The sequence below is a fragment of the Streptomyces sp. NPDC003697 genome (assembly GCF_053587115.1).
Genome location: NZ_JBSFNN010000019.1, coordinates 56326 through 100033, shown reverse-complemented (window position 1 = coordinate 100033; position 43708 = coordinate 56326). Strand labels below are relative to the sequence as shown.

Genomic DNA, 43708 nt, shown 5'->3' with positions numbered 1-43708 from the left:
CTCGTACTGGATGTACTCGGGCTTCCGGCCGGTGCGGCGAGTGGGGGTACCCCCTGCTCGAGCGGAGCCGAGAGCTTGGGGGAGCGTGCCGGGCGTCGCGACGGGGCGAACGTTGCCTGCCGCGGCACTAGCGGCCGACGGTGCTCCAGTCGGCGGGGGCGGGCGGCACCGTACGGCCTGCGGCGTGTTCGCGGAGACGTCGGGTCAGTTCGGGCAGATCGTAGGCAGGGAAGCTCACCTGGAGGAGGCGAAGGCCGAAGTTCGATGGCTGGTTCTCCTGGAACATCGCCGCGTCCATCGGTTTGATCTTCACGTCCCAGGCGTCCGGGGCGGCCCAGTGAGTCATCCGCACGTAGAAGGCGTCTCGCGGGCCGGCATTCGCCACGGCCGAGAGGAAGGCGAGGCCGCTGTCGACCGGGAAGTCGATGAGCATCCAGCCGCGGTGGGACTCCACCCACTCCGTCATGTGCGGCAGCTTCTCCGGCCAATCCGCGTTGCTCTCTGCCAGGTCCTGGCAGCAAGTGAACGTGTCGAGGCCGCACTCCCAGATCGCCTGGATCGTGTGTGCGAGCCGTTCGTCGATTTGGGCATGGCGGCTGCCCACCCGGACGAGAACGGTCCGATGCGTTCCTTCGTAAGACGTCATCGCAGGAGCATAGAAGCCGGGCACGACATCAAGGCAGGCGGACCGCTCGCTGAGGACTTTGGCCGCGCGGCAACGTTCGCGCTCCTCGGTCCAGGTCTTGGTCAGGTAGAGCTCGCGGTCGATCAGGGCCCGGCCCAGGGTGGTGGCGTGGGCGGCGAAGACGCTGATCCGGCATTTCTCGGTGCGGCCGGCGGTTCCGGAGTAGCACCAAGCCAGCACGGGAGTCAGTACCGCACCGTCAAATCGCCCTGAACTGCGCGTCCAGGACGGCACCCGTTTTGACCACCGTCGATCCCCTGAGACGCCTTTCCAGGAGCTGGCATGGTGGCCACACGCATAGGCAATCCTCGAACTATGTTGCCCCGCCACATGTGCGCCTGACCTGCGGGTTCCTACGGTGTGGCGACACGCAAACGTCCCCGTTCGAAACGCCAGGAAGTGGTGCCGATGTCGTCGCCCGCAAGCGCTCCACCCGCTCCTTCGAAGCTCCCCCGCATCGTCGCCGCGTCCCTCATCGGCACCACCATCGAGTGGTACGACTTCTTCCTGTACGGCTCGGCCGCCGCGCTCGTGTTCAACAAGCTGTTCTTCCCGGACTCCGACCCGCTCGTGGGCACCCTGCTGTCGTTCCTGACGTACGCGGTCGGATTCGCCGCGCGGCCGCTGGGCGCCCTGGTGTTCGGGCACTACGGCGACCGGCTGGGACGCAAGAAGCTGCTGGTGCTGAGCCTGCTGATGATGGGTGGGGCGACGTTCGCGATCGGTCTGCTCCCCACGCACGCGACCGTCGGCACCGCCGCTCCGGTGCTGCTCACCACGCTGCGTCTGGTCCAGGGCTTCGCGCTCGGCGGCGAGTGGGGCGGGGCCGTGCTGCTGGTGTCCGAGCACGGTGACACCCGGCGGCGCGGTTTCTGGGCCTCCTGGCCGCAGACGGGGGCGCCGGCCGGGCAGTTGCTCGCCACCGGCGTGCTGTCGCTGCTGACCGCTCTGCTGTCCGACGACGCCTTCGGAAGCTGGGGCTGGCGCATCCCGTTCCTGCTGTCCGGTGTCCTCGTGCTCGTCGGGCTGTGGATCCGGCTGTCGGTCGACGAGTCGCCCGTCTTCAAGGAGGCGCTGGCCCAGGCCGAGGCCCGCAAGGCGGCGCAGGCGGCCGACGGCGCGGCCGAGAAGATGCCGCTCGTGGCCGTGCTGCGGCACCACTGGCGCGATGTGCTCGTCGCCATGGGCGCGCGCATGGCGGAGAACATCAGCTACTACGTCATCACCGCGTTCATCCTCGTCTACGCGACCACCTCCGCCGGCGTCTCCAAGCAGACCGCGCTCAACGCCGTCCTGATCGCCTCCGCCGTGCACTTCGCCGCCATCCCCGCCTGGGGCGCGCTGTCGGACCGGATCGGACGCCGGCCGGTCTACCTGCTGGGCGCGGCCGGAGTCGGTCTGTGGATGTTCCCGTTCTTCTCGCTCATCGACACGGGCACCTTCGGCGCCCTCCTGCTGGCGGTCACCGTGGGCCTGGTGCTGCACGGCGCCATGTACGCGCCGCAGGCCGCCTTCTTCTCCGAGATGTTCGCGACCCGGATGCGCTACTCCGGCGCCTCCATCGGCGCGCAGTTCTCCTCGGTCGCCGCGGGCGCGCCGGCCCCGCTGATCGCCACCGCCCTGCTGGACCACTACCACAGCTCCACCCAGATCGCCCTGTACGTGATCGCGGCGTCCGTCCTGACACTGGTCGCCGTCGGGGTGGCCAAGGAGACGCGCCACCGCGACCTGGCCGCGGTCGAGGTCGTGGGTGACAGTGACGGCGAGGGCGAGCGCGAGGCGGCCCGGGCGGACGCCCGTCCCGTCTGATCCCGCGTTCCGGAGCCGGCCCCCGTACGCCCGTGCGTGCGGGGGTCAGCGCTGTGCCGGTGCGGACAACCGGTGCAGGCGCAGCGCGAGCTGGATCTCCAGGGCGCGGGCCGGCTGCTGCCAGTCGTCGCCGAGCAGACGGCCGACGCGCTCCAGCCGCTGGGCGACGGTGTTCACGTGGACGTGCAGGGCGTCCTTGGTGCGTGCCGGGCTCATCCCGCAGGCGAAGTACGCCTCCAGGGTGTGGACCAGATCCGTGCCGCGCCGCTCGTCGTAGCCGACGACGCGGCCTATGGTGCGGTCGACGAATCCGGCGACGTCGCGGTCGCCGGCCAGGAGGAGGCCGAGGAAGCCGAAGTCCTCCGCCGCGGCGCCGTCACCGGTGCGACCCAGCAGACCGAGGGCGTCCAGGCAGCGGCGCGCCTCGGCGTACCCCGCGGCGACGGCGTCGGGGTGGGCGGCGAGGTCGCCCACGGGGGCGGAGGCGCCGACCGTGACCGACTCGTGGACGGCCGTGCCGAGGTGACGGGCGGTGCGGCGGGCCAGTCCGGTCGCGGTGTCTCCCGGGTCCAGGGGCAGCAGCAGGACGGTCCCCCCGTCGCGGGCGGCCGCGAGCCCACGCCGGGTCGCGGCCAGGTGCGAGGCCGCGGACCACAGGCGCCGGCGGGCGGCGGCCTCCTGGTCGGCATCGGCGGCCGTGCCGTCGAGGCGCGCGGCCAGGACGACGTGGGTGGCGTCGAGGTCTGCGTGCAGCCGGGCGGCGCGCTCGCGCAGCAGGCGGGGGTCGCGGTCGCGGGCGTCGAGCAGATCGTCCAGCAGTTCGCCGCGCACGCGCTGCTCGGCCTCGGCGGCCGACCGTCTGGCGAGGAGCAGGAGCGACGTGACCATGGCGGCGCGCTCGAAGGTGCGCTGGTCGACGGGGTCGAGGTCGGGGTGTCCCCGCAGCATGAGCGCGCCGAGCAGTTCGCCACCGGCGGCGACCGCGGCGATCCAGTCCTCTCCGTGCGGCATCGCGTGCCCGTCGGCGCGGGACGACTCCAGGGCGTCGGCGGGCGCGGCGGTGGCTTCCGTGAACTCGACGGTGCTGCCGAGGACCTGCGAGACCGCGGCGGCCACGTCGTGCACTCCGCCGCCGCGCAGCACGAGTTCGGCGAGACGGTCGTGCACGTCGGAGGCGCGCTCGATGACGGCACTGCGGTCGCGGATGATCTCGTTCGCCCGTTCGAGGTCGGCGAGGGCGGAGCGGGTCTCGGTGAGGAGATTGGCGCTGTCGATGGCGGCCGCGGCCAGGGCGGCGAAGGAGCCGAGCAGCGCGATCTGCTCCCGTTCGAACACCCGGGCGCGGCGGTCGGCGGCGAACAGCACGCCGATCACGTGGGGGCCCAGCATCAGGGGCACGCCGAGGATGGCGACCAGGCCCTCGTCCCGTACGCCGGTGTCGATGGTGCCGGTGTGCTGGAAGCGTGCGTCCTGGAAGTAGTCGTCGGTGACGTAGGGGCGGGCCGTCTGGGCGACCAGGCCGCCGAGGCCCTCCCCCATACCCAGGCGCAGCTGCTGGAAGCGGGCCGCGACCGAGCCTTCGGTGACGCGCATGTAGGTGTCACCGCGGGCCGGGTCGTGCAGGGTCAGGTAGGCGACGTCCGTGCCGAGCAGGGAACGGGCGCGCTGCACGATGGCCTGCAGCACCGCGTCCAGGTCTCTGAGGCCGGCCAGGTCGTGCGCCGTCTCGAACAGGGCCGACAGCTCCGCCTCGCGCCGTCTGCGCCCCTCCAGCTCGGCGCGCACGCGCAGGGCCATGAGCTTGGCGTGTTCCAGCGCGGCGATCCGCCCGGGTGGCCGGCCCTCGGCGCGCGCCAGCAGCACCGGCTGTTCGTAGGCGTCGGCGGGCGCGCCCCGGGCCAGCAGCGCGAGGAAGGGCGCCTCTGCGCCGCCGCTGCCCGGCGTGGGGGCGGCGGCGCCGGGCGCCACGGCGCTGCCGGCCGGGGCGGCGGCGCCGTCGGCGGGACGCCGGCCGGACTGCACGTGATCGCTGGACATGGTCACAGGATTCCCCATCGCCCGGCCGCTCGGTGAGTCCTGTGGACAACTCGGCGCGGCCGGGGGCGCCGGGTCGTCAGTGGGCGGTCCAGCCGCCGTCGAGGACCAGCGAGGTGCCGGTGACGAAGGACGCCTGCGGGCTGCACAGGTACGCCACCGCCTCGGCGACCTCCTCCGGTTCGATCAGCCGTTTGACGGCGCTGTCCTGCAAGAGCACCTCGGACAGCACGCGTTCCTCGGGCACGCCGTGCGCCCGCGCCTGGTCGGCGAGCTGCTTCTCGACCAGCGGCGTGCGCACGTACGCGGGGTTGACGCAGTTCGACGTGACGCCGTACGGCGCTCCCTCGAGGGCGGTGGTCTTGGACAGCCCTTCCAGACCGTGCTTGGCCGCCACGTACGCCGACTTGTACGCGGAGGCGCGCAGGCCGTGGACGGAGGAGATGTTCACGACGCGCCCCCATCCCTGCCCGTACATGTGCGGCAGGGCGCCGCGGATGAGCCGGAACGGCGCCTCCAGCATTACGGTCAGCACGGTGTGGAAGACCTCAGGCGGGAACTCCTCGATAGGGCGGACCAGTTGCAGCCCGGCGTTGTTGACGAGGACGTCGGCGCCGGCCGCCGCCTCCTCGGCGGCGTCCAGGTCGGTGAGGTCGAGGACGTGCGGCTCGACGGTACCCGCGAGGCCCTGGGCCGGCTTGGCGAGGGCGTCCAGGCCCGCCGCGTCCCGGTCGACGGCTCTGACCTTCGCCCCGGCCGCGGCGAGCCGCAGCGCGCAGGCGCGGCCGATGCCGCCGGCGGCGCCGGTGACGAGGGCGGTGCGGCCGCCGAGGTCGAGCGAGGAGGCGTGGGGGCCAGGGAGGGCGCTGGACGGGGTCATGACTCGACCCTAAGCACGGCGATTGCCCCACCACATGTGGCCGCTACCCATACTTCAGCCTGGCGCCGTAGGGTCGAACCACGTGGGTGCGTCGCACAGGGCCTGCTTGATGCGGAAGCGCCCGAAGTCGTCGAGGCCGGGCAGCGCGTCCATCGCGAACCAGCCCACCTCCAGCGACTCGTCGTCGTTGACCCGGGCCTCGCCACCGACGGCCCGGCAGCGGAAGGTGATGTCCATGTACTGGCAGATGTCGCCGTTGCCGTAGGTGACCGGGGCCAGCGCCTGGACCAGCACCACCCGCTCGGCGACGCAGTGCACCGCCGTCTCCTCGAAGACCTCGCGCACGGCGCAGGCGGCCGGCTGCTCCCCCGGTTCCGGGATGCCGCCGATCACCGACCACCTGCGGGTATCGGTGCGGCGCCCGAGCAGCACTCTGCCCTCGTCGTCCAGGACTACGGCGGTGACTCCGGGCAGCCAGAGCAACTGGTGGCCCGCGCGGGCCCGGATCTCGCGGATGAAGTCGGGGGTGGCCATGGACCGACCCTAACGGGCGGGCCGTGCCGCTCCTGCGCGCCGTGGGGGATGTACGGAGGGCGTCCGGTCAGGCGTCACCGGCGCGCCTTCCGCGCAGGCCGGACCCGATCACCCGGCCGAGGCCGCCCGCGGCGAGCAGCACCAGGGCGGCCTCCGGCAGGACGCCGAGCCGTGTGGCGGGGGTCCGGGACGAGCGCAGGGGCACCTTCTGAACCAGGTGCCCGGCCACGAACATGCCGGTCCGCTGGGTGATCCTGCCGTCGGGCATGATGATCGCGCTGACGCCGCTGGTGACCGGGACCGTCACCGTCCGGCTGTGCTCGACCGCCCGGACGCGGGACATGGCGAGCTGCTGGTAGGTCATCTCGCTGCGGTCGAAGGTCGCGTTGTTGCTCGGCACGGAGATCATCTGGGCGCCGTGGGTGACCGTGTCGCGCACCGCCCAGTCGAACGCGGCCTCGTAGCAGGTGGCGAGGCCGACCCTGGCGCCGCCCACGGTGAACACGCCCGGCTCGCGGCCCCGGGTGAAGTCCTGGCGGACCATCGTGGTCCAGTCCTTGTTGACCGCCCCGAGGAGGGAGCGCAGCGGCAGGTACTCGCCGAAGGGCTGGACCTGCCGCTTGTCGTAGGTGTCGACGGCACCCTTGTCCGGGTCCCACAGGATCTGCTCGTTGTACAGCCTGCCGTCGCGTTCGACGACGCCGCCGACGGAGATGGGCACGCCGACCGACGCGGCCGCCCTGCCGATGACGTAGCGGGCGTCGGCGTTGGCGAACGGGTCGATGTCGGAGGAGTTCTCGGGCCAGAGGACGAAGTCGGGCCTGGCCACCTTGCCCGCGGCCACCTGCGCGGCCAGCCGCTCCGTCTCGCGCGCGTGGTGGTCGAGGACGGCGCGCCGCTGGGCGTTGAAGTCGAGTCCGGCGCGCGGCACGTTGCCCTGGACGACGGCGACGGTCACGGTGCCGTCCTCCGCGGCGTCGCTCACCAGCGACCGGGCGGCCACCGCCCCCGCCACCGGGACGGCGACGCTCAGCACCGCCGCGGCCGCGGCGGTGCGCCGGACGGCCCCGGTGCGCCGTCCCGCCAGGACCTGGCGTACGACGTCGTACAGGCCGAAGCCGCACAGGGCGACACCGAAGCCCAGCACCGGGGTTCCGCCCACCGCGGCCAGCGGCAGGAAGATCCCGTCCGCCTGACCGAAGGCGATCTTGCCCCAGGGAAAGCCGTGGAACGGCAGGCGCGCGCGTACCGCCTCGCCGGCGATCCAGACCGCCGCCGCCCAGACCGGCCAGGCCGGCAGCCTCGACACCGCGGCGACGCCCGCTCCGGTCAGCGCCAGGAAGACCGCCTCGACCGCGACGAGGGCCAGCCATGGGCCCGGGCCGACCTCCACACCCGTCCACACCAGCAGCGGCAGCAGGAAACCGAGCCCGAACAGATAGCCGTGACCGAGAGCCGCCTTCCAGCCGCGGCCGTGCAGCACCCACCCGAGGACCGCGAGGGCGGGCAGGGCCAGCCACCACAGGGGGCGCGGCGGGAAGCTGACGTAGAGCAGCAGGCCGGACAGTGCGGCGGCGACGGCGGGGACGAGCCGAACGAGCCTGGGGCCCCAGCCCGGGGACGTGGTCTGCGGTCGCAGCCGGCCCGACACGTCGACGGAAGTTGCGGTGGCGGTCACTCCGGGAGTCTACGGCGTGGGAGAACGGGGGCGGCAGCGCGGACCCGGGGCCCCTTGCCGCCCCAGTGGTCCCGCGGGGCGACGGGGCATCCGGGATCGGTGTACTCCCCCGGCCTCGACACTCCCAGCCCGGCTTCATCGTTCCTGCGCAGGACGTCCACAAACCGGCCATCAGCCGTTACGGTGTGCCGGAGCCCCAGTCGCGCGGCCGTTCGCGGTGCGACGGCCGGGGGCCGTTCACGGGTCGGGGGCCGGGGTGCGGGGGCGAGGCATGCGGTCGATGGAGACGGCGTCTGCGGACGGGACCGACAGCGTCGGAGGAAACGTTTCCGACGCGGTCGGCGTCGTCGTGCTCGGCGCCTGCGCCGCCTGGTCCCTGATCACCGCCGCGCTGAACGACGGCCGTCCCGAGGGTGTGCTGCTCGCGGTGCTGGCCGTGGCCGCCGGGTACACCACCGGCCGTATCTGCGGCGCTCTGCTGCCGGTCGCCGCGCCCTGCGCGGGGGCGCTCGCCGGACTGGGCCTGACGGTGGCCGTGCCCGGCCTCGCCCCGGGGCCGCCGTTCGCCGTGCCGCTGGGACACGCCGGTGCGACCGCCGCCCTGCTGAGCCTGGCCGCGGGGGCAGCCTGCTGCGCCGCCTGGGCGACGTCCGCCCCGCCCCTGCGGTTCCTGCTGCGCGCGCTGGCCGTCGTGATCACGGGGACGGCGGCCGCGGTCGGTTCGCTGCCGGGGGCCCTGTGCTGCGCCGCGGTACTGCTGGCGTCTCTGGCCGCCGGGCGGACGCGGCACCGCGGACCGGGCCTGGCGGTCCTGTGCCTGGCCGCGGCCGTGGTGACGGGCGGAAGCTGGGCCGTGGCCGCGCGCGTCCTGCCCGGCGGGCCCGCCGCGTTCCTGGAGAGCCTGTTGACCCGCCACCGCGTCGCGCTGTGGGAGGACGCCGTCCGCCTCGCCGGCCGGGGCGTGGGTCTGGGCGTCGGACCGGGCCGTTTCGGCGAGTTCGGTGGGAGCGCCGCCGAGTCGCTGCAGCCCGACGGCAAACCGCACTCGGCGGTGTTCCAGCAGGCGGCCGAGCAGGGCCTGCTGGGTGTCGTCCTGCTGGCGGCGGCGTACGGCTGGATGCTCTACACACTGTGGCGGGCCCCCCGGCCCACGCCCGTCGCGCTCACCGCGGGTGCGGCGCTGACGGCCGTGACGGCGATCGCCGCAGTGGGTGACGCGCTGAGCTTCACCGCGGTGACGGTGGGCACGGGCCTGCTGGCGGGCCTGGCGACCGCGCGGCCCCTGGCCGAGGAGACCAGGCCGACGGCGGCGGCGCGACCGCGGCGGGACCGGCTGACGCCGTGAGGGCCCGCGCGGGGGCCCGGGCCCCCGGACACCGAGCCGACGGCCCTGATCCGCTGCCCTCATGCCGCCGACGCGGGCGCGTCGACGCGGCAGCTCGGGCCGGCGTGGCGCCACCCGGGGGCTCGGCACCGGCCACGGCGTCCAGGAGTCCGGCGGGGTGACGGCCGTCGCCCGGAAAGGCCGGCCCGGCCACCGTGTCCGGACATCAGGCCGACCCGGGCGCCGACGGCCGCAGTCTGGCCCTGATCACGCGGACCGCCGCCTCGGCGTTGTCCACGGTGACGGTGAACGTGTGGCCGTCCCACAGGCGCAGCACGACACCCTCGCCGCGCCGGACGACGACCGCCGTGCCCTTCTCGGGACGCCACCGGTAACCCCAGCCTCCCCAGTGACACGGGGTGACGAGCGGGGCGAACTCGGCGCCCGCGACGTGGGAGAGCGGGATGCGGCGGCGCGGCACCCCTATGTGGCCGCAGCGCACCTCCAGGGTCTCCGCGTCGACCCGCAGGGCGACGTGGACGAAGGCGAGCGTGCCGAACAGGACCAGGAGCCCGGCGGCGATGCATCCCACGACGGACATCACCAGCGGGGCGATGCCGGACGTCCAGGCGGAGTCGACGGCCAGCTTGATCCCGAGCGCCAGGCAGGCGGCACCGGAGAGGGCCAGCAGCCACTGGAACCGGTTGGTGGCGCGTCCGGTCCAGACGTCCGGGTGCGGACTGCTCTCGCTGTCGGAGTCGTCCCTCATGACAACGAGACTACTCATCTTTCGCCGTGCGGGTACCGCGTCGCGGTCCGTGACTGCGCCGGGCGGAGGCCCGGCGGGCGCGCCGTGCGCGTGCGGGGACTGGGGTCAGCCCGCGGAGGTGACCGTCTGCAGCAGGCGGCCTTCCGGGTAGGCCAGCGCGGGCACGGGCAGGGCGCCCTCCCGCCCGTTGAGGAGCACGGTCACGGTGCCCTCGGCCGCGGCCTCCGGCGCCGGTCGGGCGCCCACGCGGCGCAGCGCCTGGGCGGCGACAGCACCCGCCGAACCGTGCAGCACCAGCGGTGGGAGGCCGGGCCTCTGCACGGCGGCCCGGATGCGATCGGCGACCAGCTCGTAGTGCGTGCAGCCGAGGACGACGGTGGTCACGTCGTCGGGGGTCAGCGCGGCGGCCGCGGTGACGGCCTCCTCGATGGCGGCCTGGTCGGCGTGCTCCACCGCCTCGGCGAGTCCCCAGCAGGGCACCTCGGCGACGGGGACGCCGTCGGCAAAGGTGCGGATGAGGTCGCGCTGGTACGGGCTGCCGGTGGTGGCGGGCGTCGCCCAGATCGCGACGGGGCCGCCGCCGGCCGCGGCCGGCTTGATCGCGGGCACCGTGCCGATCACGGGCACGTCCGGTTCGAGGCGGCTGCGCAGCGTGGTGAGGGCGTGCACGGTGGCGGTGTTGCAGCCGACGATCAGAGCGTCGGGGCCGTAGGCGGCCGCCGCCTCGGCGACGGCGACGGCGCGCTCGGTGAGGTCCTCCGGCGTGCGGGGCCCCCAGGGCATGCCCTCGGGGTCCAGGGAAAGCACGAGATCTGCGTCGGGTCGCAGGCGCCGTACCGCGGCGGTGGCCGCCAGCAGCCCGATCCCGGAGTCCATGAGCGCGATCTTCACCCGGTCACGATAGACGATGCCCTCCGGAGGCCCCGCACGGTGGGGCAGACTGCGCGCGTGAGCGCCATCGCATGGATCGCCGTCGCATCACTCGCCGCCTGGCTGTGGCTGCTGCTCGGACAGGGCTTCTTCTGGCGTACGGACGTGAGGCTGCCGCCCCACGAGGGGCCGGACCCGGAGGACTGGCCGCCGGTGTGCGTCGTGGTCCCGGCACGGGACGAGGCCGCCGTCCTGCCCCAGAGCCTGCCGTCGCTGCTCGCCCAGGACTACCCCGGGCGGGCGGAGGTCTTCCTGGTCGACGACGGCAGCCGTGACGGCACCGGGGAAGCGGCCCGCGAGCTGGCACGGCGGCACGGCGGCCTGCCGCTGACGGTGGGGAGCTCGCCGGGGGAGCCGCCCGCGGGCTGGACGGGGAAGCTGTGGGCCGTGCGGCACGGCATCGGCCTGGCACGCGCGCGTGCCCCCGAGTACCTGCTGCTGACGGACGCCGACATCGCCCACGCCCCGGACAGCCTGCGCCGGCTGGTGTCGGCGGCGCGTGCGGGCGGCTTCGACCTCGTCTCGCAGATGGCGCGGCTGCGGGTGGAGAGCCGGTGGGAACGCCTGGTCGTGCCCGCCTTCGTCTACTTCTTCGCCCAGCTCTACCCGTTCCGGTGGATCGGTCGGAAGGGGGCCCGGACGGCGGCCGCCGCGGGCGGCTGCGTCCTGCTGCGTTCCGAGGCCGCCGAGCGCGCGCGCATCCCGGACGCCGTCCGGCACGCCGTCATCGACGACGTGGCGCTCGCGCGGGCCGTCAAGCGCAGCGGCGGTCACCTCTGGCTGGGGCTCGCCGAGCGGGTGGAGAGTGTGCGCCCGTACCCGAGGCTGCGGGACCTGTGGCGGATGGTGTCGCGCAGCGCGTACGCGCAGTTGCGCCACCAACCGCTGCTGCTGATCGGGACGGTCGCCGGGCTCGCCCTCGTGTACCTGGCGCCGCCCGTGGCCCTCGTCGCGGGAGCGGCGACGGGCGACGCGGCCGCCGCGCTGGCCGGGGGCCCGGCCTGGCTGGTGATGACGGCGACGTACGTCCCGATGCTCCGCTACTACCGCCAGCCGCTGTGGCTCGCTCCGCTGCTGCCCTGCACCGCGCTGCTGTACCTGCTGATGACGGTCGACTCGGCGGTGCAGCACCACCGGGGCAGGGGCGCGGCGTGGAAGGGCCGCACCTACGCCCGCCCCGACGGCGTGGGCGACGAGGGTGAAGCCGTGCCCGGCCAGGGCTGAGCCCCCGCCGGAGGCGGCGCCGGCGGGATGTCGCGGCGTGAGGTGGGCGTCCGCCCTTCCCGTCGGAACGCTGCCCGCCGCCGTGCGCACCCTTCCCGCCGGACGCTTCGCTTCCAGCCGGGCGCGCCCCATCCGGCCGGGCGTCCCCTCCCGCCGCGCGTCGCGTCCTTCCGCCGCCGTCACTTCCTGCCCGGCGTCCAGTTCATGCCCCAGCCATAGGCATGGTCGACCGTCCGCTGGGGGCTCACTCCGCGCTCCGGCACGAGGTAGCGGGCCTCGCGCCGGACGACGAGGTCGCCCCCGGTGTGGGTGATCAGGGCGAGCGCGCACACCGTCGAGGGAACGGTGCACTCGTCGAGGGAGAAGTCGATCGCGGCGCCGTGCTGGGGCTCGAGGGTGACGGTGGCGTGCAGGTCGGCGAAGGACCGGGCGCCTTCGTAGATGGTGACGAAGACCAGGATCCGCCGGAAGTCACGCCGGTGGTCGAGGTTGACGGTGAGGTTCTCGCCGGTGACCACCGCGCCGGTGCGGTCGTCGCCGTCCAGGTGGATGTACGGCGGCCGGTTCAGGGCGCCGAAGGCGTTGCCGAGGGCCTGTACGACCCCCTTGCGGCCGTCCGACAGTTCGTACAGGGCGCACAGGTCGAGGTCGAGGTCCGAGTGCCTCGCGAAGGCCCGGCCGCGCCTGCCCGCCCGCCCGGTCGACTCCGGGCGCACCTGCCAGTTCAGGTTCACGCGCAGGGCGCCGGACGTGCCGCCCTGCTTGGTCAGGGAGACGGAGGGCGCGGCCTTGGTCAGGGTGACCTTGGTCAGCCGCACCGGGGGCGGGGGCGGCGCCTGCGGCGGGGGCACGGTGGCGGGGAACGCCACCGGGGGCGGCGCGAGCGGTGCGGCCGGCGGCGCGGGCGGTGCGGCCGGCGGCGCGGGCGGTGCGGCCGGCGGCGCGGGCGGTGCGGGGGCCGCCGTCGGTGTCACGGGCGGTGCCGCGTACTGCGGTTCGTCGACGGTGATGCCGAAGTCCGTGGCGAGCCCCTCGAGTCCGCTGCGGTAGCCCTGGCCCACGGCACGGAACTTCCAGGCGCCCTGGCGGCGGTAGAACTCGCCCAGCACGAAGGCGGTCTCGACCGTGGCGTCGGTGCTGTCGAAACGGGCGACGACGGTGTCCCGCGCGGCGTCCCGGACCTCGATGTACAGGCCGGGAACCCGTCCGAACGGTCCGCCGTCCGACGAGGCGGCGAGCACCACGGTCTCCACCGCGGCCTCCACCCGCGTGAGGTCGGCCAGCAGGGTGTCGGTGACGCGGCCCCCGGCCTCCCGCTTGCCCTCGTGGCGGACGGCTCCGGAGGGGTGCGCCGGCTGGTTGTAGAAGACGAAGTCCGCGTCCGAGCGGACCCGGCCGCCGGCCAGCAGCAGCGCCGAGGCGTCCACGTCGGGCACGCCCGGCCCGGACCGCCGGCCCACCTCCACGCGCAGGGCCGTGGCCGGCACCGGCACGTTCGCCCCCTTCATCATCGACATGCATGACCCCTCACGTGTCACCGGGCCGCGCCCGGCACTCCTGCGACTGTGCGTCCGTCTCCACCCTGCTCCCCATGGGTACAGGGGCGCCCACGAGGAGCGTCCCGGGACTCCGGCCAACCGGCGGTAACCCCTTTGGAACTTGGGCTTTACCGGATCCAAACATCGATCGTCGCCCTTTTTCATGGACTTCGCCCGCATTGGGGACACCGGGTCACCGCGGACACCGAAAACAACCCTCTTATCGGTCTCCCCAACCAGCACATCGTGGGCTTAACTTATGTGCCATGACCTCCCCCCGCTCCACTTATGGCGGCGGTTACTACTCCGCCTCCTTCCCGGACACTCCGATCTACGACTCGCTCGTGGCCGAGCGGGGCACCCCGCAGATCGCCCCGATCCGGGTCCCCGCGCCCTACGACACGGGAAGTCACCTTCCCGCGCTCCCCTCGGCGCTGCCCGCCCTCCCGGCGGCCCCGTCCCAGCCCTCCTACGGTTACCCGCAGGCGCCGCAGCCCGCTCCGCTGCAGCAGGCGCCCGCGGCGTACATCCCGCAGCAGGCCACCGCCCCGCGCGGATATCCCGGCCCGCAGCAGGCCACCGCCCCGCGCGGGTACGCCGGACCGCAGCAGCCGCAGCCCCAGCGCCCGATGGGGACCGGCACCGGCTACGAGGCCATGCGTCCCGCCGCGCCGCGACCCGTCCCCGCGCCGTACCAGGACCCGTACAACCAGCAGTACCGCGGTTACTGAGTGACCCGGCGCCGTCGGGGCCGCATGGCACGATGGCGTGATGGGGAACGCAGCACTGTGGTCGGTCCACGTCCACCCGGTCAAGGCGCTCCGGGGCCTCGCGCCCCGGGAGGCCGTCGTGGAGCCCTGGGGTCTGGCCGGGGACCGGCGCTGGGCGCTGATCGACGACGGGGGAAAGGTCGTCACCCAACGCCAGGAGCCACGCCTGGCGTTGGCCGCCGCCGAGCCCGTGCCCGGCGGCGGCGTCCGGCTGTCCGCACCGGGGCGTGAACCGATCACCGTGTCCGTCCCCGAGCCACGTGTGACGGTGACGGTCGACGTCTTCGGCGACAGGATCGAGGCCGTCCCGGCCGATCCCGCCGCGCAGGCCTGGGCCGGCGCCTGCCTCGCGGCCGACGTCCGGCTCGTCCACATGGACGACCCGGCCACGCGACGGCCCGTCGACCCGGACCACGCCCTGCCGGGCGAGACCGTCAGCTTCGCCGACGGCTACCCGCTGCTGCTCACCACGGTGTCCTCCCTCGACGCCCTCAACTCGCTGATCGCGCGCGGCCGGCACGCCGCGGAGGGGCCGTTGCCCATGGACCGCTTCCGGCCCAGCGTGGTCGTGGCCGGCACCCCCGCCTGGGCCGAGGACGACTGGTCCCGCATCGCGATCGGCGAGGTCCTCTTCCGGGTGGCCAGGACGTGCCGCCGATGCGTGGTCACCACGACCGACCAGGCCACCGCCCGGCGCGGCAAGGAACCCCTGTACACCCTCGGCCGGCACCGCCGCTTCGCCGACGGGCTCGTCTTCGGGCAGAACCTGGTGCCCGAGTCCACCGGGACGATCCGCGTGGGCGACCCCGTCACGGTCCTCGACTGACGTCGGTCCGCGTGGGAACCCCGCGCCGGGATCCGCTCGTTGGGGAGGACGAGAGGCCGGAAGGTCCGGACGCGGGTGCGGTGTGCCCTCTTGGCGGCCGGTCCGGGGCGAACGGCTCCGTGGACGACCCGACGGAGCGGAAGGGGGTGCGGGACCGTGCCGGCGATCAGTGGACTCTGGCGCTGGCGGCGCAATCCGCTGCGCCGCGCGACCGACCTCGCCGAGTGCTGGGTGGCGCTGGTCGCCCTGCTGCTCATACTGGCCGCCGCACCCCTGGCGGGCGTCCTCGTCGGCTCCGCCGCCCAGGACGCCCTGCAGAAGGCGGTGCGGGACCAGCGCCAGGCCCGGCACCCCGTGACGGCCACCGTGACCCGCAGGCTCGGCCGGCCTACGCCACCCCCCGACCCCGAGACGCCCTCCGGACGGGACGTCGTCTCCCGAGTCACCGCCGGCTGGACGGCCCCGGACGGAACGCGAAGACGCGGCCCGGTGACGACGACCCTGAAGTTCCCCGCGCCCGGTGACCACTTCACGCTCTGGACGGACCGGCACGGCACCCCGGTGACGCGTCCCCTGGACTCCGCGACGGCCACGACCCACGCCGTGCTGGCCGGAGTCGGCGCGGCGATGTCGGCCGCGGGCCTGGTCGAGGGCGTACGCCGGCTGATCGTCTGGCGCATGGTCCGCCGCCGGTACGCGAGGTGGGACCGGGCCTGGGAGCGCGCGGGTCCCGACTGGGGCCTCACCGGCACCGGCAGTTGACCGCCTTCGGGCTCCGGTCAACCGACCGTCCCCGCGCACGCTACGGTGGACCGGCCGAACGCATCGGCATCGACCCGCGTACGACGAGGTGGGGGCACAGCAACGCCATGGCACAGGGCACGGTCCAGGTGACGCACACCGGCACCTCGCGGTGGCGGCGCCGCACGGGTGAGTACGCATCGCTCGCCGCGGCCCTGGAGGCGGCGGCCGACGGCGACATCCTCACCGTCGCCCCCGGCACCTACCGCGAGAACCTCGTCGTCCAGCGGGCGGTGACCCTGCGCGGCCCCGAGGGCTCCCCCGGATCGGTGCGCATCGCGCCGGCCGACGGAGTTCCCCTCACGGTCCTCGCCTCCGCGGTGGTCCAGGACCTGCACGTGGAGGGCCAGGACACGGCCGCGCCGGCGGTCCTCGTCGAGGAGGGCACGCCGGAGCTGCGGGACCTGCGGATCGTGACCCGCTCCGCGGCGGGGGTCGAGGTACGCGGCGGCGCCCGGCCGACCGTGCGGCGCTGCACGGTGGACAATCCGGCGGGCATCGGCATCGCCGTCCTCGACGGCGGCGGTGGCGTGTTCGAGGAGTGCGAGGTCGTCGCGGCCGGCCAGTCGGGCGTGGCGGTCCGCGGCGGCGCCCACCCGCGGCTCGAGCGCTGCCGGGTCCACCACGCCTCGGGTGCGGGCCTGTCGGTCACCGGCGACAACTCGGTCCTGGAGGCGGTGGGTTGCGAGGTCTACGAGGTGCGCGGCAGCGGCGTGCAGGTCACCGGGCGGGCGTCCGCGCATCTCACCGACTGCGACGTGCACCGCACCACCGCGGACGGTGTCACGCTCGACACGGACGCCGTGCTCACCCTCGCCGACTGCCGCATCCACGACATCCCGGAGAACGCGGTGGACCTGCGCTCGCGCGCGGTGCTCACGCTGACGCGCACGACGGTGCGTCAGTTCGGCCGCAACGGGCTGTCGGTGTGGGACCCGGGCACACGGGTCGACGCCAACCAGTGCGAGATCTTCGACAGCACGGGCGACTATCCGGCGGTGTGGGTCAGTGACGGCGCGACCGCGGTGCTCGACTCCTGCCGGGTGCACGACGTGCCGGACGCGCTGTTCGTCCTGGACCGCGGCTCCCGCGCGGACGTGGTCGACAGCGACCTGTCGCAGGTGCGCAACACGGCGGTGTCCGTGAGCGACGGTGCCACCGCGCAGCTCGACGACTGCCGGATCAAGGACGCGGCGACGGGCGCCTGGTTCCGCGACCACGGCAGCGGCGGCACGCTCGGCAACTGCACCCTGGACGGCACCCAGACCGGCGTGATCGTCACCAAGGGCGCCGACCCGACCATCGAGCGCTGCACGGTCGTCTCCCCCGCCGAGGCCGGCTTCTACGTGTCGGCGGGAGGCCGCGGCAGTTTCCTCGACTGCCGGGTGACGGGCAGCGGCGGTTACGGCTTCCACGTGATAGACGGCTGCCGTGCGACGCTGCGCAAGTGCCGTACGGAACGCTGCGCGCGCGGCGGGTACGAGTTCGCGGAGGGCGGGCCGGACGCCGGCGCGGGCCCCGTGGTCGAGGACTGCACCAGCGACGAGAGCGGAGCGCCGCGCCCGCCCGCGGCGCGGGAGACGGCCGAGCAGAGCACGAGCGCGACGCCCGGTCTGCTGGGTGCGATCCCCGGGCAGCGCGCCATCGAGCTGGAGCCGTCGGTGACGGCCGGGGAGCCGGAGCAGCCCGCCCGGAGCGCGAAGGACGTCCTCGGCGAACTCGACGCGCTGGTGGGCCTGGAGAGCGTCAAGCGCGAGGTGCGCGCCCTCACCGACATGATCGAGGTGGGCAGGCGCCGGCAGCAGGCCGGCCTGAAGGCGGCCTCCGTCAAGCGGCATCTGGTCTTCACCGGCTCCCCCGGCACGGGCAAGACGACGGTCGCCCGCCTGTACGGCGAGATCCTGGCCTCGCTCGGTGTCCTGGAGAAGGGGCACCTCGTCGAGGTGTCCCGGGTCGACCTGGTCGGTGAGCACATCGGCTCGACCGCGATCCGCACCCAGGAGGCGTTCGAACGGGCGCGTGGCGGTGTCCTGTTCATCGACGAGGCGTACGCGCTGTCGCCGGAGGACGCCGGCCGTGACTTCGGCAAGGAGGCCATCGACACGCTGGTGAAGCTGATGGAGGACCACCGTGACGCGGTGGTGGTGATCGTGGCCGGGTACACCGCCGAGATGGAGCGGTTCCTGTCCGTCAACCCGGGTGTGGCGTCCCGCTTCTCGCGGACGATCACTTTCGGCGACTACGGTCCCGACGAGTTGCTGAGGATCGTCGAGCAGCAGGCCGAGGAGCACGAGTACCGGCTGGCGCCGGGTGCGGCCGAGGCGCTGCTGAAGTACTTCACGGCGATCCCCAAGGGCGCGGCCTTCGGCAACGGGCGTACCGCGCGGCAGACGTTCGAGGCGATGGTGGAACGCCACGCGAGCCGCGTCGCCCAGCTCGCCGACCCGAACACGGACGACCTGACGCTCCTCTACGCCGAGGACCTGCCCGAACTGCCCTGAGGCTCGCAGTCCGGCCCGGCGGGATGCCCGTCCCGGTGCCGTGGGCCGGGCAGATCGGGGCGCAGCCGCGCCAGGAGCCGCTGCCGCTCCTCGGCGAAGGCCGGGTCCGCCTGGTAGTCGGAGTGGCCGAGGATCGGGGCGGGCAGCGGATGGCGTCCGGTGCGACCGTAGGCGAGGGGGTCCTTGAGCGGGTCGCGGTCCACCGCCGGACCGCAGTCGCCGGGCAGCCGGACCGGGCCGCCGATGGGGTCGGTGAGCCGGTAGAGGTTCCGCCAGCAGTCCACGTCCCGGTGCAGGGCGCTGAGGGCGGCCGGGCCGAAGTGGGCGGGGAACCAGCGGCCGTACAGGCGCTCCAGCGGGGAGCCGTACGTCAGCAGGGCGACGCGTCCGCGGACGGCCGGGGTGAGCTGCCAGGCCGCGGCGGCGGCGAGCACACTGCCCTGGGAGTGCCCCGACAGCACGAGCCGTCCGCCGGTGGCCTCCGTCCAGGTCGCCATGCGCCAGGTCAGGTCGGGCACCGCCCGCTCGGCGTAGCAGGGCGGCGCGAAGGGGTGTGCGGCGCGCGGCCAGAAGGTGCCCACGTCCCACAGGATGCCGATGGTGCGCCGGGCGGAGGCGTCCTTGTACGCGCGACGCCCCCAGGTGACGAAGAGCAGGAAGCCCAGTCCCACCAGCCATGAGCCCAGCGCCTGCGCCGTCTCGGCCGCGCCCTCGACCACGGCGAACGTGCCGTCGGCGGCCCGGGCCGGGGTGTCGCCCGTGCCCAGTGCGCCCGCCACCGCCGCCGCGCCCAGCAGGAGCGTGGCCGCCGAGGTGACTCCCAGCACCAGGGGCCCGTCGTCGGTGAGCGTCGCCATGGCGCGGGTCCTGGCGATGCGGCGGCTGCGTTGCGGGTCCGCCGGCTCCCCCGGGTGGTCCTGCTCGACGGTGACGCGGAGGGTGCGGGCCAGCCGCCAGGTGCGCGCGGCGAGCCGCCCGCAGAGCGCCAGGAGCACGAGGAGCACCAGCGGGATCGCGGACGCCTGCCACGTCAGCAGGACCGGCGGGCCGGGGATCGAGGCGCCGGTGCCGTCGAGCCAGTCGGCGACGCGCTGCGCGACGCCGCCGGACATCACGGCGCCCAGGGCGCACGCCAGCACGGCGACCGCGGGACCGGCCAGGCCGCGCAGTGCCGTGCGGGACGGCTCGGGGGCGGCCTGCGCCGGCGCGGGAACGGCACGGCGGGCGGTGCGGTGCAGGGAGTGCGCGACACCTGCGAGGACGACGACGAGCAGGCCCTGGGCCAGGGCGATGCCGCCGAACGTGACGTCCCCGGGCAGCCGCCCGGCCGACTGCCACCCCGGCCGCGTCCACCCGGCGTACACGGCGGCGAGCGGGAGCAGGAGCAGCGCGCCGAGAGGCAGCCGCCGTACGAGGTGGCGGTCGAGCTCCCGGTCGAGCCGGTGCTCGCTGCGCCCGCGGCGGCAGATGACCGCCACCACGGCGACCGCTGCGGCGGCGAGGGCCGCGAGCAGGACCCGTCCGACGGTGTCGAGCACCACGGACCCGCCGGGGCGGCGGTCGAAGCGGGCCGCGGGCGTGGTCACGGCCGCCGCGACGGTCAGCAGACCGGCGGCGGTGTGGGCGGCCCGCAGCCGGGCCACCAGGCGGCGGCCGTACCAGAAACCGGGGCGGCCCAGGGCGGTGCGGCCGGTGTCGTCGTCGGGCCCGGAGCCGTGGGACAGGGGCTGCTGGGACTCGTAGGCGCTCCAGGTGCGGTGGGACAGGTACCAGAGCAGGCCGGTGAGAGCGCCGGGCACCACTGCCGCGAGCGCCAGCCGGCGCCCGGGGTCGCTCCACCAGCCGCCGTCCGCCGGTGACAGGAAGCCGAGCCAGGAGTGCCGTTCGGCGCACGCCCGGGTGCCCGCGCACTGCCAGGCCGCGAGGTCCAGGGCGACCTCGCAGGCGGCGGCGACGAGCAGCACGGTCAGGGTCAGGCCGGCGAGCCGGACGAGGAGGCCGTACAGGCGGACCGTGCGGATACGGCCGCGCGCGGCCGGGCGCATCCAGTGGGCGAGGTTGACGACCATGAAGGGCAGCAGCAACAGCCACAGGGCCCGGGTGCCGTCGCCGGAGGTGAGGTTGCACCAGACGTACGCCTCGGGCACCGGTCTGCCGGGGTCGGCCCCGTGTCCGGCGTCGGCGTCGGCGGCGCGCCGGAAGACGGCCGCGGTGTCGTCGCCGGTGATCCGCACCGTGCGCGGGTCGTCCAGCATCCTGTCCGGTGTGGTGCCGCCGACCCCGTGCACGAGCAGTTCCAGGGCGGCACCTGCGGGCTCGGGGCGCGGGGCGGGGCCGTCCGGGCCGGGGTGCGGGGCCGGACCGGCGGGAGCGGGGTGCGGTGAAGGGGCGGTCGGTCCGGGGACGGAGACGGGACCGGCCGGTCCGGGGTGCGGTGCGGGCCCGGTGAGTTCTGGCGGCGGTAAGGGGCTGCCGGCCGGTCCGGGGTGCCGGGGGCCGCCCTCCGTCCCCTCCGCCGCCGCCCGCCGCTGCCTGCGTTCCATCGCTCCCCCTTCCCGGCGCTTCCCCGCGCTTCCCCCGTGTCACGCCGCCGTCGGCCCGTTGCCCGTGCGGGCACGGGGATTCCCGCCCGCGGGCCTCCGCACACCTGGTCCCACCGAATTCCTCCGATTCGGGTCCGCCGACGGAACCAATGGGGCGCGTGTGACATGTGCGCGCCCAGACGGGCGGTGGCGCGGCCTGCGCCGACCCGTGCGAGGATGGGACGTCCGCGCACCCGGACGGGGGCGAACCACCTTGTCACAGCGGGTGCGCAGCGCGTGTCGGACTTGCTTGAGGCGAAAGGAACCGGAGCACACGTGAGTGAGAATCAGAACCTCCTCGCGGAGCAGCGGCGCGCCCTGATCCTCGAAGAGGTCCGGCGCCGCGGCGGCGTCCGGGTCAACGAGCTGACACGCAAGCTCGGTGTGTCGGACATGACGGTCCGCCGTGACCTGGACGCGCTGGCCCGCCAAGGCGTCCTGGAGAAGGTGCACGGCGGCGCGGTTCCCCTCGTGGAGGCGAGCACCCACGAGCCGGGCTTCGAAGCGAAGTCCGGCCTGGAGCTGACCGCCAAGGAGGACATCGCGCGGGCGGCGGCCGAGTTGGTCGCGCCCGGCACCGCGATCGCGCTGTCGGGCGGCACGACGACGTACGCGCTGGCCCAGCATCTGCTGGACGTGCCGGACCTGACCGTGGTCACCAACTCGGTACGGGTGGCGGACGTCTTCCACACCACCCAGCGCAGCTCCGGCCGGCGGCCGGGCGCGGCGACGGTCGTGCTGACCGGCGGCGTGCGGACGCCCTCCGACTCCCTGGTGGGGCCGGTGGCCGACCGGGCGATCGGCGCGCTCCACTTCGACGTGCTGTTCCTCGGGGTGCACGGGATATCCGTGGAGGCCGGCCTGTCCACGCCGAATCTCGCGGAAGCGGAGACGAACCGGCGGCTGGTGCAGTCGGCGCGGCGGGTCGTCGTGATCGCCGACCACACCAAGTGGGGTGTGGTGGGCCTCAGTTCCTTCGCCGGTCTGGAGCAGATCGACACGCTGGTGACGGACGCCGGGCTGCCGCAGGACGCGCGCGCCGAGGTCTCGGAGCACCTGCGGCTGGTGGTGGCGGGCGAGCCCGAGGCCGTGGCGGAGACCTCGGAGGCCTGACGGGCCCTGCGCCGTGGCGGCCGTCCGGCGCGCCGGCTCGGCAGCCGCGGCGCCCTGACACGTGCGGGCCCTGCGCCGCAGGTGAGGACGTCGGCGACGGCCGCCCGGCCGTGGCCCGGCAGACTGGCGGACCTCAGTCCAGCCACACACCCGTGGTCAGGAAGGACTCGATCACCGCCGTGTACGGGGTGATGTCGAGCCCCTGCGCCGCCAGCCACGTGTCGGAGTAGTACTTGTCGAGGTAGCGGTCCCCCGGGTCGCACAGCAGCGTCACCACACTGCCCCGCTCTCCCCGCCCGACCATCTCGCCGACGATCTTCAGGGCGCTCCACAGCCCGGTGCCGGTCGAGCCGCCCGCCTTGCGGCCCATGGTCCGCTCCAGCGCGCGGACCGCGGCCACGCTCGCCGCGTCCGGCACCCTCATCATCCGGTCGACGGCGCCGGGCACGAAGCTGGGCTCCATGCGGGGCCGGCCGATGCCCTCGATACGCGAGGGACAGTCGCAGGTGACGTCCGGGTCGCCGGCGCTCCAGCCGTCGAAGAAGCACGAGTTGTCCGGGTCGGCGACACAGACGCGGGTGTCGTACTGCATGTAGTGCACGTAGCGCGCGATGGTCGCCGACGTGCCGCCGGTGCCCGCGGTGGCGACGATCCACGCGGGCTCCGGGAACCGCTCCAGCTCAAGCTGACGGAAGATCGACTCGGCGATGTTGTTGTTGCCGCGCCAGTCGGTGGCGCGCTCGGCGTAGGTGAACTGGTCCATGTAGTGGCCGCCGGTCTCCGCCGCGAGGGCGGCGGAGGCCTGGTACAGGGTGCGCGGGTCGTCGACGAAGTGGCACCGCCCGCCGTGGAACTCGATGAGGCGGCACTTCTCCGCGCTCGTCGTGCGCGGCATGACCGCGATGAAGGGCACGCCGATCAGCTTCGCGAAGTAGGCCTCGGAGACGGCCGTCGAGCCGCTGGAGGCCTCGATCACGGGGCGGCCCGGCCGGATCCAGCCGTTGCAGAGGCCGTAGAGGAAGAGGGAACGCGCCAGCCGGTGCTTCAGGCTTCCGGTCGGATGGGTCGACTCGTCTTTCAGGTACAGGTCGATGCCCCACTGCTCGAGCAGCGGGAAGCGGAGCAGGTGCGTGTCGGCGGAGCGGTTCGCGTCCGCGTGGACCTTGCGGACGGCTTCTTTCAGCCAGGCGCGGTAGTCGGCGTCGCTGCGGTCGACGTCGAGGGTCTCGCCGGTCCGGCGCTGCTGGGTGGTGCTCACGGCAGGACTCCTTACGCTCAGCGCCGACGGCGCGTCTCGCGGCCGGACGCACCCGATGATAGACACCCTCCGCACCCACCCCACCTGCATAAACGCGCCTTTGAGCGGCTCAAAGGCGGCCCTGGGCCGCAGCGCGCGCAGGGGTGGGGGCGCATTCGCGCGAGTGCTTCGGGCGCCGGTCGGGAGCCCCCTGCGCGCACTGGTGCGGTACGCCGGGGGCGGGCAGACTGCACCGGGACGAACCCGGCCGGGTCCCGACGGACCCGGCGGCGCGCACGAGGGGGCGGGGAAGGATGGGGGAACCGGAGTTCAAGGTCACGGGCGTGCGGATCGGTCAGCGACTGCGTTCCCTCACCCGGGCCGGGCAGGTCCGGATCAACGACGGCAGGCTGGAGTTGCTGACCAGCTACGGCAGTGAGATCGACAGCGCCCCGGTACGGGCCGTGCGCGCGTCGCGGCCGTGGTTCGCACCGGACGACCGGGCGCTGGCCGAGCTGAACGGCAGGCGGTACGTGCTGACCCTCGGCGGCGACGACCCCACTGCGGGCGAGCCCGGACCGCCCCCCGCGCGCCGGTTCGTGGAGGCCGTCCGCAGGGCAGCGGGACGAGGCCGCTGAGGAGGCCGCGAGTTGCGGTGCCTCACCCCGTGCGCCACGCTTGTCTCACGTCACTCTGGGTTTACCGGCGATAACGCTGCGAACCAGCCCGCCGGCCACGACAGCAGGCGGCAGTGTCACGCAGACGTCCTGCTGGATCCGAACCTTCGTGTTCTTCCGGACCTCAACGTCGGGGAGTCGCAGCCGTGATCAGTCACCCAAGCAGGCACTGCACGGTGGAGCTCCAAGCCCTGCCGTCGCGGATCGGCCAGGTCCGCAGAATCGTATCGGCGCAGTTGCGCTACTGGCAGTTGGACCCACTGATAGACCGGGCGACGCTCGGTGTGACGGAGCTGTTGACCAACGTCCACCAGCACGCCCGGCCCGACAAGATGTGCACCGTGCACATCGAGCTGCTGCTCGACCGGCTCATGGTCTCGGTGCGCGACCACGACCCGCGCCTCCCCGTGGTGGGGGACGTGGAGCCGCTCGCCACCGGCGGTCGCGGGCTGGCGATGGTCGCCGCCATGAGCGAGAGCTGGGGCGCGCGCCCGGACGGTGAGGAGGGCAAGGTCGTCTGGTTCACCCTGCCGACCGCGGCGGCCGCGCCGGTGGCGCCGGTGGGGGACGTGCCGCTCCTGACCGGCGCCGAGCAGCCGGCGCGCTGCCTGGCGGAGGTCGAGCCCGTGCTCGGCGCCCACGCCCCGGCTCACGAGCCCGCCCGGTCCGCCGTGGTCGGCTGACCGGGCCCCTGCCGCCGCCTGGGGGCGACGGCCCCTGCGGGTGGCCGCCCCGCGGCGGCGCCGTCCCGGCACGGCAGCGGCGCGGCCCCGCACACTCAGGTCGGGTTGCCGGGGGCGGAGCGGCCGAAGTGCTCCTCCAGCACCGACAGCCGGCGCCAGTACTCCTCCTCGTCCATCTCCCCCGAGGCGAAGCGGCGGCCCAGCACGGCGAGGGGCGCGTCGCCGCGGGGTGCCGCCTGCGGCGCGTGCCACGGGCCGCCGCGGCCGCGCCGGCCCGTGCGGCGCAGGACGGTGGCGGCGCCGACCAGCACGGCCGCCCAGATCAGGGGGAAGAGAAGGATCCACGGCCCCGGGCCGCCGTCCCAGTGCGCGAGCGTCTGCATCTTGGTTCATCTCCCTCATGGAGGCTTTCGGAGGGTCGTCCGGTGATGCGTCCAGAGTGGCTCGTGGACGGCGCCCCCGTCGTCGTACGGCCGGCGGCAGTGCGCGTACCTCGCGGGGAGTAGGCCCGGTGTCGCCGTCATGGCGGTCCCGCACTCTGTACCTACTGGTATGTACACTCCCCTCATGAGCACTCCGGAGCGGCTGATCGAGTCCACACGCGAACTGCTGTGGGAGCGCGGCTATGTGGGCACCAGCCCCAGGGCGATCCTGGAGCGGGCGGGCGCCGGCCAGGGCAGCATGTACCACCACTTCAAGGGCAAGCCGGACCTGGCCCTGAGGGCGATCCGGCGGACCGCCGAGGAGTTGCGGGCTTCGGCTGAGGCGGTGCTCGGCGGCCCGGGCACCCCGTACGAGCGCATCGAGGCCTATCTGCGGCGCGAGCGCGACGTCCTGCGCGGCTGTCCGGTCGGCCGGCTGACGATGGACCCGGACGTCGTCGCCAGCGGCGAACTGCGCGCGCCGGTCGACGAGACGCTCGACTGGCTGCGCGAGCGCCTGGCGGGAATCGTCGAAGAGGGCAAGGAACAGGGCCAGTTGGCGTCCTCGCTGGACGGCGCGGAGATCGCGGCGGCGATCGTCGCGACGGTCCAGGGCGGATACGTGCTCGCCCGGGCCTCCGGCTCCCCCGCCGCCTTCGACGCCGGCGTCAGGGGCCTGCTGTCGCTCCTCGCCCCACACAGCCGGCCGAGCTGAGAGCGTCGCGCCACCGGGCGCCGGACACCACACCGACAGCACGCCCCCGACCGAGGAAGGACGACTTTTCATGCACGCCATGCAGTACGAGGTGACGCTGCCCGCCGGCTACGACATGGGCATCATCCGCGACCGGGTGGCCCGCTTCGGGCACCTGCTCGACGACTGGGACGGCCTGGGCTTCAAGGCGTATCTGATGCGGGAACGCGGAGTGCACGGCTCACCGGTCGACCAGTACGCGCCGTTCTACCTGTGGAACACCGTGGAAGGGATGAACTCCTTCCTCTGGGACGGCGGTCTGCAGAGGATCGCCGACGACTTCGGCCGCCCCTCGGTACGGCAGTGGACGGGCCTGGCCTACGAGGAGGGCACCGCGCGCTCCCCCGCCCTCGTCGCCGTGCGCCATCGGCAGCCCGTGCCCGAGGGCGCGGTGCTGTCCGAGGCCGTGCGGGAGGCGGTGCGGGAGACCGGACGGCTGGCCGCCCAGGACGGCGCGGTGCTCGCGGCGGCCGTCGCGGACACGAGCCGCTGGGAGCTGGTGCACTTCTCCCTGTGGGAGCACGACGCCCCGAAGGCCCCCGGCGACGTGTTCCAGGTGCTGCACCTGTCGGCGCCGGGCCGTGACGCGCTGCCGCGGAATCGGCAGTGGTGACCGGTGTGCGCGGGGCGGGCAGGACGGCCCTCAGGCGAGCGCCGTCAGCGGGTCGTCCAGGACCGGCTGCCAGGCCAGCTCGGCCGCGCCCACCAGGCTGTTGTGGTCCAGCGTGCAGGAAAGGATGGGGACGCTGCCGCTCTGGCCCCACAGGCTGCGGTCGGCGACGACGGCGCGCAGCCGTTCCGGGTCGGTGTCGAGCAGGGTCCCGTGCAGTCCGCCGAGGATGATCCGGTCCGGGTTGAGGATGTTCACCAGGCCCGCGAGGCCCAGGCCCAATCGGTCGACGAGGGCTTCGGCGGCCGCACGGACGGCAGGGTCCCCGTAGTGGTCGCGGAGCAGGTCGTTGGCCTGCTGCAGCAGCGACACCTCGGGTCCCGGGTCGCGGCCCGCAGCGGTGAGAAGGGCCAGCGGGTCCGCCTCGACGTCGAGGCAGCCGCGGCTGCCGCAGTGGCAGGGGCGGCCCTCGGGGTTGACGGTGAGGTGGCCGACCTCCAGGGCAAGGCCCGAACTGCCGGTGTGCAGCCGCCCGTCCAGCACCAGCGCGCCGCCGACCCCCCGGTGCCCGGTGGCGACGCACAGCAGGTCGCGGGCGCCCCGGCCCGCGCCGTGCCGGTGCTCGGCGAGCGCCGCGAGGTTGACGTCATTGGCGGCGAACGCCGGCCCGGCGATCCCGGCCGCGCGCACGCACTCCTGGAAGATGCGGCGAACCGGCGCCCCGGCGGGCCAGGCCAGGTGGAGCGGGTTCAGCGCGAGGCCCTCGGGTTCGGCGACCGCGGACGGCACGGCGAGTCCCGCGCCCACGCAGCGCCGCCCGGTGGTGCGCAGCAGCTCGGCGCCCGCCTCGACGACGGAGCCGAGCACCTTGGCCGGATCGGCGTCGACGGTCTCGCAGCCGGGCGCGGTGGCGACGATCCGGCCGCCCAGGCCGACCAGCGCCGCGCGGAAACCGTCGGCGTGCACCTGTGCGGCCAGGGCGACGGGGCCGTCCTCGGCGACGGCGAGCCGGTGGGAGGGCCGCCCCTGCGAACCGGCGGCCGCCCCCGGCCGGGCGTCCACCCGGATCAGGCCCAGTGCCTCCAGTTCGGCCGCCACCGCGCCGGCCGTCGCCCGGGTCACGCCGAGTTCGGCGGTGAGGACGGCCCGGGTCGGGGCGCGCCCGGTGTGCACGAGCTCCAACGCGGGGCCGAGCGCACCGCGCCCCCGGTCCAGCCGCGTCCTCGACGTGGTCCCGCCCCCCGCCGCCCGGGGATCCGCCTTGCCGCTCATGAGGGCGAGTCTCCCATGATCCGCCGGTCCTGTGACCGGCGCCGCGAGGCCCTGCCCGCCCGGCCGGCGATCTCGCGGCCGGTTTCAGGACCAGGCGATCTCGCCGTGGCGGAGAAAAGCCTCCGGTCCCCGGCGCCGGGCTCCTCGGTGGCGAGGGCGGCAACAGCGTCCGTGCCCTCGGCGACCGTCCGGTGGCCGCCGTGACCGTTGATCAGCGGTGCTCGCGAGACGGCCTTCACAAGCCGCTCACCCGCAGCGTGACGTTGAGACGTCCGGTGAGGCCCAGCTCGGGCGGTGCCGTGCCCGCGTGCACGCGCGGTACGCCGTGGTAGGCGAGCCGGGACGGGCCACCGAACACGAACAGGTCTCCACTGCGCAGGGTGACGTCGGTGTACGGCCGGGTCCGGGTCGCGGTGTTGCCGAAGCGGAACACGCAGGTGTCGCCGAGGCTCAGCGACACCACGGGCGCGCCGGACTTCTCGTCGGCGTCGCGGTGCATGCCCATGCGGGCGTCGGCGTCGTAGAAGTTGATCAGGGCGAGGTCGTAGGCCGCGTCGGTGGCCGCCTCCTCGCCGAGGGCGTCGGCCACCGCCCGGCGGCCCAGCGCGCCCAGCCAGTCCGGGAACGGTTTCACCGGGGCGCCGTCACCGTCGACGACCGTGCGGGCGTAGGCGTACGGATGCCAGTGCCAGCCCAGGCAGACCTGCCGCGCGCTCATCGTGCCGCCGCCGGGGGTGCGCACCCGGCGCAGGCCGGCCGGCGGGCGGGCCCACTCCCGGCAGGCCGCCAGCAGCTCGCGCTGTCCTCGGGGCTCCAGCCAGTCCGGCACGTGCACGGCCCCCGGAGCCACCTGCGTGCGGGGCCGGGGGAACAACTCGGGGTTCATGCCGTCCATGCTCGCGCACCTCCGGCCGAGGCGGGCGCCCACCGGGGAGAGGCGGTCACCGCGACCGCTCCGCCCGACTGACCGGTGCGAAGGGTACGACTGGGCGACCGGGTGCGGCCGGTGCCCTGAACTGCGACTCGGCTAGCCTTGACGCACGATGAACGACCGTATGACGACCGGGCGGGGCGAGCTGGAGCTGGCCCGGTTTCCCGAGGACCCCCGTGACCGGCTCCGTGCCTGGGACGCCTCCGACGAGTACCTCCTGCGGCACCTCGCGGAGCAGGACGCTCCGCTGTCCGGGACGGTCGTGGTCGTCGGGGACCGCTGGGGCGCGCTCACGACCGCTCTCGCGGCGTACCGGCCGGTGCAGATCACCGACTCGTTCCTCACCCGGGAGGCGACCCGCGTCAACCTCGCCCGCAACGGTGTGGAGGCCGGCGCGGTCCGGCTGCTGACCACGCGGGACCCGGTGCCCGACCGCGTCGACGTGCTGCTGGTGCGGGTGCCCAAGAGCCTCGCCCTGCTGGAGGACCAGCTCCTGCGGCTGGCGCCCGCGCTGCACGAGAACACGGTCGTCGTCGGCACGGGCATGGTCAAGGAGATCCACACCTCGACGCTGGAGGTCTTCGAGCGTGTCATCGGCCCGACCCGGACCTCGCTCGCCGAGCGCAAGGCACGGCTGATTCTCAGCGTCCCCGATCCGTCCCGGCAGCGGCCTCCCAGCCCGTGGCCGTACACCTACACCCTGCCCGAGGGCATCGGCGCCGTCTCGGGCCGGCCCGTCGTCAACCACGCGGGGGTGTTCTGCGCCGACCGGCTCGACATCGGCACCCGGTTCTTCCTCCAGCACCTGCCGGCGGGCCGTGGGGGCGGCCGGCGGATCGTGGATCTCGGCTGCGGCAACGGAGTCGTCGGTACGGCCGCGGCGCTGGCCGATCCAGGGTCCGAGGTGCTGTTCGTCGACGAGTCCTTCCAGGCCGTCGCCTCGGCCGAGGCGACGTACCGGGCGAGCGGCGCGATCGGGAAAGCCGAGTTCCGGGTCGGCGACGGGCTGGCCGAGGTGCCGGCCGGCAGCGCGGACCTGGTGCTCAACAACCCGCCGTTCCACTCGCACCAGGCGACGACGGACGCGACGGCGTGGCGCATGTTCGCCGGCGCCCGGCGCGTCCTGCGCCCCGGCGGCGAGCTGTGGGTCGTCGGCAACCGGCACCTGGGCTACCACGTGAAGCTGCGGCGGTTGTTCGGCAACAGCCGACTCGTCGCCGGCGACCCGAAGTTCGTGGTGCTGAAGGCGGTCAGGCAGCGGTAGCGACGCGGTGATCCGCGCCGCCGGCGCGAGCCGGTGCCGGCCGGGGACGCCGTCCGGCCGGGGCCACGGCGCGGGCATCGGACGCCCCGGCACGGGACCCGGACGCCCCCCGCACGCGCAGCGGCGTCCCGGCCGACCTCATTCGTGCCGGCCGAGCAGGCCGATGAGCCGCTCGACCGTTCGCACCATGGCCTCCCGGCCGGCGCCGAGGTAGGTGCGGGAGTCGACCGCCCGGGGGTGGGCGGCGAGGAAGTCGCGGATCGCGCCGGTCATCGCGAGGTTGAGGGCGGTGCCGATGTTGATCTTGGCGATGCCGCCGGCGACGGCAGCGGTCAGTTCGCCGTCGGGCACGCCGGAGGAGCCGTGCAGGACGAGGGGGACGTCCAGGCCGTCGGTGAGTCGTTTGAGGAGGTCGTGGTCGAGCGCCGCGGTGCGCTCGGTCATGGCGTGCGTGGTGCCGATGGCCACAGCCAGGGCGTCCACACCGGAGTCGGTGACGAACCCGCGCGCCTCGACGGGATCGGTACGGGCGCCGGGCGCGTGGGCGTCGAGGGCCGGCGCGCCGTTCTTGCCGCCGATCTCGCCCAGCTCGGCCTCGATCCACAGTCCCCGGGAATGGGCCCACTCGGCGGCCGCCCTGGTCGCGGCGAGGTTGTCGACGTACGGCAGACGGGAGGCGTCGTACATCACGGAGCTGAAGCCGGCGCCGGGCGCCTGGCGCAGCAGGTCCTCGCTCTGCACGTGGTCGAGGTGCAGGGCGACCGGGACGGTGGCGCGTTCCGCCGCGGCGGCGGCCGCGCGCGCGAGGGGCAGCAGCCGTCCGCAGCGGTACTTGACGGCGTTCTCGCTGATCTGGAGGACCACGGGCGAACCTGCCGCCTCGGCGCCGGCGACGACGGCCTCGACGTGTTCCAGTGTGATGACGTTGAAGGCGGCGACTGCGGAGCGTGCTGCGGCGGCGCGGGTGACCAGCTCGCCGGTGGCTGCAAGCGGCACGGCCTGTCCTTTCCGGGGCGTCGGGGGGCGGGGCGCGGCGTGCGGAGGCGGGACGGGGTCCGCCGGTCAGGGGGCGAGGATCACGGAGCGGGTGAGGTGGCGCGGCTGGTCCGGGTCGAGGCCCCGGGCCGCGGCGACGGCGACGGCGAGCCGCTGGGCGCGGACCAGTTCGGCGAGCGGGTCGAGGCCCCCTTCGATCCACAACCCGCCGGTGGCGCGCACCTGTTCGGCGAGCCCCTCGGGAGCCCTGCCGAGCATCCAGGTCGCCGTGGAGTGGGTGGTGATGCTGATGGGGCCGTGGCGGTACTCCATCGCCGGGTACGCCTCCGTCCAGGACAGTGAGGCCTCCCGCATCTTCAGCCCGGCCTCGTTGGCCAGCCCCACGGTCCAGCCGCGGCCGAGGAAGGTGAACTGCGTGCAGTCGACGAGCCCTTCGGGCAGTGGAGCGGACAGCGCGGTGCGGGCGTCGGCCACGACGGCGTCGGTGTGCAGGCCGAGGTGGGCGCGCAGCAGCGTGAGGGCGGTGGTGGCGAACCGCGTCTGCACCACGGAGTGTTCGTCGGCGAAGCCGAGCACGACGATGTCGTCGGCGGCGCTCATCACCGGTGTGTCCGGATCGGCGGTGACCGCGGTGGTGCGCGTGCGGCCCTTCAATTGCCCGAGCAGCTGGAGCACTTCGGTGGTCGTGCCGGAGCGGGTGAGGGCGAGGACGCGGTCGTAGGAGCGTCCCTCGGGGAACTCCGAGGCGGCGAACGCGTCGGTCTCGCCCTGTCCCGCGTTCTCGCGCAGCGCGGCGGCGGCCTGGGCCATGAAGTAGGAGGTGCCGCAGCCGACGATCGCAACCCGCTCCCCCGGCGCCGGCAGGGCCCGGTCGTGTCCGGCGGCCTCCGCCGCGGCGCGCTCCCAGCATTCGGGCTGGCTGTTCAGCTCGTCCTCGACATGCGTCATGCCGCGCCTCCCGTTGTGATTGTTCCTGCAAGATAGGGCTGCCTTACGATCACAATCAAGCATGCCGCGCTGCGCGGGGTGCGTTAGGGTCGCGGAGGATCGAGGAACGGAGGCGCCGATGTCGCGCGACGCCCGCTGGAAGGCGCTGCTGGAGCTGCTCGTCGAGCGCGGCCGGCTGGACGTCGAGGAGGCGGCGGCCGAGCTCGCGGTGTCGGCCGCGACGATCCGGCGGGACTTCGACCAGCTCGCCGAGCAGCAGATGCTCGTGCGCACCCGTGGGGGCGCGGTGGTGCACGGCGTCTCCTACGAACTGCCCCTGCGCTACAAGACGGCCCGCCGGGCCTCCGAGAAGCAGCGGATCGCCAGGGCGGTGGCGGACCTGGTCGCGCCCGGTGAGGCGGTGGGCCTGACCGGCGGCACGACCACCACCGAGGTGGCCCGGGCCCTGGCGGTGCGCGGCGACCTCACCTCGGGCTCGCCGGCGCTGACCGTGGTGACCAACGCGCTCAACATCGCCAACGAGCTCGCCGTACGACGGCAGTTCAAGATCGTGGTGACGGGCGGGGTGGCGCGCCCCCAGTCGTACGAACTCATCGGGCCGCTGGCGGACAGGGTGCTGAGCCAGATCACGATCGACGTGGCGGTGCTCGGGGTGGTCGCCTTCGACGTCGCGCACGGCGCGGCGGCCCATGACGAGGCGGAGGCGGCCGTCAACCGGCTGCTGTGCGACCGTGCCGAACGCGTCGTCGTGGCCGCCGACTCCAGCAAGCTGGGCCGGCGTGCCTTCGCCCGCATCTGCGCGGCCGAGGCGGTGGACACGCTGGTCACGGACACGGCGGCGGAACAGGAGGCCGTGCGGGGGTTCGAGGAGGCGGGCATCCGGGTCCTGGCCGTGTGACGGCGCGCCCCGGGCCGGGGGTACGCCGGCCCGCGGACAGCCGCGCCGTCACCCGCGCCGAGCTCGGGGACGAGGTGTGCGCGAAGCCGCGGACGCCCTGCTGGTCCAGTTGTACTGCCCAGGCGTACGCGACGCGGGGAGCGCGGGCCGCGCGTCCGCCCGGCTCCGGAATCCTCACCGGGCGCCGGCGCACCGGAGCGGCCCGGTGCGCCGGCGTCGCCGCGGCGCGGTGACCGGCCGCACGGCCGCCGCCCACCCGCGCGTTCACCCGCGTGGGCGATGCGGCGGACACGGCGTCCGCCGGCACCGCCCACGGTCACTGCAGCGTGCGCTCCAGGCGCTCGGCCACCAGCTTGACGAACCGGGACGGGTCCTTGGGCCGGCCGCCCTCCGCGAGCACCGCCAGACCGTGCAGGAGTTCGGCGGTCCCGGCCAGCGCCGTACGGGCCTCGCGCTCCTTGTACGCCTGGTTCAGGCCCTTCACCAGCAGGTGGTCGGGGTTGAGTTCGAGGATCCGCTTGGCGCGGGGCACTTCCTGGCCCATCGCCCGGTACATGTTCTCCAGGGCAGGGGTGAGGTCGTGTGCGTCGGAGACGACGCAGGCCGGGGAAACGGTGAGCCGTGACGACAGGCGCACCTCCTTGATGTCCTCCGCCAGCTGCTCCTTCATCCAGCCGAGCAGGGCCGCGTACTCCTCGCCCTGCTCCTCCCGCTCGTCGCCGGTCCTCGCGTCCTCCTGCGGGCCGAGGTCGACCTCGCCCTTGGCGACGGACCGCAGCCGCTTGCCCTCGTAGGCTCCGACGGCGTCGACCCAGACCTCGTCGACCGGGTCGGTGAGCAGCAGCACCTCGATGCCCCGGTCCCGGAAGGCCTCCATGTGCGGCGAGTTCTCGATGCTCTCCCGGGACTCGCCGGTCAGGTAGTAGATGTCCTCCTGCCCGTCCTTCATCCGCTCCACGTAGTCCTTCAGCGTGGTCGGCTCGTCGTCGCCGTGCGTCGTCACGAAGGACGCGACGGCGAGGAGGGCGTCGCGGTTGTCGGCGTCGGTCACCAGTCCCTCCTTCAGGGCGGCGCCGAACTCCCGCCAGAACGTGGCGTACCGGTCGGGGGCCGCGGCCATCATGTCCTTGACCGAGGACAGGACCTTCTTCGTCAGGCGGCGCCGCATCATCCGGATGTGCCGGTCCTGCTGCAGGATCTCGCGCGAGACGTTGAGCGAGAGGTCCTGCGCGTCGACGACGCCCTTGACGAAGCGGAGGTACGGCGGGAGCAGCGCCTCGCAGTCCTCCATGATCAGGACGCGCTTCACGTACAGCTGGAGGCCGCGCCGGTAGCCCTGCGTGAAGAGGTCGTGCGGGGCGTGCGCGGGCAGGAACAGCAGGGCCTGGTACTCGAAGGTGCCCTCCGCCTGCAGCCGGATCGTCTCCAGCGGGTCGCGCCAGTCATGGCCGAGGTGCTTGTACAGCTCGTGGTACTCGTCGTCGCTCACCTCCTCCCGCGAACGGGCCCACAGGGCCTTCATCGAGTTGAGCGTCTCGGGCTCGGCGGCGTCCGCCTCCCCGCCCGTCGCCTCCTCCCCGGCCGGGGCGTTCGGCACGAGCCTGATGGGCCAGGTGATGAAGTCCGAGTACCGCTTGACGATCTCCTTGATCTTCCAGGCGGAGGTGTAGTCGTGCAGCTGGTTCTCGGGGTCGGCCGGCTTGAGGTGCAGGGTGACCGTGGTGCCCTGCGGCGCGTGGTCGACCGTCTCCAGCGTGTATGTGCCCTCGCCGCGGGACGTCCACCGCGTGCCCCGGCTCTCGCCGGCGCGCCTGGTGAGGACGGTCACCTCGTCGGCCACCATGAAGGCGGAGTAGAAGCCGACACCGAACTGGCCGATGAGGCCCTCGGCCCCGGCCGCGTCCTTGGCCTCGCGCAGCTCCTTCAGGAACTCGGCCGTGCCCGAGTGGGCGATGGTGCCGATGAGCTGCCCGACCTCGTCGTGGGACATTCCGATGCCGTTGTCCCGCACGGTGAGGGTGCGGGCGTCGCCGTCGGTCTCGATCTCGATGCGGAGGTCGGAGACGTCGGCTTCGAGGGTGTCGTCCCGCAGGGCCGCGAGCCGCAGCTTGTCCAGCGCGTCGGAGGCGTTGGAGACGAGCTCGCGCAGGAAGACATCCTTGTTCGAGTAGACCGAGTGGATCATCAGCTGGAGCAGCTGACGGGCCTCTACCTGAAACTCAAAAGTTTCGGTCGGCATGGTTCGCGCATACCTCACAGGTCGCTCAGTCGCCGGAACGGGATTGGTACGGACGGGAGTCACTGTAAAACACCATGTCGTGGCGGGTGGGCGAAAGCGCGGGCTCCCTTGTCGCGAGGCCCGGGCGCACCTAACCTGATTTTGTGCCGCTACTGAACAAAGCCCGATCGCACAGCGTCGTGCCGGGCCACGACCTCACCCGCCTCCGGATCGCCCTCACCGCCTTCTTCGCCCTGGACGGTTTCGTCTTCGCCGGCTGGGTCGTCCGCATCCCCGCCATCAAGCACCAGACCCACGCCTCCGCGAGCACCCTCGGCCTCGCCCTGCTCGGCGTGTCCGCCGGCGCGGTCGTCACCATGGCCCTCGCCGGACGGCTGTGCCGCCGCTACGGCAGCCACCCCGTCACCGTGGCCTGCGCCGCCCTGCTGTCCCTCAGCGTCGCCCTGCCCCCGCTCGCCCGCTCCGCCCCCGTCCTCGGCGCGGTCCTGCTGGTCTTCGGCGCCGCGTACGGGGGCCTCAACGTCGCCTTCAACAGCGCGGCCGTCGACCTGGTGGCCGCGCTGCGCCGGCCCGTCATGCCCAGCTTCCACGCCGCCTTCAGTCTGGGCGGGATGGTCGGGGCCGGTCTCGGCGGGCTGGTCGCGGGGTCCCTGTCACCCGGCCGCCACCTGCTCGGACTGACCGTGATCGGCCTGCTCGTCACCGCTGTCGCGGGACGCGGCCTGCTGCGGCACGCTCCCACGCCACCGCCGGTCCACAGGTCCCCGGAGGGGCGTCCCGCCGTCCGGCGCGGTCGTGGGCCGGTGGTCGTCTTCGGCCTCATCGCCCTGTGCACCGCGTACGGCGAAGGGGCCATGGCCGACTGGGGCGCGCTGCACGTGGAGCAGGACCTGGGCGCCTCGGCGGGCCTGGCGGCGGCCGGTTACGCGCTGTTCGCCCTCGCCATGACGGCGGGCAGGCTGAGCGGGACGGCGCTGGTGGAACGGCTGGGCCACACCCGCACGATCGTGGCCGGGGGCTGCACCGCCGCGGCGGGCATGCTGCTCGGCTCGCTGGCGCCGTCGGCCGGGGCGGCGCTCGCCGGCTTCGCCGTCACGGGCCTCGGCCTGGCCAACCTGTTCCCGGTCGCCATCGATCGCGCGGGCATGCTGGCCGGCCCGAGCGGCGTGGTGGTGGCCTCGACCCTCGGTTACGGCGGAATGCTCCTCGGGCCGCCCGCCATCGGGTTCATGGCCGACTGGCTCTCCCTGCCCGCCGCGCTCACCAGCGTCGCCGTTCTGGCGGCCGTCGCCGCCGTCATCGGGTTCCTCGCGCGGCGGACCGGGTCCGGCTGAGGCCCGGCTCGACCGGGGGGACGGGCGCCTACGGGCGGATCGCCGGACGCGAGCCGGAGGACGGGGCGCGGGGGCGACGGCGAGGACGTGGCCTGTCGTGGCGCGCGCATGCGCAGCGGGGGGGCGCCGGTCCGTCCGGGCGCCCTCGCCACGCGGGCCCGGGTCGTTTCGGCCGCGTTCGGGCGGTGCGCAGGTCCGCACGGCAGCGCGTGGCCCGGGCCCCCACGCCGGCCGGGCGCGGGGCAAGCCGCCGGGCGGGGCGAGGGAAGGCATGTCGCGCCGTCGTCTTCAGCACGCGGTGCAGGTTCGTCACCCGTTCAGGTGTGTTGGATGGTCACGCCGCGCACCGGTGGGCGTGGCCGACGGGGCGCCAAGAGGGCACGCTCCACGGGGAATTGCCCCGGGGGCGGCCCGGTGGGCAGGGAGGTGGCCGTCCGGGGAGACGCGCAGTGCCTCCGGTCCGGTTCTAGGATGGTGTTCGCAGGCGCAGGACCGTCAGGCAGCGGCCGGTGCGGGCGCCGCGAGCGGGTCCCCGTGACAGGGGTCCCGGCGCGCGGGTGCCCCTCGGCGAGGCCGAGACCAGAACCCCGGCCCGATTACGGCGGGCCGGGGTTCTACCTCATGTGTGGTGCGTCATGGGGTCGGCTCAGTAGCCGCCCTTTCCGCCCCGGTGGTCGTGGATGACGCGGAAGCTGCCCACGATCCCGTCCTTGACCCGCACGCCTTCGGTGCAGCCGGGCCGGACGCCGTTGCTGGAGCTGCGGGGGCCGACGGTGGCGATGGGCGCGCCGTTGTCGCAGGTCGCTCCGCGGAAGACCTCCACGGTCTTCTTGCTGTCGTTGCGGATGTTGAGGGTCCTGGAGCCCAGGCCGCTCACGACGGTGACGCAGCCGCCCGGGCGGGCGTTGTAGGACCGCTCGTTGATGTGGATCCAGCCCTCTTCTTCCCTCTCCTTTCCGCGCTCGTTGCAGCGGTCGTCGTCGTCGTCGCCGCCGCGGCAGCGGTCGTTGCCCCCGCCGTTGTTGTTCCCGCCGACGTCGCCACCCATGGGCGCCTGGGCGGGGGCGAGGGCCTGGTGCACGGCGGCCGGGGCGGCCTGGGGAGCCGGTGCGACCGAGGCCGAGGCGTAGGTGATGCCGGTCGCGGTCAGGGCCGCGGCGGCCGCGACCGCCGCGGTGATCGCAGAGGAACGGGTCATGATCATGGCACTGCTCTCCTGTCTCGCAGTCAGAGAAGTCGGCTCGTGGGAGCCGGCGTGTGATTAACGTACTAATCGCCCGCAAGGCTGTCATTTCGGTCAGGCCGGAAGTGCGGGCACCAGGGGGCCAATCGGGGTACCACAGGCGTCCGAGGGTCCCGTCGGCCGGTGGCCGTCGCTCCCTCAAGTGATGCTGCGCCAAGGCCAGTTGACGTCCGATTAGCCTTTCGAGGTGATGTCTGACGCCAGCTCACCCATGCGGCAGCGCATCGCCTGGAACGGCCGCCGCGATGAGCCCCCGGCGGGCGGGACATACAGGTCGCGGAACAGGACGGGGCGCCACTCCGGCCCGCCGGGGCTCGCCCCCGTACGACGTGGCACCGTCCGGTGCGTAGAAGCCGCCAAGCCCGGCCCGAGCGCGAGGGGCGCAGCGGACCCGTGACGAGGCGTCATCCGGTGCGTGCTGACTCACAGGATGTCGAAGTCGAAGCGGCAGCGGTTCGACGGCGTGGCGTCGGGACGGTTCACGCCCTCACGTGGTAATGCCCTGTCAGCCCGCGCATCGGATGAAGACTCGACGGCGCGGCGCGGGGACAGAGGACGCCTGCATGTGATAACAGGACGTCAACGCGGGGTTTTCGTTCGGGGCTGGACGGCGTGGCGTGGAGACAACGCACCCCTGCACGTGATAACAGCCTGTCAGCCTTGTGGAACTCACAGGGGTTCGACGGCGTGTCGCGCGGCGGGAACAGGCCCTCACGTGGTAATGCCCACTCGGAATGCCGCGCTGAGCCCGGCCCACGGGCACCGGGCCGGCCGGCGCCGAAGCGGCGGGCCCGGCGGTCGCCGCTGCGGCCCGGCGTCCAAGGTGACGTCGTCAGCCCAGCCAGCCCGGCCGTACCAGCCCGGACTCGTAGGCCAGCACGACGAGTTGGGCCCGGTCGCGGGCGCCCAGCTTGACCATGGTGCGGCTCACGTGGGTCTTCGCGGTCAGGGGACTGACGACCAGCCGGCGGGCGATCTCCTCGTTGGACAGTCCGATACCGACCAGGGCCATCACCTCCCGTTCCCGTTCGGTGAGCCGGGCGAGGGCGCCGGCCGCGGCGGGCTTCTTGGAGCGGGCGGCGAACTCGGCGATCAGGCGGCGGGTGACCCCCGGGGACAGCAGCGCATCGCCCGCGACCACCGCCCGTACGGCGCGCACGAGTTCGTCGGGCTCGGTGTGCTTCACCAGGAAGCCGGAGGCCCCGGAGCGGATCGCCTCGAAGACGTACTCGTCCAGTTCGAATGTGGTCAGCATGACCACCTTGACGTCCTTCAGGTCCACGTCGCCGGTGATGCGGCGGGTCGCGTCCAGGCCGTCCAGCAGGGGCATGCGGATGTCCATCAGCACCACGTCCGGGCGCAGCTCCCGTACGGTGCGCAGGGCCTCCTCGCCGTCGGCGGCCTCCCCGGCCACCTCGATGCCGGGCTGCGCGTCGAGCAGTGCCCGGAAGCCGGCCCGCACCAGCGCTTGGTCGTCGGCGAGCGTCACGCGGATCACCGGTCCTCCTTCTCGGTCCGCAGGGGCAGTACGGCGCACACCTGCCAGCCGCCGTCCGGGCGCGACCCCGCGTCGACGGTGCCGCCGAGGGCGGCGGCCCGCTCGCGCATCCCGGCCAGGCCGTTGCCACTGCCGCCGGCGTCGGTTCCGGTGGCCGGCCCTTCGTCGTCGACGCGCACCCGCAGTACGTCGCCGTCGCGTGCGAGGCGGACCCGCGCCCGCCGCGAGCCCGAGTGGCGTACGACATTGGTGAGCGCCTCCTGGACGATGCGGAAGGCCGCGAGATCGGCTCCGGGCGGCAGCCGCGGCGGCCGGCCCTCGACGTCCACCGCGAGGCCGGCGCCGGCAGCCTGTTCCACCAGTTCCGGCAGCCGGTCCAGGCCGGGCGCGGGGGCGCGCGGGGCGGCTCCGGGGGCGCGCAGGGTGTCGAGTACCTGGCGCACCTCACCCAGCGCCTCCTTGCTGGTGGCCTTGATGGTGGTGAGCGCCGTGCGGGCCTGCTCCGGGTCGCTGTCCAGCAGGGCGAGTCCGGCACCCGCCTGCACGTTGATGACGGAGATGCTGTGGGCCAGGACGTCGTGCAGTTCGCGGGCGATCCTCAGCCGTTCCTCGTCGGCGCGGCGGCGGGCCGCCTGCGCGCGCTCGGCCCGTTCCCTCGCCCACTGCTCGCGACGGATGCGGGCCAGCTCCGAGAGAGCGAGGATCGCCACGACCCAGGTGGCGGCCACGATCTCCCGGCCGAGGGTCCCGGCTGCGTCGGTCTGCGGCGGCAGCCACCGGTGGAGCCCGTAGGAGACGAGCAGGTGAGCGGCCCAGAGCAGCGCCACCGCCGTCCAGGCGGCCGCGCGGTGCCCGGCGACGACGGCGCTGAGGCAGGCCACGGCGACGGTGAGGAGGACCGGTCCGTAGGGGTATCCGACGCCCAGGTACACCGCGACGGCGGCCGCGGTGCCGTAGACGACAGCCACCGGGTGCCGCTGCCGCCACAGCAGCAGCGCCGAGGCGACGAGGACCAGCACGCGCCCGAGGACGTCGAGCGACGGCCTCTCGCCCTGCTGGGCGTGGGCCGCGGCATTCGAGCCGATGAGCACTAGGACGGCCAGCGGCAGCGTCGAGCGCCACGGCCAGCGGACGGCACCACTGCCGCCGTCCGCCGGACGGCGCCACGGGCCCGCCTCCCGCCACCACCACCGCGGCGGTCCCTCACCGCCTGCCCACCGCTCTTCCATGACGGCCACGCTAGACGGCCCGGGTCCGCGACGGCGTCCACCCGACGAGGTGATCAGCCGTACTCCCCGGGGAGTACACGGCCTGCGCACGGGCGTCGCCGGCCGGGAGCAGGTCAGGACGTGAGGCCCACGCCGTGCGCGAGCCGGAGCACCGCGTGCCGGAAGAACGGCTCGCGGTCCTCCACGACGCGGTGGAACTGCCCGAACACCTCGAACCCGACCAGGCCGTACAGCTGCGCCCAGGCGGCGACGAGCACGGCCACCGCCCCGGGCGGCAGGTCGGGCGCCAGGTCGGCCGTCATCCGCGCCGCCTCCTGTCGCAGCCCGTCGGGCAGCGGCGGCTCGGTCAGCCCGCCCTGCTCGCGGGCGTCGCGGACGACACCGATCAGGAGGAGACCGACACGGGCCGCGGGCGGAACGGTCGTCTGGGGCGCGGTGTAACCGGGTACCGGCGAACCGTAGATGAGGGCGTACTCGTGCGGGTGGGCCAGCGCCCAGCCGCGCACCGCCTCGCACACGGCGGTCCAGCGCTCCAGGGGCCCGGCGCCGGCCACCAGCGTGTGCGCGCTCTCCGCTGCGTCACCGAGGGAGTCGTAGGCGTCGATGATGAGCGCGGTCAGCAGGTCGTCGCGGCTGGGGAAGTAGCGGTAGAGCGCGGACGAGACCATGCCGAGCTCGCGGGCGACGGCCCGCAGCGACAGCTTTGCGGCACCCTCCGCCGCGAGCTGCCGGCGCGCCTCGTCCTTGATCGCGGCGGTGATCTCGGCCCTGGCCCGTGCGCGGGCGCCGTCTGCGGTGCTCATGCGGGCAGTGTCCCACGATTTCAGAGCGGTGCACACAAACGAGAGCGCCGCTCTTGCTTTGGAGCATTCGATCCGTACACACTGGTGACCGAGCGAGAGCACTGCTCTCTCAAACCGTGGGGGTCACCATGTCGCCGTCGTCCTCGTCGCCTTCCTCTTCGTCTTCTTCGCCGTCGCCTGCTGCGTCGTCGCCTTCCGCCGCGTCGCCGTACTACTTCAAGTCCGGCCCGCTGGCCGCCCGCCTGAACGGCGTCGTCGGCTGGCTGGCCCGGCACGGGCTCAGCCTGGCCGGCAGCGCGGAGCTGTCGGTGCCCGGGCGGGTCAGCGGAAAGCCGCAGCGCGTCCCGGTCAACCCGCACACCCACGGGGGCGCGCGCTACCTGGTCTCGGCGCGCGGCCACTCGCAGTGGGTGCGCAACATGCGCGCCGCGGGCGGTGGTGAACTGCGTGTGGGGCGCACGGTCCACACGTTCACCGCGGTGGAGCTTCCCGACGACGAGAAGCTCCCCGTCCTGCGCACCTATCTGCGGAAGTGGGGCTGGCAGGTCGACCAGTACTTCCAGGGGGTGACGGCCGCCTCCACCGACGAGGAGCTCCTCGCGGCCGCCCCCGACCACCCGGTCTTCCGCATCACGGTCACGAACTGACCGGGTCCTCCGCGGTGGCCGCGGCGGGCCGCCGGTCCAGCGCGCTCAGGGCGCGCTGGGCCATCGGGTGGCTGCGGAACAGTTCGCCCAGCGACGTCGAGCCCCGCGTGATGTCCCTGAACGCGTTCCAGGCGGGGCGGAAACCGGTCAGCACCGCGTGGAACAGACCGGGGCGGCGCTCGAACACCGCCAGCATCCGCTTGCCGACGGCCATTTCGACGCCGAGCCCCGCCTTGATCGCGAAGGCGTAGTTCAGGGCCTGGCGGCGGGCGTCCACGGCGTCGTGCGCCTCGGCGACGCGGACCGCCCACTCCCCGGCGAGCCGCCCGGAGCGCAGGGCGAACGAGATGCCCTCGCGCGTCCACGGCTCCAGCAGCCCCGCGGCGTCGCCGCACACCAGCACCCGGCCGCGCGACAGCGGCGAGTCGTCGGCCCGGCAGCGGGTCAGGTGCCCCGAGGAGATGCTGGGTTCGAACCCGGCGAGACCCAGCCGGGCGATGAAGTCCTCCAGGTAGCGCTTGGTCGCGGCGCCCTCGCCCCGCGCCGAGATGACGCCGACCGTCAGGGTGTCCCCCTTGGGGAAGACCCAGCCGTAACTCCCGGGCAGGGGCCCCCAGTCGATGAGAACCCGGCCCTTCCAGTCCTCGGCGACGGTGTCGGGGACCGGGATCTCCGCCTCCAGGCCGAGGTCGACCTGGCCGAGCTTGACGCCGACGTGCGCCCCTATGCGGCCGGCACTGCCGTCGGCGCCCACGACCGCCCGGGCGAGCACCGTCTCGCCGCCCTGCAGGACCACGGCGACCGTCCGCCGGTCCGGCACCGTCGAGCCGTGCTGCTCGACCCGTGAGACGGTCACGCCGGTGCGCAGTTCGGCGCCCGCGTTCTGCGCGTGCTCGACGAGCTGCTGGTCGAACTCGGGCCGGTTGACCAGCCCGAAGAGCATCTGCCGGGAGCGGCGGGTGCGGGTGAAGCGGCCGTTGTGGGAGAAGGTGACCGCGTGCACGCGGTCCCGCAGCGGCAGTTCGTAACCGGGCGGCAGCGCGTCGCGCGAGGGGCCGATGATGCCGCCGCCGCACGTCTTGTACCGGGGCAGCTCCGCCTTCTCCAGCAACAGCACGCGCCGCCCCGCGACCGCCGCCGCGTAGGCGGCCGAGGCCCCCGCGGGCCCCGCGCCCACCACGACGACGTCCCACACCTGCCGCACGTCGTCCGCTGAAGAGTTCTCGCTGCTCACGATGGTTCGCTGCCTCCGATCAAGCCGCCTGACGCTGCTGTCCCACGCATCCTACGACCGAGGTCGCCACGGGTCGCTGTGGGAGGATCGGCTGTGTGGACCCCCCACCCGGGGACCGCGCCCACGCTGAGACGATCTTCCGGGCACGCGAGTGCCCGGAGCACCGCTCAGGTACTCATCCGTACAACGTCGCACCTGACCAAGGAGCGTTGCCCATGTCGTCGAATCCGGTCGCCGAGACCGTCGCCTCGCTGATGCCCAGGGCGAAGGACGAACTCGCCGAACTGGTGGCCTTCAAGTCGGTGGCCGACTTCGACCAGTTCCCGCGCGGCGAGAGCGAGGGCGCCGCACGCTGGGTCGCGGACGCGCTGCGCGCCGAGGGGTTCGAGGACGTGGCCCTGCTCGACACCCCGGACGGCACCCAGTCGGTCTACGGCTACCTGCCCGGCCCGCAGGGCGCGAAGACCGTCCTGCTGTACGCCCACTACGACGTGCAGCCGCCGCTGGACGAGGCCGGCTGGACGACCCCGCCGTTCGAGCTGACCGAGCGGGACGGGCGCTGGTACGGGCGCGGCGCCGCCGACTGCAAGGGCGGTGTGATCATGCACCTGCTCGCGCTGCGGGCGCTGAGCGCCAACGGCGGGGTGCCGGTGCACGTCAAGGTGATCGCCGAGGGTTCGGAGGAGCAGGGCACCGGCGGCCTGGAGCGGTACGCCGAGGAGCACCCCGAGCTGCTGGAGGCGGACGCGATCGTCATCGGCGACGCCGGCAACTTCCGGGCCGGTCTGCCG

At 74.1% G+C, this 43708-nt stretch carries 37 protein-coding genes and 1 pseudogene (1 of these 38 cut by a window edge); 17 read left to right on the top strand and 21 right to left on the bottom strand.

All coding sequences use genetic code 11. From position 1 onward, the window contains the following. Positions 1-691: 691 nt before the first annotated feature. Positions 692-850: pseudogene (locus ACWDNY_RS11020) on the bottom strand (IS701 family transposase); the annotation flags it as partial. 243 nt (positions 851-1093) lie between these two features. On the opposite strand from ACWDNY_RS11020, the gene ACWDNY_RS11015 reads away from it, so the two are divergent. Next, positions 1094-2494 carry an MFS transporter gene (locus ACWDNY_RS11015; protein WP_451645434.1) on the top strand — a complete coding sequence of 467 codons (1401 nt, stop codon included), beginning with the start codon at positions 1094-1096 and terminating at the stop codon, positions 2492-2494. Between the two features lie 45 nt (positions 2495-2539). Here ACWDNY_RS11015 and ACWDNY_RS11010 read toward each other — a convergent pair whose 3' ends face one another. From ACWDNY_RS11010 to lnt, 4 genes are all read right to left on the bottom strand, one after another. After that, on the bottom strand, positions 2540-4531 hold the full coding sequence (locus tag ACWDNY_RS11010; protein WP_451645433.1) for a helix-turn-helix domain-containing protein: 1992 nt from the start codon (positions 4529-4531) through the stop codon (positions 2540-2542). Positions 4532-4607: 76 nt separating this feature from the next. Further along, on the bottom strand, positions 4608-5408 hold the full coding sequence (locus ACWDNY_RS11005) for a 3-hydroxybutyrate dehydrogenase (protein WP_451645432.1): 801 nt from the start codon (positions 5406-5408) through the stop codon (positions 4608-4610). Positions 5409-5462: 54 nt separating this feature from the next. Continuing rightward, a complete protein-coding gene (locus ACWDNY_RS11000) occupies positions 5463-5942 on the bottom strand; it encodes an NUDIX hydrolase (RefSeq protein ID WP_451645431.1) in 480 nt (159 codons plus the stop codon). Between the two features lie 67 nt (positions 5943-6009). Further along, a complete protein-coding gene (gene lnt, locus ACWDNY_RS10995) occupies positions 6010-7620 on the bottom strand; it encodes an apolipoprotein N-acyltransferase (RefSeq protein WP_451645430.1) in 1611 nt (536 codons plus the stop codon). Between the two features lie 280 nt (positions 7621-7900). Between lnt and ACWDNY_RS10990 the strand changes: the two genes are divergently transcribed. Beyond that, entirely contained in the window at positions 7901-8965 is a 1065-nt protein-coding gene (locus ACWDNY_RS10990) for an O-antigen ligase family protein (RefSeq protein ID WP_451645429.1), read from the top strand. A gap of 205 nt (positions 8966-9170) precedes the next feature. Here ACWDNY_RS10990 and ACWDNY_RS10985 read toward each other — a convergent pair whose 3' ends face one another. Both ACWDNY_RS10985 and ACWDNY_RS10980 read right to left on the bottom strand, forming a co-directional pair. Continuing rightward, positions 9171-9713, bottom strand: a complete 543-nt coding sequence (locus tag ACWDNY_RS10985) for a hypothetical protein (RefSeq protein ID WP_451645428.1) — start codon at positions 9711-9713, stop codon at positions 9171-9173. 105 nt (positions 9714-9818) lie between these two features. After that, positions 9819-10604 (bottom strand): glutamate racemase, encoded by a 786-nt coding sequence (locus ACWDNY_RS10980; RefSeq protein ID WP_451645427.1) that lies wholly within the window; start codon positions 10602-10604, stop codon positions 9819-9821. A 57-nt stretch (positions 10605-10661) separates the two neighbouring features. Here ACWDNY_RS10980 and ACWDNY_RS10975 point away from each other — a divergent pair, with 57 nt between their 5' ends. Then, positions 10662-11867: a glycosyltransferase gene (locus ACWDNY_RS10975; RefSeq protein WP_451645426.1), complete on the top strand. Its 1206-nt coding sequence runs from the start codon at positions 10662-10664 to the stop codon at positions 11865-11867. Positions 11868-12046: 179 nt separating this feature from the next. On the opposite strand, the gene ACWDNY_RS10970 is transcribed toward ACWDNY_RS10975, so the two are convergent. Then, positions 12047-13378: a TerD family protein gene (locus tag ACWDNY_RS10970; RefSeq protein WP_451645440.1), complete on the bottom strand. Its 1332-nt coding sequence runs from the start codon at positions 13376-13378 to the stop codon at positions 12047-12049. Between the two features lie 293 nt (positions 13379-13671). On the opposite strand from ACWDNY_RS10970, the gene ACWDNY_RS10965 reads away from it, so the two are divergent. From ACWDNY_RS10965 to ACWDNY_RS10950, 4 genes are all read left to right on the top strand, one after another. Continuing rightward, complete coding sequence (locus ACWDNY_RS10965; protein ID WP_451645425.1) at positions 13672-14136, top strand: DUF6643 family protein; 465 nt, start codon at positions 13672-13674, stop codon at positions 14134-14136. Positions 14137-14176: 40 nt separating this feature from the next. Then, positions 14177-15001, top strand: a complete 825-nt coding sequence (locus tag ACWDNY_RS10960; protein ID WP_451645424.1) for an MOSC domain-containing protein — start codon at positions 14177-14179, stop codon at positions 14999-15001. Positions 15002-15157: 156 nt separating this feature from the next. Beyond that, entirely contained in the window at positions 15158-15763 is a 606-nt protein-coding gene (locus tag ACWDNY_RS10955) for an Rv1733c family protein (RefSeq protein ID WP_451645423.1), read from the top strand. A gap of 107 nt (positions 15764-15870) precedes the next feature. Beyond that, positions 15871-18303 carry a right-handed parallel beta-helix repeat-containing protein gene (locus ACWDNY_RS10950; protein ID WP_451645422.1) on the top strand — a complete coding sequence of 811 codons (2433 nt, stop codon included), beginning with the start codon at positions 15871-15873 and terminating at the stop codon, positions 18301-18303. On the opposite strand, the gene ACWDNY_RS10945 is transcribed toward ACWDNY_RS10950, so the two are convergent. Beyond that, complete coding sequence (locus ACWDNY_RS10945; protein ID WP_451645421.1) at positions 18273-20846, bottom strand: hypothetical protein; 2574 nt, start codon at positions 20844-20846, stop codon at positions 18273-18275. The two genes, ACWDNY_RS10950 and ACWDNY_RS10945, sit on opposite strands and share 31 nt — an antisense overlap. 315 nt (positions 20847-21161) lie before the next feature. Here ACWDNY_RS10945 and ACWDNY_RS10940 point away from each other — a divergent pair, with 315 nt between their 5' ends. Then, complete coding sequence (locus ACWDNY_RS10940; protein ID WP_451645420.1) at positions 21162-21998, top strand: DeoR/GlpR family DNA-binding transcription regulator; 837 nt, start codon at positions 21162-21164, stop codon at positions 21996-21998. A 133-nt stretch (positions 21999-22131) separates the two neighbouring features. Here the strand turns inward: ACWDNY_RS10940 and ACWDNY_RS10935 are convergent, their stop codons facing one another. After that, the gene (locus tag ACWDNY_RS10935; protein WP_451645419.1) at positions 22132-23256 is read right to left on the bottom strand and encodes a PLP-dependent cysteine synthase family protein; all 1125 of its coding nucleotides are present in this window, start codon (positions 23254-23256) and stop codon (positions 22132-22134) included. 293 nt (positions 23257-23549) lie between these two features. On the opposite strand from ACWDNY_RS10935, the gene ACWDNY_RS10930 reads away from it, so the two are divergent. Together ACWDNY_RS10930 and ACWDNY_RS10925 are read left to right on the top strand one after the other, a co-directional pair. Beyond that, a complete protein-coding gene (locus ACWDNY_RS10930; protein WP_451645418.1) occupies positions 23550-23873 on the top strand; it encodes a hypothetical protein in 324 nt (107 codons plus the stop codon). A 185-nt stretch (positions 23874-24058) separates the two neighbouring features. Next, positions 24059-24595, top strand: coding sequence for an ATP-binding protein (locus tag ACWDNY_RS10925; RefSeq protein ID WP_451645417.1), 537 nt, complete (start codon positions 24059-24061; stop codon positions 24593-24595). 95 nt (positions 24596-24690) lie between these two features. On the opposite strand, the gene ACWDNY_RS10920 is transcribed toward ACWDNY_RS10925, so the two are convergent. Next, the gene (locus ACWDNY_RS10920; RefSeq protein WP_451645416.1) at positions 24691-24978 is read right to left on the bottom strand and encodes an SHOCT domain-containing protein; all 288 of its coding nucleotides are present in this window, start codon (positions 24976-24978) and stop codon (positions 24691-24693) included. A 169-nt stretch (positions 24979-25147) separates the two neighbouring features. On the opposite strand from ACWDNY_RS10920, the gene ACWDNY_RS10915 reads away from it, so the two are divergent. Beyond that, entirely contained in the window at positions 25148-25732 is a 585-nt protein-coding gene (locus ACWDNY_RS10915; RefSeq protein ID WP_451645415.1) for a TetR/AcrR family transcriptional regulator, read from the top strand. Between the two features lie 70 nt (positions 25733-25802). Further along, positions 25803-26384 (top strand): DUF4865 family protein, encoded by a 582-nt coding sequence (locus ACWDNY_RS10910; protein ID WP_451645414.1) that lies wholly within the window; start codon positions 25803-25805, stop codon positions 26382-26384. 30 nt (positions 26385-26414) lie between these two features. On the opposite strand, the gene ACWDNY_RS10905 is transcribed toward ACWDNY_RS10910, so the two are convergent. Together ACWDNY_RS10905 and ACWDNY_RS10900 are read right to left on the bottom strand one after the other, a co-directional pair. Continuing rightward, a complete protein-coding gene (locus ACWDNY_RS10905) occupies positions 26415-27653 on the bottom strand; it encodes an ROK family protein (RefSeq protein ID WP_451645413.1) in 1239 nt (412 codons plus the stop codon). A gap of 235 nt (positions 27654-27888) precedes the next feature. After that, positions 27889-28539, bottom strand: coding sequence for an alpha-ketoglutarate-dependent dioxygenase AlkB family protein (locus ACWDNY_RS10900; RefSeq protein WP_451645439.1), 651 nt, complete (start codon positions 28537-28539; stop codon positions 27889-27891). Positions 28540-28708: 169 nt separating this feature from the next. Between ACWDNY_RS10900 and ACWDNY_RS10895 the strand changes: the two genes are divergently transcribed. After that, positions 28709-29848 carry a methyltransferase gene (locus tag ACWDNY_RS10895; protein ID WP_451645438.1) on the top strand — a complete coding sequence of 380 codons (1140 nt, stop codon included), beginning with the start codon at positions 28709-28711 and terminating at the stop codon, positions 29846-29848. 138 nt (positions 29849-29986) lie between these two features. On the opposite strand, the gene ACWDNY_RS10890 is transcribed toward ACWDNY_RS10895, so the two are convergent. Together ACWDNY_RS10890 and ACWDNY_RS10885 are read right to left on the bottom strand one after the other, a co-directional pair. Continuing rightward, complete coding sequence (locus ACWDNY_RS10890) at positions 29987-30844, bottom strand: class II fructose-bisphosphate aldolase (protein WP_451645412.1); 858 nt, start codon at positions 30842-30844, stop codon at positions 29987-29989. Between the two features lie 66 nt (positions 30845-30910). Continuing rightward, the gene (locus ACWDNY_RS10885) at positions 30911-31792 is read right to left on the bottom strand and encodes an SIS domain-containing protein (RefSeq protein WP_451645411.1); all 882 of its coding nucleotides are present in this window, start codon (positions 31790-31792) and stop codon (positions 30911-30913) included. Positions 31793-31910: 118 nt separating this feature from the next. Between ACWDNY_RS10885 and ACWDNY_RS10880 the strand changes: the two genes are divergently transcribed. Continuing rightward, the gene (locus tag ACWDNY_RS10880) at positions 31911-32690 is read left to right on the top strand and encodes a DeoR/GlpR family DNA-binding transcription regulator (protein ID WP_451645410.1); all 780 of its coding nucleotides are present in this window, start codon (positions 31911-31913) and stop codon (positions 32688-32690) included. Positions 32691-33006: 316 nt separating this feature from the next. Here the strand turns inward: ACWDNY_RS10880 and htpG are convergent, their stop codons facing one another. Further along, a complete protein-coding gene (htpG, locus tag ACWDNY_RS10875) occupies positions 33007-34929 on the bottom strand; it encodes a molecular chaperone HtpG (protein ID WP_451645409.1) in 1923 nt (640 codons plus the stop codon). A gap of 179 nt (positions 34930-35108) precedes the next feature. Between htpG and ACWDNY_RS10870 the strand changes: the two genes are divergently transcribed. Next, positions 35109-36263: an MFS transporter gene (locus tag ACWDNY_RS10870; RefSeq protein ID WP_451645437.1), complete on the top strand. Its 1155-nt coding sequence runs from the start codon at positions 35109-35111 to the stop codon at positions 36261-36263. A 646-nt stretch (positions 36264-36909) separates the two neighbouring features. Here ACWDNY_RS10870 and ACWDNY_RS10865 read toward each other — a convergent pair. The 4 genes from ACWDNY_RS10865 to ACWDNY_RS10850 form a co-directional block, all read right to left on the bottom strand. Further along, the gene (locus tag ACWDNY_RS10865; protein WP_451645408.1) at positions 36910-37467 is read right to left on the bottom strand and encodes a hypothetical protein; all 558 of its coding nucleotides are present in this window, start codon (positions 37465-37467) and stop codon (positions 36910-36912) included. Positions 37468-38338: 871 nt separating this feature from the next. Then, positions 38339-39004 carry a response regulator gene (locus ACWDNY_RS10860; RefSeq protein WP_451645407.1) on the bottom strand — a complete coding sequence of 222 codons (666 nt, stop codon included), beginning with the start codon at positions 39002-39004 and terminating at the stop codon, positions 38339-38341. After that, complete coding sequence (locus ACWDNY_RS10855) at positions 39001-40233, bottom strand: sensor histidine kinase (RefSeq protein ID WP_451645406.1); 1233 nt, start codon at positions 40231-40233, stop codon at positions 39001-39003. The genes ACWDNY_RS10860 and ACWDNY_RS10855 overlap by 4 nt, the downstream gene beginning before the upstream one ends. A gap of 113 nt (positions 40234-40346) precedes the next feature. After that, complete coding sequence (locus ACWDNY_RS10850) at positions 40347-41036, bottom strand: TetR/AcrR family transcriptional regulator (protein WP_451645405.1); 690 nt, start codon at positions 41034-41036, stop codon at positions 40347-40349. A 116-nt stretch (positions 41037-41152) separates the two neighbouring features. On the opposite strand from ACWDNY_RS10850, the gene ACWDNY_RS10845 reads away from it, so the two are divergent. Beyond that, on the top strand, positions 41153-41683 hold the full coding sequence (locus tag ACWDNY_RS10845) for a nitroreductase family deazaflavin-dependent oxidoreductase (protein ID WP_451645404.1): 531 nt from the start codon (positions 41153-41155) through the stop codon (positions 41681-41683). Here the strand turns inward: ACWDNY_RS10845 and ACWDNY_RS10840 are convergent. Beyond that, a complete protein-coding gene (locus ACWDNY_RS10840) occupies positions 41673-42917 on the bottom strand; it encodes a geranylgeranyl reductase family protein (RefSeq protein ID WP_451645403.1) in 1245 nt (414 codons plus the stop codon). The two genes, ACWDNY_RS10845 and ACWDNY_RS10840, sit on opposite strands and share 11 nt — an antisense overlap. A 215-nt stretch (positions 42918-43132) precedes the next feature. Here ACWDNY_RS10840 and ACWDNY_RS10835 point away from each other — a divergent pair, with 215 nt between their 5' ends. Then, a protein-coding gene (locus tag ACWDNY_RS10835) for a M20/M25/M40 family metallo-hydrolase (RefSeq protein WP_451645402.1) crosses the window boundary here: on the top strand, positions 43133-43708 show its 5' end (the start). 780 nt of this gene lie beyond the right edge of the window; the window shows 576 of its 1356 coding nt (coding positions 1-576); the start codon lies at positions 43133-43135; its stop codon lies beyond the right edge, outside the window.

Excerpts from the sequence above, each read along its gene's own strand:
- ACWDNY_RS11015 (WP_451645434.1), top strand. The coding sequence starts at position 1,094 with ATGTCGTCGCCCGCAAGCGCTCCACCCGCTCCTTCGAAGCTCCCCCGC.
- ACWDNY_RS11010 (WP_451645433.1), bottom strand. The coding sequence starts at position 4,531 with ATGTCCAGCGATCACGTGCAGTCCGGCCGGCGTCCCGCCGACGGCGCC.
- ACWDNY_RS11005 (WP_451645432.1), bottom strand. The coding sequence starts at position 5,408 with ATGACCCCGTCCAGCGCCCTCCCTGGCCCCCACGCCTCCTCGCTCGAC.
- ACWDNY_RS11000 (WP_451645431.1), bottom strand. The coding sequence starts at position 5,942 with ATGGCCACCCCCGACTTCATCCGCGAGATCCGGGCCCGCGCGGGCCAC.
- ACWDNY_RS10990 (WP_451645429.1), top strand. The coding sequence starts at position 7,901 with ATGGAGACGGCGTCTGCGGACGGGACCGACAGCGTCGGAGGAAACGTT.
- ACWDNY_RS10985 (WP_451645428.1), bottom strand. The coding sequence starts at position 9,713 with ATGAGGGACGACTCCGACAGCGAGAGCAGTCCGCACCCGGACGTCTGG.
- ACWDNY_RS10970 (WP_451645440.1), bottom strand. The coding sequence starts at position 13,378 with ATGATGAAGGGGGCGAACGTGCCGGTGCCGGCCACGGCCCTGCGCGTG.
- ACWDNY_RS10965 (WP_451645425.1), top strand. The coding sequence starts at position 13,672 with ATGACCTCCCCCCGCTCCACTTATGGCGGCGGTTACTACTCCGCCTCC.
- ACWDNY_RS10960 (WP_451645424.1), top strand. The coding sequence starts at position 14,177 with ATGGGGAACGCAGCACTGTGGTCGGTCCACGTCCACCCGGTCAAGGCG.
- ACWDNY_RS10950 (WP_451645422.1), top strand. The coding sequence starts at position 15,871 with ATGGCACAGGGCACGGTCCAGGTGACGCACACCGGCACCTCGCGGTGG.
- ACWDNY_RS10945 (WP_451645421.1), bottom strand. The coding sequence starts at position 20,846 with ATGGAACGCAGGCAGCGGCGGGCGGCGGCGGAGGGGACGGAGGGCGGC.
- ACWDNY_RS10930 (WP_451645418.1), top strand. The coding sequence starts at position 23,550 with ATGGGGGAACCGGAGTTCAAGGTCACGGGCGTGCGGATCGGTCAGCGA.
- ACWDNY_RS10920 (WP_451645416.1), bottom strand. The coding sequence starts at position 24,978 with ATGCAGACGCTCGCGCACTGGGACGGCGGCCCGGGGCCGTGGATCCTT.
- ACWDNY_RS10915 (WP_451645415.1), top strand. The coding sequence starts at position 25,148 with ATGTACACTCCCCTCATGAGCACTCCGGAGCGGCTGATCGAGTCCACA.
- ACWDNY_RS10910 (WP_451645414.1), top strand. The coding sequence starts at position 25,803 with ATGCACGCCATGCAGTACGAGGTGACGCTGCCCGCCGGCTACGACATG.
- ACWDNY_RS10905 (WP_451645413.1), bottom strand. The coding sequence starts at position 27,653 with ATGAGCGGCAAGGCGGATCCCCGGGCGGCGGGGGGCGGGACCACGTCG.
- ACWDNY_RS10900 (WP_451645439.1), bottom strand. The coding sequence starts at position 28,539 with ATGAACCCCGAGTTGTTCCCCCGGCCCCGCACGCAGGTGGCTCCGGGG.
- ACWDNY_RS10895 (WP_451645438.1), top strand. The coding sequence starts at position 28,709 with ATGACGACCGGGCGGGGCGAGCTGGAGCTGGCCCGGTTTCCCGAGGAC.
- ACWDNY_RS10885 (WP_451645411.1), bottom strand. The coding sequence starts at position 31,792 with ATGACGCATGTCGAGGACGAGCTGAACAGCCAGCCCGAATGCTGGGAG.
- ACWDNY_RS10880 (WP_451645410.1), top strand. The coding sequence starts at position 31,911 with ATGTCGCGCGACGCCCGCTGGAAGGCGCTGCTGGAGCTGCTCGTCGAG.
- htpG (WP_451645409.1), bottom strand. The coding sequence starts at position 34,929 with ATGCCGACCGAAACTTTTGAGTTTCAGGTAGAGGCCCGTCAGCTGCTC.
- ACWDNY_RS10865 (WP_451645408.1), bottom strand. The coding sequence starts at position 37,467 with ATGATCATGACCCGTTCCTCTGCGATCACCGCGGCGGTCGCGGCCGCC.
- ACWDNY_RS10855 (WP_451645406.1), bottom strand. The coding sequence starts at position 40,233 with ATGGAAGAGCGGTGGGCAGGCGGTGAGGGACCGCCGCGGTGGTGGTGG.
- ACWDNY_RS10850 (WP_451645405.1), bottom strand. The coding sequence starts at position 41,036 with ATGAGCACCGCAGACGGCGCCCGCGCACGGGCCAGGGCCGAGATCACC.